Origin of the sequence: Paenibacillus wulumuqiensis, assembly GCF_000971965.1 — a bacterium.
Taxonomy (GTDB): Bacteria; Bacillota; Bacilli; order Paenibacillales; family Paenibacillaceae; genus Saccharibacillus; species Saccharibacillus wulumuqiensis.
Genome location: NZ_LAQP01000013.1, coordinates 230,687 through 281,406, shown reverse-complemented (window position 1 = coordinate 281,406; position 50,720 = coordinate 230,687). Strand labels below are relative to the sequence as shown.

Below are 50,720 nucleotides of genomic sequence, written 5' to 3'. Positions count from 1 at the left end.
TAGTTTCATCTCCAAATAATTCATAGTTATTAGGTTAAAATCTTTTCAGCTTCTCTAGTTATTTAAAACCATGATAAAATTAGTCTTTAAGACCTAATAAGTTTGAAATTATAATACCATATAATTATTCTATTAAAAAGAAAAAAATACTATAAAGCACTTAGTTTCCAATATTAAGAATATATCAGATGTGTATATTATAATTAATTTAGTATTGTATTATTCCATATCCCTTCCAGCTCATTCAGCTCCTTAATTCTCTTCCACGGCTCCATGCCCAGAGTGTGATCCCAATCAAAGCTTCGTTTCAGGAAAATTCCGCGCATGCCTGCCTGGGCAGCTCCCCAGATATCATTTTCCGGATGATCGCCTACAAATACTGTTTCTTCGCCGCTCGTGCCCAGGCGTTCCAAGATCATCTCATAAATTCTCCGGTCCGGCTTTTTGATACCGGCTTCTCCGGAAGTGAGGATGACATCAAAATGTTTTTCCAATCCCAGATGCAGTACTTTGCCATATTGAATCTCGTACAGTCCATTCGTGAGCATGCCCAGCTTGTATCCTTTATCCCGGCAGGACTGAATCGCTTCCATGGCGCCTTTCATCAGGCGTGCTTCTTTCATATAATGTTCTTTGTAATAGCTGTACAGCATATCCGCATCGGGCTTCTGCGACCAGGGCAGGCGTTCTACCAGTTCTTCGAAAAAGCCCCGCTTCTCCCGGTATCCATCGGCATCGGCGATTCGCATGTAGCCCAGAATATCGCGTACTTTTTCCTGATCCTGAATATGTCCCAGATAATCCTTGATCAGCAACCGGGAGAATGCACCAAATGTATAATCCCGATCCATCAGTGTATTATCCAGGTCAAAAATAACGGCTTTGACAGCATGTTCCGACATTGTAGTTAATCCCCTTTGAGTATGTATTTTATCCTTAAATGAATTCTATTTAGTTGCATCCGTGCATGAGGAAGCGCTATGGCAGCAGCACGTGACAATCACCAGTATAGCAAAATCCCTGCCTGTTTCGGCAGATCACATCAAAAAACCCGCCTGCAGCTGCAGACGGGCCCATTATTATCGTGATATGCGGAAATGCTTTGGTTCAGGCACAATTAGAGCAGCACATACGACTTGTCCGTATGCTCCTTGCTCTCTGGCAGCACAGCCGGCTCACGGTGTGTGACCATCATCTCCTGATCGGTGATATACAGGGGGAAATCGGGAATCTCATGCAGATACCGCTGCTGATAGAGCTTGCGGCAGTCCACTTCAAAATACGGAGAATCCTCGTATACCGGAAGCTTGCCATTCTCCTGAACATAATCATCAATCGCTCCCTGCACCTGATCCAGGTGGTACGGAATATATCGTTCCTGTTCCTCAAAGATCTCAAAAGTCTCCCGCGACAGATAAAATTTCTGATCGCTGCGGCCTCCCAGATAACGGGTCAGTCTCGACAGATCCAGGCTTCCATCATCCTGCATCAGCGCTGTGCGGTTAATGCCGCTCATTTCTCTCTCATATTGAAGTACAGCTGTGCGAAGTTCGTTCATTGTTACATGCACCGAAGGCATGTTCTCGGCTTTGCTTCTTGTTTTGAACCTTTCCAGAATAGACATAATCGTCTCTCCTCCCTATGAATGGGATATCAGGGACTGGTGTCGGAAAACGTTTACAATGAAGCTTCGGAGAAAGCGGCTAACTTTTTCTCCCTCACTATAAGTATACCGCATTTTACAAAGAATGATTCACTTTTTTACAAAATAATGATATTTCACGATAAATTAGTTCGGTTCACCCACAGCAAGCTAGAATTTACCTACAGATTGCGGTAGGATGGTACATGGTCCTGTTTTATCGGCTGGATGCTGCCGGGACAGCATCTCTGGTTTATGTATATTCTGTACCATTGCACGGACACGAATCACCGGGAGACCGTGCAGAGCATGATTTGAATCCAGAAAGGAGTCTGATGATAAAATGCAAGATGTCATTATTGTAGGTGCCGGACCCTGCGGACTATCTGCGGCGATCGAATGCGAACGCCTCGGTCTGAACACCCTGATTATTGAAAAGTATAATGTGGTGCATTCGATCTACCTGTACCCGACCAATATGCAGTTTTTCAGTACGGCTGAGCTGCTGGAGATTGGCGATCTGCCATTCCCTTCGCCTAATGAGAAGCCATTTCGCCATGAAGCACTGGCTTATTACCGCCGGGCTGCCCAGCATTACAATATCAAAGTACAACCTTATACGGAAGCAACAGGGATTGAGCGCCATGAGGATGGTACATTTTCTCTGAATACGGTCAATCGCCAGGGCGAAGAGCATACGCTGGAAGCCCGCCGTGTGATCATCGCTACCGGCTATTTTGATCATCCGAACTATCTGGGTATTCCGGGCGAAGACCTGGAAAAGGTCACCCATTATTTCCGCGAAGCCCATCCTTATACCCGAATGCGTGTAGCAATTATCGGCGGCAGCAACTCGGCGGTGGATGCCGCGCTGGAAATTGTACGCGTAGGCGCCACAGTTGATATGATTTACCGCGGCAGCGATCTGTCCGCCAACATCAAGTCCTGGGTGCGTCCAATCTTCGAAGGACTCGTGACCAAGGGCAAAATCAGTCTGCATCTAAATTCCTGCGTAACCGGCATTACCGAGACCGAGGTACAGATTACCCATACCGACGACGGTCGCACCGAGATGCTTGGTAACGACTTTGTACTCGCCATGACCGGTTTCCGTCCGGATCGCAAACTGATTACATCCATGGGAGTGACCATGAGCGAAGACATGGACAAACCGCGCTTCGATCCGGAGACGATGGAGACGAATATTCCGGGACTGTATGTCGCCGGTGTTATCGCGTCGGGACGCAACGCCAATGAAGTCTTTATCGAGACCGGCCGCCGTCATGGTGCGCTGATTGCGAGACATATCACGGATACATTATCCCAGATTACCAGCTGAACCGATCTTTTCCGTGACAGCTAACTCTCACATAGGTGCTGCGTGCTGCACATGGCACGACCTGGTGTACTGATTTACTATACTTGTCCGCTGGATTCCGGCGGACATTTTTACTTCCAAAGGAACTCCAGTATGTATATGCTGGGCATGTCGAATACAATCTGTTCATCTTCTCAACTGGCTTCCATTTACCATCCTCGGAAAGGAGTGATACTTATGGGCGCTATTGATATGCCCTCCCTCATTCTGCTTATTATGGCCGGACTCGGTATTGTCGGCAAGAATACGACCGTTACCATCGCCATGATCATACTGCTGCTGATTCGTGTACTCGGCTGGCATCAGGCTTTTCCCTGGCTGGAAAAGTACGGGCTGACAATTGGTATTATTATTCTGACGATCGGCGTAATGACTCCGCTGGCCAGCGGCAAGATTTCCATGGAGACGATTGTCTCTTCCTTTGTCAGCTGGAAATCGCTGATCGCTATCGGCATCGGTTTGTTTGTCGCCTATCTGGGCGGGCGCGGCACGATCCTGATGACCAACCAGCCTACCGTTGTAGCCGGTTTGCTGATCGGTACACTGATTGGCGTAGCCTTTTTCAAAGGAGTTCCGGTTGGTCCATTGATCGCGGCAGGACTGCTGTCGCTGCTCATCGGTAAATCTTGATCTATATTGTAACGGGCAGGATATGGTATACTGCCAGTACAGCTTTGACCACCAGAGCTGACAACCATGTGTATACGTATGCATTTCCAGGAGGATTACATCCATGCCCCAAGCTTTTGTCATAGAAGCGATTATGATTGCGATCTACGGCCAGTTACTTCATCCGGATAAGCCGGTCAACTATATTGTTCCCTATACCTCCATTATGGAGCTGTATGAATTTGCGGAGAGTCAAGAACCGCTGATGAACGATTCAGTCGAAGAACGCGAAGTCCGCGAGCGGATCAAGGCGCTGATTGATTATTTGGAAGAACCGCTGAACAAGAAGAAGATTCAGCGCTGTCTGCAGATGCCATGGGCACTCAGTTCATCGATTTTATTTACGGATAACGTTCAGCTGTCTGTCGTGAACGCCATGGATAATGCCTATTACGGCGAATCTTTTGATCCGATCGAGACGGAGCTGATCCTGTCTGCCCTGCGCAAGGAAGTTCCGATGCTGACCGACCAATTTGAGATGATTCATCGGATGATTGAGGCCAAAGTGCCTGTTCAGGTGTATGATATCGAAGATTTCTCTTATGCGCTTGAAGGCACTTCAACCGTATAACCGGCAAAAAGCCCATGTTATCATTGCGATAACATGGGCTTTTTTTGATAACCACATGGATATTTAGGATTCAGGGATATACGCATAACGGATATCATCTTCATTATCCAGGTATTCCACATTCAGCTTGTATCCGTTCAGATACCACAGATCCTGGGATTCCATATAAAATTGGATTCCTTCCGTCTTTTGCTCCAGTCCTGGACTGATAGGCGGCTCCACCGAAATTCCCAGCGAAAATCCGGGGTGAATGTCACTGTTACTGCTATAACGTGCGTAGAAACGCAGGGCATCTCCATCTTTCAAATCCAGTTCTTTTTTATACCAGCGTGCGGCTTCGTCCGATACGGCGATACTCATTATTTATTCCACCTTTCGTTAAAGTTTGCAAGATTGCCTGACAGGATCAGGTCATCGTATGAACACTATTCGGAGTAACGTTTATTCCAGAGGGACTGTACTCACCTGCTAACCATTACCCTGACTCTTTCCGTATTATAACATGTTACAGAAGTCTGCCGTTATGGATAGACGACAAATCTTTGATAGATCGCTTCCTCTTTTCTGGCTTCGGTCAACTTTTCGTATACTTATGTAAACTTTCTTGACTTTATTCGACAAGAAAACATTCATAATTGGCTAATTTTAAATAAAACGGCAAGTTTTTCGTTGACATGCTTAAAAATGCAGTGATACAATCAGACACAGGCGAGTGATAATTAGAATTTATTACCATCTGCCACTACATTATGAAGAAAGGGTGAACTCCATGCATAAAATGACGATTGTACATAACCAGGCCTATGCTAGCGATCTGACTACACAACTGAAAAAATGGAGCAACCCGGCAGGTGGACACCCTTCAAGGTAATTGGTTTATTCAAATTACACTTGAGAAGTATCCATAACAGTTACTATTACTGCACAGGTTGCCCGCAACCGTGCGTCATATGACATCTACAAAGAGACATGTTATGTGCATTTGCACATACGTGTCTCTTTTTTTATGGCTGCTTCACCCTTGCAGACAGCATGAGCTAGGCACTTCGCTTGATCCGCTTCATTCTTTATTAGCTTGACCCTATTATGCATAGTACATATGCATCGGAAAGGTAGTGATGGCATGTTTGCTGTTTTGAAAAATCTGGGCTGGTTCTTCCACCGGGAGCGTAAGCGCTATATTGTCGGCATTCTGATGCTGGCTGGCGTCGGTGTGCTGGAACTCATCCCTCCCAAGCTGCTTGGAGACGCGATTGATCTGATCTCCAGCGGCTCGGTTACCTATCAGTCGCTCATTTATTACTCAACAGCGATTGTACTGACGTTGATCGTCATCTACGGGGTAACCTATGTATGGATGCACAGTCTGTTCGGCGGCTCCAATCTGGTCGAACGGCTGCTGCGTACACGGTTCATGGCACATCTGCTGCGCATGACACCGCCATTTTTTGAACGAAGTCGTACCGGTGACCTGATGGCCCGTGCGACTAATGATCTTCGTTCCGTCGCGATGACGGTGGGATTCGGTATGCTGACGCTGACTGACTCTACGGTCTATCTGCTCACGGTACTGCTCGCAATGGGTTTCCTGATCAGCTGGAAACTAACGCTGGCAGCGATCCTGCCGCTGCCGTTTATCGCTATTGCGATGGCCATTTATGGCAAAGTGGTCCATGCCCGCTATACGCTGGCTCAGGATGCCTTTGGCGATATGAATGACCAGGTACTGGAATCGATCGCCGGAGTGCGTGTTATCCGTGCTTATGTACAGGAGCGCCAGGACGAGAAGCGGTTTGAGCATATTACCAATGACGTTTACCGTAAAAATCTCGCTGTTGCCATGGTCGATGGACTGTTCGAACCGACGATTCGTCTGTTTGTCGGACTGAGCTATATTATCGGTCTTGGCTTCGGGATCTATCTGGTATTCCATAATGAACTGACACTGGGTGATCTGGTTTCCTTTAACATTTATCTGGGGATGATGATCTGGCCGATGTTCGCCATCGGTGAGCTGATCAATATTATGCAGCGCGGTAATGCCTCGCTCGACCGGGTCAATGAGACACTGGCTGTCAAACCGGATGTCGAGGACATCGCTTCTCCGGTAGCGGTCACTTATCCGGAATCGATTGAATTTAACGATATTACGTTCCGCTATCCCACTTCCACTGTCGATAATCTCCAGCATGTCTCGCTGAAGATTACCGCAGGCGAGACGCTCGGCATCGTCGGGCGTACCGGCAGCGGTAAATCCACGCTGCTCAAGCAGCTGCTGCACGAGTATCCGGCAGGCAGCGGAGAACTGACCATCAGCGGCGTACCGATTCAGAATATCGCCAAGGATCAGCTGCACAGCTGGCTGGGTTATGTACCGCAGGAGCAGATTCTGTTCTCCCGCAGCGTGCGCAATAATATTCGCTTCGGCAAAGCGGATGCTAATGACGATGAAATTATGAATGCGATTCATACCGCAGCCTTTGACACGGATCTGCACACCTTCCCCGACGGCCTGGAGACAATTGTCGGTGAGCGTGGTGTCGCCCTGTCCGGTGGTCAGAAGCAGCGTGTATCACTGGCACGCGCCTTTATTGCCGAGCCGGAGATTCTGATTCTGGATGATGCACTCTCTGCTGTCGATGCCAGAACCGAAGCACGTATTATCGAGAATATCCGCACCAAGCGTGCGGGCAAAACCACTCTAATCGCGACGCATCGCCTGTCTGCCATTGAGCATGCAGATCATATTGTCGTCCTCGATCGGGGCAAAATTATTGAAGAGGGAACCCATGCCGAGCTGCTTAAGGCCGGCGGCTGGTACCGTGAGCAGTATGAGCGGCAGCAGGTGGCGAATTCCCTTGATGGGGAGGTGTCTTAATTGGAGACACAGGATTACGAACAGCCCATGACGAGGCTGGATAACAAGACGATTACCAAACGGCTGTACCGGTATGCACTGCGGGCCAAAAAAACCTTTATTGTCGCCTTGATCATGCTGGTCATTGGTGTCGGAGCAGAACTGGCCGGTCCCTTTATCGCCAAAAACATTATCGATAACCATATGTTCGCGATTGAGCAGCCGTTCTATGAGACGACTGCCGGTGAACACAGTGCCGAATACAACGGCAAATTCTACAAACGCGAAGGCTTCTGGGCAGCCGGTGAGCAGCGTGGTGCAGAAGCCCATGTCGTGCAGAGTGGGCCTACCTTCTACTTTATCGAAGGTCCAATGGACAATACGGCCAGTGAGAAGAGCTATGCGAATGGTACCTTGACCGTACGCAATGCGCAGGGTCAGGAAGCTCTCTATCCGGCTGTACCGCTGTCCGCTACAGAGCTGTTTGGCTTTTACAAGCCGGAGCTGCCCAGCATTTACAAGTTGATCGGTCTCTACTTTATCTTCCTGCTGATCACGATTATTACCGAATTCGGCAAGACGTACTGGCTGCAATCATCGGCTAATAAGGTTATTCAGGAGCTGCGGCTGGATCTGTATGCCCATATTCAGCGCCTGCCGGTTCCCTTTTTCGATAATCTGCCTGCGGGTAAGGTCGTCTCCCGCGTCACCAACGATACCGAAGCGGTCAAGGATCTGTTTGTAGCGGTACTGTCCAACTTCAGCTCCGGTGCGGTCTATATGCTCGGCGTGTATGTGGCGCTGTTCATTCTGGATTTCCGGTTGGGCATGATCTGTCTGTTCCTCGTGCCTCTGCTGATCGGATGGATCTATTTGTACCGCCGGGTAGCGACCAAGTACAATACGGTTATTCGTTCCCGGCTGAGCGAGATCAATGCGATCATTAATGAATCGATTCAGGGCATGTCGATCATCCGTATTTTCCGTAAGCAAAAGCAGACCCAGGAAGAGTTCGAGCAGCTGAATAATGATTATCTGTCTTATCAGAACAAAATGCTGCGTCTGAACTCACTGACTTCACACAATCTGGTCAATGTGCTGCGGAACCTGACCTTTGCCCTTGTATTATGGTACTTTGGCTCGGCCGCTCTCGGCGGATTTGACAGTGCAATCTCGCTCGGTGTGCTGTATGCGTTTGTCGATGTACTGGGACGTCTGTTCCAGCCGATGACCGGTATGGTCAATCAGCTGGCAGCACTGGATCTGTCGATGGTATCTGCCGGACGTGTATTTGAACTGATGGATGAAGAAGGCGAACAGGTCACCGATGGCTCCATGCCTCGGTATAAAGGCAATGTACAGTTCAAAAATGTTACTTTTGCCTACAAAGTCGATCCTGTGCTGAAAGATATCAATTTTGAAGCCAAGCAAGGCCAGACGGTAGCTCTGGTCGGTCATACCGGCTCGGGCAAAAGCTCGATCATCAATCTACTGTTCCGGTTCTATGATCCGCAGCAGGGAACGATTACGATCGATGGGCAAAATGTTCAGGAACTGCCCAAGCAGTGGATTCGTCAGCATATGGGCATTGTACTGCAGGACCCATATCTGTTCACCGGGACGATCGCTTCAAACGTGAGCCTGGATAATGAGAAGATCAGCCGTGAACGAGTCGAACGGGCACTGCGTGAAGTAGGTGCCGACAAGATTCTGTCCGATCTGCCCAAAGGCTTTGACGAACCTGTCGTAGAAAAGGGCAGCACCCTGTCCGCCGGACAACGCCAGCTCATTTCCTTTGCCCGTGCGCTCGCATATGATCCAGCGATTCTCATTCTGGATGAAGCAACCGCGAATATTGATACCGAGACCGAAGCGCTGATTCAGACCGCGCTGGAAGTACTCAAAAAAGGCCGTACGACCTTTATCGTCGCCCACCGCCTCTCCACAATCCGCAGCGCCGATCTGATTCTGGTACTGCATCGCGGAGAGATCGTGGAGCGTGGTACCCATGATGAACTGATGGAGATTGATGGACGTTATCGTCAAATGTACCGGATGCAGACGGGGGTCAGCTCGAATGTGATTTCGGATGGTGCAGCAGAGCCGGGAGCCATCGAAGCTCCCGTGCCTGCCGGATTGGCAGGACGCACCGTATAATTCACGAGAAAGTTCAAAAAATGATTTGCAATGGCAGCAGCTTGTTCTGTCTGTGCCATACAGCGTCGATACGAGATCAAACCCAAAAAGACCTGACATCCTGTAAGGATGTCGGGTCTTTTGCTGTCAATATTCTACACTGACATACAGCACCATCGAGTTGGAGCAGGCATGTCAAGCTCAGACTGTAAATACCTTGGTCTTCTGCAGCAGACGATTTGTCATCGTGCTGAGTTCCTCGGAAGATGAAGAAATCTCCTGCATAATCGCCGTCTCTTCATGGGTGGCTGTAGAGATCTGCTTGGCGCCTTCGTAGAAACGATCTGCCATTTCCCGGATCATCGTTACATTCTGATAAGTCAGTTCGACCCGGTCGGTCTGTTCGGAGATGGAACCTTCCATCAGCTGTACGGCCGACATGAATTCATCGACAATACCTGCAAACTGCTGCAGCGTCTCCTCCACCTCCATCGTATGAGCAGACTCCCGGCGAACAAGCTCATTCTGACTGTGGATCAATTGAACCGTATCATGGATCTGTGTCTGAACCGCTCCAATCAGGGAATGGATACGCTGGGCCGAGTCATTACTTTGCTCAGCGAGCTTGCGAATCTCGGTAGCTACAACTGCGAATCCGGCTCCATTTTCCCCGGCATGTGCCGCTTCGATAGAAGCATTCAGCGCGAGCAGATGGGTCTGCTCGGCCAATCCTTTGACCGTGCCTGTGACTGCGCCAATATCGGATGCCTGGTTATCCAACAGGCGGATTGTATTCTCTGCCTGAGCCTGGGATTGAGATAATGTACTCATCCCTTCTTTCAAGGATGCAAAAATATGCTGGGTAGAATGAACAGAACGTTCCATCGTACCGGACAGATTCATCATATGGGAAGACTTGTCACGCATTTCCTGAAAAGAACCAAGCATCTGCTCTGCAGTCTGCATCGAAGTCTCGGTTGATTTGCGCTGCTGCTGCACACCTTGGTAAATCTCATCGGCAATCGTTGACAGCGACTCAATCTGCTGGGTCGCTTCGTTGATCGAGCCAGTCAGATACTCGGCATTTTGCGAAGTGGTAGTGGTACTGTGAGCGATATCGTTAATAATGTCCTTGATATTCATGACCATCATGCGGAAAGCGTCGTTTAATACCTTGATCTCGTCTTCTTCACGACGTTCTGGAATATCCACCGTCAGATCGCCTGCCGACACACGCTCTGCAGCATGCGACAGATTCACAATCGGCCGGGTCAACAACCGTGAGATGACATAACCAAGAATACCGCTCCATGTAATGCCGAGCAGCAGAATAATCGATACATACAGCCAGTCACTCATCGCTGCCGCCAGAAAAGACTTCAGATAAAAAATAAAGAAAGCGCTTGTACCGTAGGTAATAATAGACACCGCAATAAAGCTTGCGACCAGTTTGGACCCCAAGGATAACTTCATAATACACCTCATAACTTCAGAATTTGAGTAGTAATAGGTTGGAATAAATGCTGAATCGGCAGGAATATAGGTTTGTAACATTTATTACCATATTGATTCAATACTTATTAATTTAAATTTTAGCAAAAAGATGAACGGATTGTTGTGATATAAGTCATAGACCAACACACTTATCAAGGCCTAAAGTCCTATCAACCTCCTGAATCTCCTGCTTCTTTTCTGCGTATATACCCTAATCTGGCATCTTTATAGAGGTCTGCTTGCTCTCTTCCTTTACGGAAGCTATGCTAAGTATTATACCGATCCAGATGATCTATACAGGAATCAAGTTAAAGGGGATGAAATTGTACATGGAACGCACCAGAGTCTGGAGCGAGCGATTCAAGCTGTTTTTTCTGAACAATCGCTTTGTTATCTTTTTATTCGTACTACTGCTTATTTCACTGAATATTTTCGTATTATCCAAAATTCCGTATGTGTTTACGCCGATTATTGTGCTGGTCAAAACCGTGATCCTGCCGATTATCCTCAGCGGTATTTTGTTCTATTTACTGAATCCTATTGTAAATTTGCTGGAGAAATACAAAGTAAAACGCATTTATTCCATTATTATGCTCTACATTCTTATTATCGGCATTATAGTGTTGATTGTTAGCCTTGTAATTCCTGTTATTCAAAAGCAGATTCAAGAGCTCATTATCAGTATTCCAATGCTGTATGACAAGACCGTCTATCAGATCCAATACTGGCTGGGCGGCGATGTGTTCCAGCAGCTGCAGCAGTCCACCAATATTAATCCATCGGAACTGGCCCAGTCACTGTCTGAGCGCTGGGCAGCCGTCGCCGGCAGCGGAGTTACCGGATTTATCCATACATTCTCGGGTATTGGCGGATTTCTCGGTACACTGACAGAAGTATTGGTCTCGATTGTAACGGTACCGTTCATTCTGTTCTATCTGCTCAAGGACGGACAGAATCTGCCGAATTACATTTTAAAATTCATCCCGGTCCGTCTGCGTGATCAGACCTCCAAAGTCATGTCGGAAATGAATCATCAGATCAGTTCCTATATTCGTGGACAGATCATCGTCAGCTTCTGTATCGGTATTCTACTGTATATCGGCTATAACATTATCGGGCTGGATTACGCTCTGATTCTGGCCGTTGTCGCTTCCTTTACGAGCATTGTGCCTTATCTTGGACCGGCAATTGCGATTACGCCGGCACTGATTGTGGCGTTGGTGACTTCACCAATTATGCTGCTCAAAATGGTCGCTGTCTGGACTATCGTACAACTGATCGAAGGCAAACTGATCTCTCCGCAGATCATGGGCAAATCGCTTAAAGTTCATCCAATTACGATCATTTTCGTCATTCTGACTTCCGGTAATCTGTTCGGCGTTATTGGTATCCTGCTGGCCGTACCGGGATATGCCGTATTGAAAGTTCTGATCACCCATCTGTTCGACTGGCTCAAAGTCAGCTCCAATCTCTATGAGACAGATAAAGTCACCGAGCAGCCGGTTGAAGTAGATGTAAAGAAATGATAACGTGCAGCCTTACCAAACAATAAACCCTGTGACTGCCGTTTATATTCTGATACGGATATAGGCATGAATCATATGCCTATATCGATATTGCTATCGTTCCTATAGAGATATGGAATATTTATCCGAAAATCTGACCTCAAACAAAAAACCTTGAAGAGCCTAATCGCTCTTCAAGGTTTTTGCTTTAAAATCGTCATATGGTATCAACACGTTCATGCTGCTGGCAAAATACAACTCCATACGATTAAGTTAGTGCCTGCCTCATACCTACAAGTGTCTTATTTCGCCAGTTCAGGAGTATAACCTGCCGGGATAATTGTCGTTGCCGTACCTGCGGTAATAACCTGCGGATACATCATGCCCGGTTCCGGCTGCTGCAGGAAATAGCTGATGATCGCCCGTTTGTCGTCTGTCAGCTTGACGTTATCAATCTTCAGGTTGTAACCGGGATTCGGCAGTTCTACGTGAAGAGTCACCTTCTGCTTGCCGTCTGCAGTACTGGTAACGCCCATTTCAGGGTTATAGCCCATTTGTTCACCTTCCGATGGTTGTGCTGGTGGAGTGGTTGTATCATCGCCGGACTGCGGCTGGTTGTGACGCTCGACCATCTCTACTGCGCTGTGTACCCATACTGCAGCATCCATACGCGTAATATCCGCTTTGGGTTTGAAGGCCTGGCCTACCGAGCTGCGCGGGATTACATTCATATTGACCAGATCCTGAATCGCATTGGATGCTTCTTTGCTGATACTGTCCTGATCCTCAAATATGACAAACATTTTGGTTGTCGGATATTCTCCAGTCGTATTGATGGCCTGGTGCAGCCAGATCGCGAACTGCTCACGGGTCACCGACTCGGAAGCTTTGATGCTGGCCGGAACGGACAGATCATTGGCACGGGCAGCTGCTACAGCCTGGCTGTACCATGCTTTACCGGCTGTTGTCTCCGGCCCTTTCATATCAAAGGCATTGACGAGCATCTGAATCGCCTGCGGCTGGGTCAGCTGCTGATTCGGTTTAAACTGGGTCGCTGTCACACCGTTAATGATTCCTTTTTCCTGCAAAGAACTGACGATCGATTGATTATTGGAACCTTGCACATCAGAGAAGGCGGCTGCTGCCGCAACTCCGCTGCCTGCAAGTGCACAGGATAATACCAGCAGCGCTGCTGCTTTATTTTTCGAATTCCACATTATATTCCCTCCATCTTATAGATAATCAGGTTAGTTGTATTGATACCGGAAACGCGCGTTTTCCGTCGAACCTTCACTATCACAGACGCAAGAAAACGCCAAATGGTTGCGTATCGCTGGAAGTCTTACATTTGCTGCGGCGCTTGCATGCCGAGCAGTTCCATCAATCGTGCCAGGTATTCACCGGTCTGACGGCTCAGCTGCAGGCGCTGCTCACGCCAGGCAGGAGGGCAATCCAGAATACGATTATGGCTGTAGAACTGGTTGAACAATCGGGCTGTCTGAAGCGCATACCTCGCCATAATCGACGGTTCGTGCAGACGTACCGCCCGTTCCAGTTCGCTGTCATACCCCGCCAGATGACAGAGCAGTTCCCAGGCCGTATCCGTCCAGCCCGATGGCTCTTCCACGGCTGCGCTGGAATCCGATGGCTCTACTGCTTCACTGGCTGACTGTTGTGCCACCTCTTCGCCAGTCGGCTGTTCTGCAGATTCATTGTTCTGTTCTACGCGCCGCAGAATACTCTGAATCCGTGCATACGCATACTGTACATAAGGCCCGGTCTCTCCCTCAAAGCTGACCGCTTCTTCCAGCGAGAAATCAATTTCATTCTGGCGGTTGTTCTTCAGATCATTGAAAATGATCGCGCCTACGCCGACCTGACGGGCGACTTCTTGCTTGTCTGGAAGACTCGGATTTTTCTCTTCGATAATGCGTGCTGCCTGCTGTACCGCCTCATCCAGCACCTCTTCCAGAAAAATGACTTTCCCTTTGCGGGTGGACATTTTTTTGCCGTTTACTTTCATTAATCCAAAAGGAACATGGATGCAGTCTTCCGCCCAACTGTAACCCATTTTGCGCAGCACAGCGAATACCTGACGAAAATGCAGTGCCTGCTCTCCGCCGACTACGTAGACGAGGCGGTCACCGTGCATCACTTCCTTGCGGTAAATGGCTGTCGCCAGATCACGGGTCGGGTAGATGGTTGTACCATCGGATTTGATAATCAGACAGGGAGGCATATCCTGTTCATCCAGACGAACCACCAGCGCGCCATCACTTTCTTCGAGCAGATCCAGCTCACGCAGACGATCCACTACAGCAGGCATTTTATCATTATAAAAGCTCTCGCCCAGTACCGCATCAAACTCCACACCAAGCCGCTCATACATCCGGTCAAGTGAAGCCATGCTCACATCCACAAAGTACCGCCACAGCTCCAGCGCCTGCGGATCTCCGCTCTCCAGCTTGCGGAACCAGTCACGCGCCTCATCCTCCAGCTCGGGATGCTCTGCCGCTTCATCATGAAACTTAATATAGACACGCAGCGCTTCACCGATCGGATTCTGCTCCATCTGTAACGGATCACTCCAGCGCAGATGCGCCGTGATCTGCTTGCCGAACTGGGTACCCCAATCCCCGATATGATTGACCCGCAGCGCCTCGTATCCGGCGGCACGATACATCCGGTACAGCGCCGCACCGATTACTGTAGAACGCAGATGTCCTACACCAAACGGCTTAGCGATATTCGGAGAAGACATGTCAATAATGATACGCTGTCCTCCGCCCACCTGGAGCTGGTAATGCTGCTGATCCGCAATCCGCTCCAGCAGCGCAGTACTGGATATCGTCCGATCCCAATACATATTGACGTAAGCTCCTGCGGCAGTGACATGAATATGGGCATAATCCGGGTGCTCACTGATGCGGCTGCACAGCTCAGCAGCGATCTGCTGGGGCGCACGTCGCCATGACTTGGCCAGTACAAAGCATGGGAAGGCCAGATCGCCCATCTCTACCGATGGAGGGGTCTCCAGCAGCTTGGTCAGTTCTCCCACTTCCATTTCGGTTACCTTTTGCAGCATGGCTATTGCTTCATTTACAAACAGACTGACTGTACTCATTCTTTTCCACTCCCCTGGATAATTGGTGTACATATCAAAAAACTCCCGTCCCTTAAGCCAAAGCTTAAGAGACGAGAGCATCGATTACGGTTCCCGCGGTACCACTCTTGGTACAATCGCCGATCTGTGGATCATTTTTTAACAGATGGCAAATTGTCACTTGAATACGATAACGGTGTCAGGCCGGATACGCTTATGCACAGCAGGTACAATATTAAGCACTGCTGCTTTGGGCGAATCATCTCACAGGTGCGCTTCCGCAAAGACATTCTGCCGGCTCTCACCCTCCCGGCTCGCTAAAAGAATGGTCACTTTGCGTACTCTCCTGCTCATAGACTTCTTATGTAATTTTGGATAATGTTCTGTTTGGTATGCTAATCTGCAAGTTAGCAGTATTATATCGAGCAACCTGCGACCAGGCAACCTTTTTTTGAATATCGGTGTTGAAAGCGACTAGACCGGCACTCTTATTTTTGCAAAATGACCGCTGACTGATCTGAAGCTAATGATGAAATAGTAAATTGTTAAACGGATATGCTTATTTGTACTTCACAGGCATTAATGATTTGCATTAAGTCTTCAATTTAGCCGAAAAGTATACGGTCCATTCATAGTATGGATTTTGATTCGATTCTCATCCAACCATTCAGGCTCCATATAATTAAATATTTCCTCATCCGTTGCAATAGTATCCTCTGGAACAGTAATCGTAATCGTATGGTTCGGCAATCGCACCATCAAAAATCCATATTCTTGCTTAAAAACTTTATAATTTGATATTCTAGCCTCCAAAAGATCCTTCCGACTTTCTATAATAAGACCATTTATATGCAAGGGAGAATATAAGTATATGAATTGATAGGGATGGAAAAGTGCAGTTGCTGCACATTAAAGAAGCAGCAACACGCTGATGATAGTGAATAGAATTAATCTGAACCGTTTTTTTGATTCTGCTTTTTGAATCATGATTAAAAACAAGACAATATTAACTGTAATCAAAGGAAGATAATACGTCTCGCAAAGCCAGATAATATGGCAATCCCCCAGTAATAAAAAAAGCACATAACCATCAAGGATAAAGATTGCAGTTTGAATGTACAATAAGATTTTTTTGATATTACCGTGCATAGGTAAATATTTCTGCTTCAGCCCAGTCGCTGATTTCGCCACTCATCGTAACTTTGAATACATGATTGGATGATTCCGCCGAAGGCGTATAGATATAGCGGTATCCACTTTCTGCATTTACAAATCGATCAATAATTTTACCTGTCGTCACATCTTTTATACTCCAATTTACTGTTGGCATCTTGTCGGAAGTTTGATTGATATCCATTGCCAATATTTGTCCTTCGCTCATTTTAAAACTGCTGCCTAACTGCTTTTCCTGTCCACCATTGGAGCTGTTATTCAAATATACTTTTTGATTGAAAATAGATTGTATCTTTTCCTTTTTATCATATTCGGTAAGCGGCTTTCTCCCGAGCACTTCACCTTTTCCTCTTACCCAGGAGATATATGTAAATTCCTGCGGTTTCTTTACGGACTCTATAACGATCATGCCTTTATTGATTAATTCATTGATAAAAGCTTTGTGATCCTGATTTTTCCACTGAACCTGCGAACTGAGTTCATATTCCATTTGTTTGCGCACCATTTTCTCAATAACAGGATCGTTTTGATAAGAGCTGACAGCATCGGCAAAAGCAATGACTACTTTTTTCCCTTCAATGAGCAGCTCTTTTTGTACAAATGTTTCATTTTTGAGTTTCCATTCGCGACTGATCTGATAATAGGGCGTTGTCCGGTTGTACGGATCGATTCGAAGTCCTGTGTTATCGATATAAAATGGCTGGTCGGTTACACGAACACTTACCATATTGGCCAAAGTCGAACTACTGCTTATTTCCAAAGTTTCATTTACATTTTGAGCAAGGGTATGTGAAGGATTGTAGTAGGTTTCGAGCATGCCTGCGTGGCTATGTTGTGCAAGAGCCCTATTGGGAAACATGACTGAAGCCGTACTGACTGATGCTATGGTCATACCTACTACCAGTACCAAGCCCATCCATCTTTTCTTTTTTTCAGAAATGAACATCATTAGCTTAAACCTCCAATATTTTCGAGTTATTTTCTCCATGCTTTGTAAAACCAGTCTAATAAAGTATCATACTATGTACAGTGAACAATCGAAGCTTTGACCCTCATTGTCAGCGATAAATTCTTCAACTCCTTTTTCAGGGATTCCCATGTGAATCATGACTACTTCATGGTCAGCCCGGTTTTCAATTATACAAGGTATAGAAACAAGAGCACCCATTTATTTACAATACACCCGTGTTGCTGATACTACAAGCTAATCCATTGTTTAACTGATTACAGCTATGATTTTCCAGAACAAAATAAGACACAGCAAACGATTTGCCGTGTCTTGAGGATGGTGCTCATTATTGAATTTGATGTTAAATGGCTCAATTGGGATCACCAACGCAATCCCTGTCGCCCTAGCCTGAGATATATTCTGTATACCTGGCTTATTATCGTTCCTGACAGATGCGCTTTGTGTACACCATACAATGTACGGTCACGCTCATGTGCTGTCCCTCAGGAAATGCACATTCCTATGTAGACAGCCGGCTTGGGTCTCATTATACAGGAACTTTCATTTCCATCAGTTCTCTGCAAGCCTGGGCACAGCGGCGGCATGCCTGTACGCATTCCTGGCAATGGGTATGAGGATGTTTCTGGCATTCCTCGATGCAGGCTTCGCAGGCCTTGGCGCACACTTCGGCGATTTCCGCAGCAAAGATACTGCCCTGACTCAGTGCCTGTGCGGTAAAGGAACAAATCTCTGCACAATCCCGATTAATGCGGATACAGTCGCACAGCTTCTCCAGATCGTATTCCTTGAGGTTGGATACATAAGAGATATTGCAGGCATTCATCGCTTCGACACAAGCTTCGATATAAGAATGGTATTGTTGTGGTGTGGACATAATAATAACCTCCCGTATAGTTCAATTCAGTAACCTTGCGCGCGCTGCAGGTTATTTCTGTGCCGTATTCCGGCCTCAGCCTTGGTTATTGAACTATTACCCCGGGAAAGGCAAAATTGAAACTGATCTACCTTCAGGATTCCGCAGCCTGATGTTCCAGCGCCATCAGCTGTTCCTGTATATGCCGTTTGTCGAAATACTCGCCGATAAACACAGCGACATCAGGTACCGGCTTTTGCGGTATGGTCTTCATGAAATCCATCTGTCGGTAGGCGTATTGAAACAGAAAACGACTGGACGTATCACTAAAGCTAAGGATTCCTTTGGCACGGTAGATCTCCGCAGGCAGTCTGGCGATCACCTGCTCAAATTCCTCACTGTTGATCGGCTGCTGAAAATAGTGAGTATAGACCATTACATGCTCATGGGAATGATGCATATGCCGGTGACTCTGCTCTGCATCTTCGCTCTCATGCGAGGATGATTCTGACCCTTCTGAAGCGCTGCATACCGGGCAGTTCTCGGCATCATGTTCATCCGCTTGTTTCGCAGAACCCTGTTCACTGGTGAGTGAAGCTCCTGTCTGCTCATAATATGCACGATCCAATTCACAGCGTACCGTAATATGAATCGGCGCAAAGGCATTCCAGCCGCGCACAATCGTCTGTACACGTTCCAGTTGCTCCGGGCTGACCAGATCGCTTTTGTTCAGAACCAGCAGAGATGCCGAACGAATCTGCTCCTGCATCAGCCGGTACGTCTTGCCCTGCTGCTCTTCATACAGCTGCCACAGATGAGCCGTATCGACCACTGTGATCAGATTACGCAGCTCCAGTGGATTATACAGTGCAATCTCGGTCACTGCGTCCAGAATCTCGATCGGATTGGCTACACCGGATGCTTCAATAACGATCATGTCTGGCTGCTCATTTTGCATCAGATTGTACAGCTCCAGCCCCAGATCGACCCGGTTGGAGCAGCAAATACAGCCGCTCAGCAGCTCGGCCATCGCTACATCTTCATCCAGCATCATTCCATCCAGATTCACATCACCAATTTCGTTCATAATAACAGCAGGCGTCTTGCCTTCATCTTTCCAGTTCTGCAGCATCTGCTGCAGCAATGTCGTTTTACCGCTCCCGAGAAATCCGGATAAAATATATACAGGTATAGTCATTCTCAACCTCCATTGATTGGTATAAGCGCTTCATATTACTATAAGGATTCCACTCTAACTCTATCAAATAAACAGCTGATAAATATTATAAAGCAAATCAGCTGCTGTTGAATACTCCTTGCTATTGATGAGGTCAGATCTTCCTTGCACTGCGAGCGAATATCTATGCGATTTTTTTCTGTTCAGACGTACTATACGCTTCTCCCGCTGCCTGTATATGCGGAGGACTGATTGTCTATGATAAGATAGAACTTGGCTGTTTGATATATACAAGAGACTATATTTTCTGGCAGGCTTTAATTTTTTAATAAAACTACGAATATTCTCTATGCTAAATAAAGGAGCTGATCCACCTATGCGATCTGTAGATGAACACCGGGCAGAAGCCCCTGATACTGTAAAATGTATGGTGATTACCGTATCCGATACACGTACTCCCGAGACCGACACCGGCGGACAACTGCTGCAATCGCTGCTGACCGAACATGGTTATCAGGTCGTTGATTACCGGATTGTAAAGGACGATTACCAGGAGATTCGCGAACTCCTTCATCACCATGCCGAACGTAAAGACGTCGAAGCGATCCTGCTAACCGGCGGTACCGGCATTGCTCCGCGTGATGTTACGTATGAAGCTGTGCAGAGTCTGCTGACCAAGGAGCTGCCTGGATTCGGAGAGATTTTCCGCTATTTGAGTTTTGCCGAGGATATCGGTTCGGCAGCCATTCTAAGCCGGGCGATTGCCGGCACGATCGGCCGTACGGCTGTCTTTTCCATGCCCGGCTCACGCGGTGCCGTCAAGCTCGCTATGGAACGCATCATCGTACCGGAGCTGGGACATGTGATGCGTGAAATTTATAAAAAATAAAAAAGGTAATACAAACAAAACAGATAGCACGTATGCAGCTGCCACATATGTATTCAGGGTATAGAGCAATTTATCTATCCCGGGTACATACGGCTGCACCGCCCGCTATCTGTTTTTGGTTTGGATATTATTTATTGAAAATGAAGCACATGACGATAAGCGCCGGTCTGTATCTGGATTTTGCTTTTCAGCAGTATCAGTTTCTGTATGACAACTTGTTCTGTAAACCTGCAGCCACCGAGTTAAGACTGAATACGGATCAGCTGACGGCCTACTGCTTTGCCGGCCAGTACAGTTTCCAGCGCCTTGGGAATGTCTTCCATTTCATACATGGTAATTCCCTGCTGCAATGCTGTCTCTGGCTTCCAGTCTCCGGCCAGATAATTCCATACCCGCTGACGGATGTCTGCCGGGCAGAATACCGAATCAATACCGATCAATTGTACACCGCGCAGGATAAAAGGAAACACGCTGCTCTCAAACTTCACTCCGGCTGTATTGCCGGATACGGCGACGGTACCCCGGTACTTGACCGTCTTGAGCCGCTCACCGAGTGCACTCCCCCCTGTAGGATCAATGATGCCCGCCCACATCGTTTTGCCCAGTGCCCCTTTGACGGGCTGCTCCGTGTCCTGTCTGGCCGCTACCTCGCTGGCTCCCAGCTGACGAAGCCAGTCACTCTGCTCCGGCTTGCCGCTCGAAGCATGTACCTCGTAACCAAGCCGGCTCAGAATCGATATAGCCATCGTACCGACGCCACCGGTTGCACCGGTGACGAGAATCGGACCATCTTCTGGCTGGACGCCGCCCTGTACCAGTGCATCGACAGACAGCGCGGCTGTGAAGCCAGCTGTGCCGATCATCATCGCTTCCTCTGCACTCAGACCAGCCGGCAGTTTGACCAGCCATTCGGCAGGCACTCTCGCATATTCACTGTACCCGCCGTAGTGACTCACTCCGAGCTTATAGCCGGTGCACAGCACCTGATCTCCAGGCTGAAAATGACTATCCGTGGATTCTACCACTTCACCGGCCAGATCAATCCCGGGCACGAATGGGTACTCGCTTACCACTTTGCCGTCTGCCCGGCTGGCTAGTCCATCTTTATAGTTAACGTCGGAATAGGATACTTTAACAGTTACGTTTCCTTCGGGAAGCTGGTCGATGGTCAGCTGCTGTACCGAACCGGTAACCTCTTCTCCCTGTTTCTCTAGTACATATGCACGAAATGTCTGTTCCATTCGGGTTCACCCTCTCTGTTGTCTTAAGCTCAACCCGCAGTGTAGCGTATTTGGTCGGGTGTGCCTGTAATTTTTCTCATACTTTGGTGTGAATTAGTGCTGCTCATCCAGCCTGGTATTGGTTGCATCATCCACTTTGGATAGGAATAAAGACATTCACTCCGGTTAAGCCTGGAGATCCTGAATATAGGGGAGGAAATGAGGATCTTCAGGCTTAAATGTCGTTCATTGCATTCATTTCCTTTCTTGCGTTCCTTGCATGGTGCAGCCTGATTAGCTTAATCTGTGCAGTGCATAGATCATAGGCTACAGTCCACAATTTGTGATTCGTGATTCATTGTCTGCTAATTGCCATTATTCGTTTACTTGGTACGCAGGTGTACACTTTTATTACTTTAACCAGAAAAGCCTGCTCCTCTTTCGAGGAACAGGCGGTTTATTGCGATCATGCAGCTTCTTTTCGCTTTGCTCTTGGTGTCTGGACAGGTTTTCGTTACTTCTCAGAATATTCCTCATCGCATCACGCATTGATATTCTGTATTGCCTTTATCCTTCATACCTATTGATGTTCTGCAATCCTTCTTACCAACTTCCTTCTTTAAAGATAGAAAGTCTTCATAAAAGGATCAGGCTTCTTCCGGTGGAAGATGGTCGGCGATTAGCTTTTGCTTCATTTCCCACGCTTTAGGGCTGATATTGACACGGTAGATTTCCGGATTCAGCTTGCGCAGATATTCCGGCCAGAACTGTTCCAGCTGGGAACGGTGGTATGCTCTGATCTCGTCGAGGGAAGGCAGTTCATAGACCTGCTTGCCTTCAACGAAGATAGGTTCGAGCATAGCTACAGCCTGATAGTCCGATACGTATTTACGGATATACGGATGCAGCGGGTTAAACAACTTCAGGCGTTTGCCTTCACGCGGTTCTTCTTCATCCGGGAAGCAAATATAATCGGCTATTGCTTTGCCGCTGCCGGTGCTGATGATCCGGTATACGTCCTTGCTACCAGGCGTGGTTACCTTTTCGGGATTGGCTGAAATTTTGATAACTGGCTGCATGATGCCGTCGATTTCGCATTCAACTAGCTTGTATACACCGCCGAGAGACGGTTGATCCGAAGCTGTGATCAGCTGGGTGCCTACGCCCCATGTATCAATCCGCGCTCCCTGCGCTTTGAGATCGAGGATCGTAGTTTCATCCAGATCATTGGAAGCGACAATTTTCACATAAGACAGTCCGGCATCGTCCAGCATTTTGCGTGCCTGAATGGACAGATAGGACAGGTCACCGCTATCCAGACGGATTGCGCTCATTTTTTTGCCGCGTGCTTCCAGTTCTTTGGCGGTCTTGATTGCATGCGGTACTCCACTGCCCAGTGTATCAAATGTATCCACGAGCAGAGTTACACCATCCGGCAATGCGGCCGCATAACGATCAAATGCTTCCTGCTCATTTCCAAAGCTCTGTACCCAGGAGTGCGCATGGGTTCCTTTGGCCGGAATACCAAACTTGGCACCTGCCAATACGTTGGATGTACCATGGAAGCCGGCAATATATGCCGCTCTCGCGCCCCAGATCGCCGCGTCCGCTTCCTGCGCACGCCGTGTACCGAATTCCAGCAGCAGATCATCTCCGGCCACCTGTTTGATCCGTGAAGCCTTGGTGGCAATCAGTGTCTGGTAGTTCATAAAGTTCAGCAGTGCAGTCTCGACGAGCTGTGCTTCCAGAATGCTTCCTTCCACCCGGATCAGCGGCTCATCCGCAAATACAACCGCCCCTTCCTTCATCGCCGAGATCGTTCCGCGGAAACGGAACTGACGCAGCTCCTCCAGGAAACGGACATCGTACTCTTCTTCCTGTTCTGCGAGGAAAGCAATTTCATCCTCATGGAATGTCAGGTTATTAATATAGTTAACGATCCTCTCCAGACCGGCAAATACGGCATATCCATTGCCGAACGGCAGCTTGCGGAAATATGCTTCGAAGACTGCCTTTTTTGAATGGGTACCATTGACCCAGTGTGCATACATCATATTGATCTGATATTTGTCCGTATGTAAAGCAAGTCCCAGCTGTTTCATCAGTTCATTCACCTCGTTTTTGTTATACCTGCCGCCTGACCCGGTATGTGAATACTTGCACATACCGGGCAATAATCGGCATGATTAACTTTTAACCACATTTGCTCCGAGTGTACCTTTAAAATGTCCAAGTGCCCACTCGTGGCCGACCGCATTGAAGCTTGCAACCGCATCCTCATGCACAATAATATGGAATCCCTTGTTGTACGCGTCCACAGCCGTATGCAGCACACAGATATCCGTACACACCCCAATCAGATGCAGCTCGGTAATATTCCGCTGTCGCAGCTGCATCTCCAGATCCGTCCCTGCAAATGCGCTATAGCGCGTCTTGTCCATCCAGTAGATCTGCTGCTGATGCTGCTCATAGACCTGCTTGAGACGGCCGTACAGCTCGCGTCCTTCCGTACCGCGGATATTATGTGGCGGGAACAGTGACGATTCAGGATGATACTGATCATGCTCATCATGCAGATCAACTGCCATGACGACCCACTCACCCTCCTGTACAAACTGCTCGGTCAGCGCCACAATCCGCGGCTCGATATCAATCCCCGGCTGTCCTACAGGCAGCTTGCCATCCACAAAATCATTCGTGTAATCAATAACAATCAGGGCTTTCATCAGATTGGCCTCCTCTTGGATTCAACCGGCTTCATGACCGACCGGCAATCAGGAATAAATAGACAGGCGCGGCATCAGACCGGTAAACCGGTACAGCTGAGCTGGACGCTGGGAATACTGGTTGGAGCTGAGCGGATTGCCCTGCTCGTCACGCACTTCTTCGATAATGCCCTTGCGGCTGCGCGTAGATGTAATCTTGCGAATAAAGTTGGGTTCTTCAAAATCCGGTACTACCGCCTTGATCACCTGATACAGCTCACTAAGCGTAAACTCCGGCGGCAGGAACTTCTTGGCAATTACTGTACTCAGCATCTGCTCCTGAATCCGGTGATATGCATCACGGATAATATCACGATGGTCAAATCCCAGTTCCAGCTGCTCCAGTGCTTCTTCAATCGTAAACAGCCCTACTTCTTCCGCATCGTCGGCCGCCTGACGCTTTTCCAGTATTTCTTCTTCCACGAGTGCAAAAAAGGCATGCGAGATAATCCAGCCGCGCGGATCACGTCCCGGCTTGCTGTAGACTCCCAGGTACTCCAGATGGCGTGCATCCGCATCGACCCCGGTCTCTTCCTTCAGTTCACGTTGAGCGGCTTCGAACAGGGATTCATTGTCCCTGGAAAATCCGCCCGGCAGCGCCCACTTACCGGCAAACGGCCAGGAGCGGCGCCGGATCAGCATGACCTTCAGTTCACGCAGTGGAAGCGTCTTGGTAAATGTTTTCCGTTCTTTTTTGGTCAGTGTAAACATAACAATATCGGCAGGCGCTCCATCCGGTGTACGGTACTTTTTGACGTCGTACATATGCTGCTTGCTGTTATCGGTCATTTTCATCACCACTGTTCATTTTATCTTTTTGATAATATCATTATGACTCATTGTAGAAAGCAGGTCAATGTTTATTTGCCGCCTGCCTTTTTACTTCTGCCGTGTCGCGATAAATGTAGCCGTAGCGATCGCACCGGTTACACCGTTACCATCCTTGACCTCTGCCTGCAGGGTTACCGTCCGGCCCGCATGGTGAATCACACGCGCTTCCGCCAGCAGTTCGCCTTCAGTCATCGCCTGCACAAAATGCGTGTTCATATTTGTTGTGACACATGGCTGCCCATCCTGCAGAGCCATGGACATCATGCCCATCGCCTGGTCCATCATCGACATCAGTACACCGCCATGCACGATGTGCATATGATTCAGGTGACGTGAAGTTGCAGTCAATCCGATTGTGATATGATCCAGTTCACTTTTGATCAGGCGGCAGCCGAGCAGCCCCCAGTACATCTTTTCACTTGCTTTCAATACTTCATCCCATTGTGTCATCGGGCGTTCCTCCTGTTGGTTCCATTATGATTTTATCAACGCCCCATTTATTGAAGCTGATAGAAATGTACTCCACTGCCTTGCAGCAGCTTTCTTATAGGAAAATGTCTTCATGTTACAACAGCAATCCCATTTGGATCAAATCCACATACTTATTGTCTACCAACAATGCATTTTTTTGAATCCCTTCGATCCGGAAGCCCAGCGAGCGATACAGATGGATTCCCCTGTCGTTGACAGATTGAACGGTCAGCTCAATCCGGTGCAGCTCACGGTCCTGTGCCCACTGCAGCATTGTATGGAACAGACGCCGGCCAATTCCCCGGTTCGCATATTCCTGCAGTACTCCTACCACGATATAGGCACTATGCCGATTACGCGATACTTTGCCGCCCATCACTTCCAGGTAGCCGATAATCTGACCATCCTGCTCCGCCAGAAAAATATTGGAGTTCGCACTGCGCAGCGCATAGCGGATCATATCCCTCTGCTCCGCCTCGTTCATCGTGCGTTCACCCGGTTCGAGCAGCATATAGCTGGTCTGCTCATCCAGCCGCTTCTTCATTCGCAGCAGCGGGCCGGCATCACGAATCTGGGCGATGCGAATCGATACACTGGCATGAAAATGAGACAGCGCTACCGGCTTGCGGCGGCGAATACTATCCGACCATGCCCGTTCCAATAATACCCGGTCCCGACTGTGGATGCCATGTTCAATTCGAAGTTCCTGCTCCGGCCCGGTAAAATAATTACACTCCACCGCTGTCATACGGAATCCGTGCTTCTGATAAAAGACAAGTGCATCTGCGCTGGAACTGCGTACACCGACCGTTACTTTACCCGCATTCGCTGCTCTCAGGCTGTCCAGCACTTCATTCAGCAGCTGGCTGCCGATTCCCTGAGCGGTATATTCCGGCAGGACACCCATATTCATGATTTCCCACTCTTCCTGACTTCGCTGGAGCACTCCACATATACCAACCGGACGGTTCTCATACTCTGCCAGCCACCACCGGCAGTGATCGGCATAGAATTCGATGGACATACGATCCGGATCACCTATCAAAAGAAGAGGCAGCGGCAAAGGCTCATCGGCTTGCCGGAGACGAATGGACAATGCGCTGCTGCTGTCGTTGGATGATTCCATAATCAGGTCACTTCCCTCTCCATAATGGGATATACCGCTTACCACTGGATCTGTGGTTCATGCCTATTCCAATTGCAGATTGCGAAGAAAAAAGACGCGGAATGAAGCTCCGCGTCTCAGGTAGTGTATTAATCGCCGCATGACGAAGGAGGTGAATCTTTGCCGCTCTCGACATTAATTTTCTCGGATACCGTATCATAGATGGCAGAGACTACCATTTGCAGCAGATCGTTAATTTCCACCTGTGTCTCCTGGTAATCGGATATGAGTGGAATATCGTCCATCTCCTGCTGCAAAGCATCTATTTCCGCTTCGATCTTGGCAACCATTTTTTCGTTGCGGAGCGATTCAAAAGCTACAATTTCTTTTTGCTTTTTCTTGATCGTTTTGATCAGGTTCTGTACCCGTTCATGCGACTGAATCATTCGCTCTGCTTTTTGGAAATGAACGACCTCTTCACTTCCACCGATCAGCGCTGACAATTCACGGGTTTTGGCGATAATATCTTCACGGATATAGAGACCTGAGGTGTCCATACCGGGTATATTTGAGACAGCTGAATCCTGTTCATGATGACGTTCGTGTTCCATTGGTTCACGTCTCCTTTCCTGCCTGTCGATCAGCCAATGGCTGCAGGCTCGGCGACTAGCTCGCCTTTAATATAAAACGATTTGGAATCGGTAATCTGTACATGTACAAACTCGCCAATCAGATCCTCTGAACCTTCAAAGTGAACAAGCTTGTTGGTACGGGTACGTCCTGCCAGCACCTGGTCATTATTTTTGCTGGCGCCTTCGACGAGAACTTCAACGATCTGTCCCAGGAACTTCTCACTGCCAATCCGGCTGTATTCCTTGATCGTGGCGTTCAGACGCTGCAGGCGCTGCTTTTTCACTTCCATCGGTACGTTGTCTTCCATACCGGCAGCTGGCGTACCTTCCCGTGGAGAATAAATAAAGGTATAGGCCGAGTCAAATCCCACTTCACGTACAAGAGATAATGTTTCCTCGAACTGCTCTTCCGTTTCTCCTGGGAAACCAACAATAATATCGGTTGTCAGCACTGCATTTGGAATAGAGGTATAGATTTTGTCTGCCAGTTCAAGATAGCGTTCCCGCGTATATTTGCGGCTCATCTTCTTGAGCACTTCCGTACTACCCGATTGGACCGGCAGATGAATATGCTCTACCAGATTGCCGCCTTTTGCCAATACTTCGATCAGACGGTCATCAAAATCACGCGGGTGTGAAGTGGTAAACCGCACACGCGGGATATCGATTTTGGAAATGTCCTCCATCAGATCGCCAAACGTATAATTCATGCCTTCCAGATCTTTGCCATAGGCATTTACATTCTGGCCCAGCAGTGTAATTTCCTTGAAGCCCTGGCGCGCCAGTTCACGCACTTCTGCAATAACATCCTGAGGCAGACGGCTGCGTTCCTTGCCACGGGTATAGGGAACGATACAGTACGTACAGAATTTGTCGCAGCCATACATAATATTTACCCAGCCGCGCATCCCCTGACGTTTCTTCGGCAGATTCTCGACGATGTCGCCTTCTTTGGACCAGACTTCGACGACCATTTCCTTGCTGAACAGGGCACCCTGTACCAGCTGCGGCAGACGGTGAATATTATGTGTACCGAAAATCATATCGACAAAGTTATGCTTCTGCATAATCCGGTTGACGACGCCTTCTTCCTGCGCCATGCACCCGCATACCCCCAGCAGCAAGCCCGGACGCTCCAGCTTGAGAGTTTTGAGATGACCCAGTTCGCCAAATACACGATCTTCCGCATTTTCACGAATCGCACAGGTATTAAGCAGAATAATATCCGCTTCTTCCCGGCTCTCGGTCGCCTGATAGCCCATTTGCTCCAGCATCCCCTTGATCGTCTCTGAATCATGCTCATTCATCTGGCAGCCGAACGTATAGACCAGATAATGCTTGCCCAGACCGATCTGACGCAGCTCTTCCGGAATGGCATTTTCATACATGACCATCGTTTCCTGCTTGCCGCGCTTTTTCTCTTCCCGCTGGTTTGGCTCGGACACAATATGAATATCGCGTCCACGAATACGAATTTTTTTGCCGTTTTCATCTTCCGAGATGACCTTGGCATCAGAGAAATCAAAATATTTGGAATAGTCTTTTGTTTCTTTTGACATGCTATGCTGTCACTCCCCCACCATAAACATTTCCTGAATGTACCGGCTGGAGACGGACTGCAATATTGTCATGGATTCCGCCCCGCCTGATCTATATCAAGGATGTTGATTGATCGTTATAGACATGAACAAAAAAGCACTATCTGTAATTATAGCATGGCCCTATCATTATAAAAAGCAAGGAATCGTTTGCAAAAAACAGACCATATAATGTTATAGTCAGAAATACTTTGCCCTAGTATACGCTATTACCGATAGCAATGCGGATTTTGGGGGACTTGTCCGGATCTATGCTTGTTAACACACGCAGCAGATTGGATTCGGACATGGCAATACAGCCGTCTGTGGGTTTATTCGCCCCGCGCCAGATATGCATGAAAATCGCGCTTCCTTTACCCGGAATCACGGGATTATCATTGTAGTTAATGACCATTGCATGCTTGTACAGTGGATGATTAAGCCGTTCAAAGGAAGTCCACCGATCGGCAGGATCACCTTCATAAGCGACCCAGCTGTTATAATCCGGCGACTGCGGCATATCTACCCAGTAATCGTCAGCATCAGCAGCCCGGTAATCGGTTTTTAGCCCGGCAGGTGGTACCGTACTGCTGCCAAATGCCGTGCCGAGTGTATAGGTGCCGATAGGTGTTTTGCCGTCGCCCTCTTTTGTTTTACCCAGTCCGTTTTTGCCGAATACGACCGGAACAGGCCCAAGCTGAAGCTGCCAGCCATTTTGCTGTTTCTCATATATGTACAGACTGCCTGTAGTCGAGCGTGGGCTGCTGGCAGTGGCAATAATGATTTGTTCACTATGCAGCTGATCCAGCTTTTTGAACAATCTGGCTTCATTCAGGGTTGCTGCTGATTCGGCCTGTTCGGAGACTGGTATGTAGCTCAACAGAAGACAGAGCAGCAGTGTCACCTTGATACGGTAATTCATCAGTGGAGCCTCCTCGCGATCCAGTCTGGAAGTAATGGTAATTGGTGTCATTATAGCAGTTCAAAATGTCTATTCAAAGCTTTTTCATATATGGAGTTTTAGCGGGTATTTGCCCAAATAAAAAAGCCGGAACAGGCTGGTGCCAAATAAAATGAAGGTAAATACCGTGTTCATTTCATTCAGTTCCTATAACCCGTTCCGGCTTTGTTGTAATTGGATCTATAACGGAGATCATACCTGCAGCATTCTATTCATACGGTAAAACTTCGTCGTATTAACATTCGTTTACTGCACTCGGTTGTTCCGGTGATAATCGATTTAGTCGATGATCTCTGCAGAGTCGCCAGTACGTGCTCCTGCCGCATTTGCTTCATCGGTGTCAATATGCATATCCAGTGCAAAAGAATCGGATACACGGGCTACTACGTTCTCCAGAACCATACCGCGCTCGCCGGACAGACGAACTTTTAGTTTGTCCTGATCTTTGATGCCCCATTTCTCAGCATCGGATGTGTGGAAATGGATATGACGGGCAGCAACGATAACGCCTTCCTGCACTTCCACTTCACCAGCTGGTCCTTTGATCAGGATGCCTGGTGTTCCTTCGATATTACCGGACTCACGAACCGGTGCTTTTACGCCAATCGCAAAAGAGTCAGTCATGGAGATTTCCAGCTGAGTTGCCGAACGTGCAGGACCCAGAATACGAACTTTAGGGAAAGAACCTTTGGAACCCACCACTTCAACCGTTTCGTTGGAAGCAAATTGCCCAGGTTGGGACAGTGCTTTCATTTCAGTCAGCTGGTAGCCAGCTCCGAACAGAATTTCCACATGTTCTTGGGACAGGTGAATATGACGCGCAGATACACCTACAGGTACGATTTTACTCATTTACAATTCACTCCTTGGTTAATTTGCATTTGTGCTTTGTAACAAAATACACGTACATTGGCATTTGTAAAATGCACACGAATCCATTATACATCTTTTGCTATGAAAATGAAAACCGACTCAGCAAAAAGACCCGGTGCTTTCATGAAAAGCAGCCGGGTCCGTAGCATACTGAAATATGCGTTCACCCTGCAGGTGCTCATATCCAGAAATTGTATCATTCCGTTTATCTAGGTTCTACAATCAATTTCATGGCTGTACGGTCTTCTCCATCAATCACAATATCGGTAAAGGCCGGAATGCAGATCAGATCCACTCCGCTTGGTGCGACAAATCCCCGGGCAATGGCTACAGCTTTGATGGCTTGGTTCAGTGCACCCGCTCCGATAGCTTGAAGCTCTGCAGCGCCGCGTTCACGCAACACTCCTGCCAGGGCTCCTGCGACTGAATTCGGGTTGGATTTTGCTGACACTTTTAATACTTCCATGATAAGTACCTCCCCTAGGAATGAATGATGGCTTAGCTTCAAAATGATCGAGATTGCGTCTAGTTAGTATTCGAGGATATGCTTCAATTTCCTTCTTTTCAAAATAAGCATTTCTGGATAGGAGCAAACCTTTTCAGGAAGCGTTTCTTAATCCATATGCCATTCGTCTTCGTACATGCGAATTTTCTCGATACGCTTGGCACGGCCGGTCTGATCGTCAATTTCGACAAACACGCCATGGAAATGCCATTTGCCTTCACATACCTGAAAACGGGCCGGCAGCTGCGTCTGGAATTTGTAGAGTACTGCTTCCTTTTCCATGCCCAGTACGCCCTGATAGGAACCGACCATGCCCACATCCGTCTGATAAGCCGTTCCGCCGGGCAGGATGGTGTCATCATTACTCTGTACATGAGTATGGGTACCGACGACCATCGAAGCTCTGCCTTCCAAATGCCAGCCCATCGCGATCTTCTCGGATGTAGCTTCCGCATGAAAATCAACCAGAATCGCATTGGTTTTTCCTTTTAAGTCTTCCATGATCTCATCCACTTTGCGGAATGGACAATCAATCGCCGGCAGGAATGTACGCCCCTGCAAATTCACAATCGCCAGCTGCTTGCTTCCAGCTTTGATAATGGTGTAACCACGACCGGGTGTATCCGGTGGAAAGTTAGCCGGACGAACCAGGCGAGGTTCATCATCAATAAATTCGAAAATTTCCCTATTATCCCATGTATGATTTCCCATCGTAATACCATGAATTCCCTGTGCAAATAATTCATTGGCGATTTTACGAGTCAATCCACGTCCGGATGCAGAGTTCTCCGCATTCGCAATAATGATATCCGGCGTATACTTTGATTTTAACCGGGGAAGACTCTCTTTAATCGCTTTACGTCCTGTACTGCCAACAATATCTCCAATAAAAATAACTTTAATGATAATTCCTCCGTCCATTAACGCAAAAAGTGACCCGTGTACAGGTCACTTTTCGCATCACTCTTTATTTTGCGTAGTCAACCGCCCGTGTCTCACGGATTACAGTGACTTTGATATGTCCTGGATAATCCAGTTCATTTTCAATCGTCTTGGTAATGTCACGAGCCAGACGGAAGCTTTCCGCGTCGTCAATCTTATCCGGCTGTACCATAACGCGAATTTCGCGTCCGGCCTGAATCGCATAGGATTTTTCGACTCCGTCGAAAGACTCGGAGATTTCTTCGAGTTTTTCCAGACGGCGGATATAAGTCTCCAGTGTCTCGCGGCGTGCTCCCGGTCTTGCGGCAGACAGTGCATCTGCTGCGCCGACGAGCATCGCAATGATCGAAGTCGCTTCCGTGTCGCCGTGGTGAGAAGCAATACTGTTGATAACGACAGGGTGCTCTTTGTATTTCTTGGCCAGTTCCACACCGATCTCGACGTGGGAACCTTCTACTTCATGATCCAGTGCTTTACCGATATCATGCAGCAGACCTGCACGCTTGGCCAGCGTAATATCCTGTCCAAGTTCGGCTGCCATCAGACCGGTCAGATAAGCGACTTCCATGGAGTGCTTGAGTACGTTCTGACCATAACTTGTACGGAACTTGAGGCGTCCCAGAATTTTGATCAGATCCGGATGCAATCCGTGTACACCCACTTCAAAGGTCGACTGCTCTCCGTATTCACGGATGCGCTCATCTACCTCACGGCGTGCTTTATCTACCATTTCCTCAATACGTGCCGGGTGAATACGTCCATCAGCCACCAATTTTTCCAGTGCAGTACGGGCGATTTCGCGGCGAATAGGATCAAAACCAGACAGAATGACTGCTTCCGGCGTATCGTCGATAATCAGGTCGATACCTGTTAGCGTCTCCAGCGCGCGGATGTTACGTCCTTCACGTCCGATGATTCTACCCTTCATTTCTTCATTAGGCAAGGTGACTACAGAAACGGTAGTCTCCGCTACATGATCAGCTGCACAACGCTGGATAGCGAGTGTGATGATTTCACGAGAGCGTTTGTCCGCTTCATTTTTAGCCTGTTGTTCAATATCCTTGATCATTTGCGCGGTTTCATGGCGCACTTCCTGTTCTACATTGCTCAGGATGATGCTGCGTGCATCTTCCATGGTCAGATTGGAGATTCGCTCCAGTTCCGACACCTGACTGGTGTAGAGTTGTTCGATTTGCTGCTGTGTCTCTTCGATACGTTTCTCTTTGTTGGCCACTTGTTCTTCTTTGCGTTCCAGTGATTCCAGCTTTTTATCCAGCGACTCTTCTTTTTGCAACAATCGTCGTTCCAGGCGTTGATTTTCATTCCGACGCTCACGAATGTCTTTTTCAGCTTCAGCTCTGAATTTGTGGATTTCGTCTTTTGCTTCCAGAACTGTTTCTTTTTTCAGTGCTTCTGCTTCTTTCTTCGCATTCTCTACGATCTGCGCAGCAGCAGTCTCAGCACTGGAAATTTTAGCTTCTGCAAGAGATTTGCGAATAAAATATCCGATCCCGAACCCAAAGAATAATGCGGCAACAACGAGAATTATGACCCAGAGATAACCCATTCTGTTCACCTCCTCGCTGATTCCTCCAAGGTATTCCTTGGGAATTACCATTTTTGATGGGTAACGCAATGCTTCATCCCTTTAAATACGTCCATTGCTCATGCGGGTACATGTGCCAATTCCCTCTTCAAGGGAGATAAAACATCTTAATTATTCATACAATCATTGTTACAGTAAGCATTATCTACCTCATTTACCGTAAATACAACTTAAAAATGACGTAAAAATGACAAACTGTATACATCCATTTTATTATTTGCCAAAAGACATTGTCAAGCAATTGACAGCTCTCTCTTTGGCTGTCCAGTGTGGAAGCAATCCAATACACACATATAGGTACGCTGAAATATGACAACACGCTAACCTGGATAAGCTCTTATCCCGGTCAGCGCCTGACTTTTGTGTTTTTTATTCCATGGTGAAAGCGTTCACCATTTTATTATATATCTTTTTCCTCGTGCTCTTCATTTTGTGCGACAGCCAGCGCTTTACGCACCAGATCGGAGGAGTATCCTCTGCGCATCAGAAAAGCCATTGTTTTTCTTTTTTTATCCATCATGTTTCCGGAAGTGCTTTTCCATTTCTTCTGAGCCAGCTGAACAGCACCGGCCAACTCTTCATCTTCGTCGATGCTGCCCAGTGCCTCTTCGATATGCTGAGGCTCTACGCCTTTCTGACGAAGCTCCTGCCGAATCCATACTTTCCCCTTTTTCTGACTCTTTACACGCTGACTGGCCCACTGCTGCGCGTATACACCATCATCGATCAGCTTCTCCTGTTCCAGCCGTTCCAGCGTCACTTCGATTACATGGGGATGAAATTCCTTTTCACGCAGTTTACGCATAATCTCGGTACGTGTACGCGAGCGGAAGCTCAGCAGATTAATCGAAGAAGCATAGGCGGATTGACGCTCATTGGCCTCCATGATCTCTTCCAGCTCTTCTTTGGTAAATGAAGAGCCTTTTAGCATCCGGTATTTGATCATGACATCTTCATGCACTCTCAGTTTGAGTTCACCAAAATACAGGCGATAATGATAACGCGGCCGGGTCAGCTGTTCTACCTCACTGATCTCAAGCGGCTCATCGGAAGGGAAATCATCCAACTGTCCGGCTTTTTCATCCAGTTCTTCTTCAAGGTCAAAGTCCTCTTCATGAGAGGATGCTGTTTTATTATTCGGTTTGCGGTATGAGCGGAATCGATTCATAAATTCTCCTTTGTAGTTCACACTTTATTAATATGATTCAAGATTTATAGTTCAAACTTCACCCAACTTTTGCGCGTAATGATTGTTTTATAATAAAGAAAAAGCGCCGGCACGTATTCTCACGTTCCAGGCGCTTTTTGAATGTCTGTATAAGGCCGAATTATTCGGTTGCTTCTGAGAATAACTCTTGCTCTTCCAGTTCTTCTTTCTTTTTATCTTCTGGTGTAGGACCTTCTACGATTGTAGTCAGGTTGCTCAGTTCACGAATTTTGTTCTCGATAACTGTAGCGATTTGGGTATTTTCTTTGAGGAATTGTTTTGCATTTTCTCTACCCTGACCCATACGCTCGCCTTCGTACGAATACCAAGCACCACTTTTGTTGATGATGTCCTTTTCAGTAGCAATATCGATCAAGCTACCTTCTCTGGAGATACCTTCACCATACATGATGTCGATCTCGGCTTGTTTGAAAGGAGGAGCTACTTTGTTTTTAACAACTTTGATACGTGTACGGTTACCGACTACGTCATTACCATTTTTGATGGCTTCAATACGACGTACATCCAGACGTACTGTGGAATAGAATTTCAGTGCGCGTCCACCAGGAGTTGTCTCCGGGTTACCGAACATAACGCCCACTTTTTCACGAAGCTGGTTGATAAAGATCGTGATAGTTTTGGATTTGCTGATCGCACCGGAAAGCTTACGAAGCGCCTGAGACATCAGGCGTGCTTGCAGACCTACGTGAGAATCACCCATCTCGCCTTCGATCTCTGCTTTTGGTACCAGGGCAGCTACAGAGTCAATAACAATGATATCGACCGCGCCACTACGTACTAGCGCTTCAGCGATTTCCAGACCCTGTTCGCCTGTATCCGGCTGAGACAGGAGCAGTTCATCGATGTTAACGCCCAGATTTTTCGCATATTGAGGGTCCAAAGCATGCTCAGCATCGATAAATGCTGCTTGTCCACCTGCTTTTTGAACTTCCGCAATCGCGTGCAAAGCTACAGTTGTTTTACCTGAAGATTCAGGTCCATATATTTCAATGATACGACCTCTTGGCATACCGCCTGTTCCCAGAGCAATATCAAGAGCAATCGATCCACTAGGTATAACTTCAACTTGCATATGCGTGGATTCTCCAAGTTTCATAACAGAACCCTTACCGAATTGTTTCTCTATTTGACGAAGCGCCATATCCAGCGCAGCACGACGATCTGACAATCAGCTCACATCCTTCTCAATGTTTATAGTCTAATTATACTCCATTTTTCAACTTTTGCCAAGCTTTTTTCGAACATATATTCGTCTTTTTATACGCCTCCAATCGAACTTTACCAATATTTGTAAATAAGATTCACACTACAAATTTACCTGTTTTGGCGGTTCTTCCTGCTTCAAAATGAAAAAAACCGCAGCAATCTGATTGCTGCGGTTCTTCCGTCTGATCTGATCATAACATATCGGAATATCCATTCGCAACTGTCGATCAATAGTTCTAGCTCTGCTCATTTGCAGCCGCTGCTCGCCTGTCTGGCAAGTTTTATATTTATTCTGCCTGCTGCTGCTTTTGAACAATCTGCTCGTTCTGAAGCTCCTTGAGACGCAGCCAGAGGCGATACATGATGTTCTTGGCAGAACGCATGCGGATTGCTTCACGATTTCCTTTCAGATTCAGCTTGAATACTTCGGTCGGACGATTGCGCTCAGCCAGTCCGATATAGACAAGACCTACCGGCTTGCGCTCCGAAGCACCAGGTCCGGCTACTCCGGTTACGGATACGGCAAAGTCCGTATCCAGCAGTTTGCGCGCTTCATCAGCCATAACTTCCGCCACTTCCTCGCTAACTGCACCCGGAGCGCCCTCACCTTCCAGCATCTCATGGGGTACATGCAGCAGTTTCTCCTTCATCTCGTTGGAGTAGCTGACTACCCCGCCCATAAAGACAAGCGCACTGCCTGGAATACGTGTCAGATTCTCCATGATGAGACCGCCGGTACAGCTCTCGGCTGCAGCCAGACTAAGTCCCATACCGGTCATCATCAGCAGTATTTGTTCCTCAATCGTAATATCCTGGTCTGCATACATATGATCCGGCAGCCGTTTACGAATCTCGGCTTCCATATTTTTAAGTTTTGCGTTCGCTTCTTTTTCCGAATTGGCTTTGGTTGTAAGTCGGATGGTCACTTCGCCTTCTTTGGCATACGGAGCAATTGTCGGATCTGTCTGGGCACTGATCAGATCAAGCAGTGCATCTTCAAGCGCAGACTCACCGATCCCGGCAAACTTGAGCATTTTGGAATAAATCGGCTGCTCATCGGACAGCACATTTTTGGCCAGCCATGGTTTGGCCTGATTCTCGAACATTGGCTGCAATTCTCTAGGTGGTCCAGGCAGTACAATATAGTGCTTGTCGTCCTGTGATACCGCAATACCGACCGCAAGCCCCACTTCGTTATCCAGAGGCTCGCTGCCTTCCAGAATAATAGCCTGACGGCGGTTGTTTTCCGTCATCGGTTTATCTCGACCTTCAAAAAAGGATTCTACCTTTTTCATTGCTTCCGGATAAATATGCTGGGAACGGCCAAGCACTTCTCCAAGAGCATCCTTGGTCAGATCATCCTGCGTCGGGCCGATTCCTCCAGAGAACAGAATAACATCAGCCCGGCTGCTTGCCAGTTCGATGGCCTGCTTCAGCCGATTAAGATTATCGCCTACAACAGTCTGGTAATATACATCAATGCCGAGGTAGGACAACTGCTGTGACAAGTAGCGTGCATTGGTATTGGTAATCTGTCCGAGCAGCAGCTCTGTACCTACCGCTATAATTTCCGCTTTTACTGATTTCATCGATTTGTCTCCCCCTCGTTTATCGTACGCAGCGTTATTTGTCAGGTCTAACCTTTGGTTCACTTTACTGTCTGTTTGTACGGTGTATAGGTTTATGCAGACTAGAGAGCTTTATCCACAGAAAACGGCAATAGAGAATTCCCTATTGCCGCTTTACATATATCACCCATTTGTTACATATAGAAACATCGTTTATGAATTGGACAGGTGAATCAGGTGTTTGTTTTTGACGAAGTAATCCACGCCAGAATACAGCGTAATCAAAGTAGCCGCCCAGATCGCAATCTGGTCAAAAGGAATCCCCAGCAGCGCAAATGGGAAATTGTTGATCATTAGCGCCACGATTGCAATAATCTGGGTAATGGTTTTGGCTTTACCCCAGTTGCTGGCTGCTACTACGGCGCCTTCCAGCAGTGCAATCTGCCGCAGACCCGTAATCGCAAATTCCCGAAAAATGATAATGATCGCCATCCAGGCTGCACATTTATCCAGGGATACCAACGAGATCAGCGCAGCAGATACAAGCAGCTTATCCGCCAGAGGATCCAGCAGCTTGCCGAGATTGGTTACCAGATTACGGCTTCGCGCAATATGTCCGTCAATTCCGTCTGTGCTCGCAGCAATAATAAAGATCAATGCAGCAATCAAATCATTATAGCTTACCTGGAACATGCTTCCGATCCGGAACAGTTTCTCGCCAAATGGAAAGTCCACGAGAAGAAAAAGCATCATGACCGGTACCAGACAGATCCGGGCAAGCGTTATGCGATTCGGCAGGTTCACAGAGCACCTCCAATACGGATTGCAGTCTGGATATTCAGCGGCTGATATGTAACTGCACCTGAGCCCATCTTGTTTTTCATATAACTTGCAGCCTCCATCAGCTCTGTAACCATCGGTTACATGCCCCTTTATTTCATATTCGTAAATTGCAGATCCAACGGCAGATCCGCCTTGCGCAGAAGCTGGATCACAGCCTGCAGATCATCTCTGCTCTTACCGGTTACACGCAGTTGATCTCCCTGAATCTGACTTTTTACTTTGAGCTTGGAATCACGAATCAGGATATTGATCTTTCTGGCGTTATCCTGGTCAATTCCCTGCTTCAGCTTGAGACGCTGGCGTACAGTTCCCAGGGAAGCGGATTCGATCGATCCGTATTCAATATTTTTAACGGGCAGTCCCCGTTTTACCATTTTAGCCTGCAAAATCTCGATCAGTGCACCCAGTTTGTAATCATCGTCGGAGACAAGGACGAGTGTGTCCTTTTCCAGAGTCAATTTACTCTTGCTGCCTTTGAAATCATAACGGCTTGCCAATTCCTTTTCTGTCTGATGAATAGCATTGGTCATCTCTTGCATGTCCAGTTTGGATACAATATCAAATGAACTTTCTGAAGCCATTCTGTCTCCCCCTCTTTGTCAATTAAATTATAGGTCAAACTACACTGCAAGTCTAATTCTTGTCAGAGCAATCATTACGAAACCAGCGTCTGAACAGTATTAAACCATTTGACCGGTTTCCTATCTATTTTGACCATTTCATTCCGGTCACTTCACGGGAAAAGGATATCCGCTGTTCCGGTAACAGAACAGCGGATATCCTTTTGTGACAAAGTCAGTTGCCGTCTGTAGAAGAATCGGTAGTACCTGTATCCGTAGTGGATGTTGTACCTGTACTATCTGTTCCTTCGGTAGTTCCCGTCGTTCCGGTACTGTCTGTTCCCTCGGTAGAAGTGCCTGCTGCCGCTGCATCTTCTTTCACCCATTTTAGTACAATACGGGAAGTTGCCTTGCCGTCGGTAATGGTCTGTCCGTTGATCGTGATATTGGTTGCTCGGGAATTCCCTGATTTGATGAACAATCCGGTATCTGTCAGATCATAGGACAGGCTTTGTCCGCTCTCTGTATTGTTATAGAAAAGGCGTTCTCCGCTTGTATCCGCAGATTTGTAGACTTCCAGCCAGCTCTGTCCGGTGGCTGCGATATTTACTTTTAGTGGTGTGGTACCTGTGTAATTGACATTGAAAATGGTATTACGACCTTCTTTGCCCGCTTCCGTGATTACCGGATTAGCCGATGTGTCGGTCGTTGTACCTTCTGCAGTCTCAGTGCCTGTCTCTGTACCATCAGTCGATTCCGTACCTCCAGGTGTCTGCTCGGTGCCTGTTCCGGAAGGCTGTTGCTCGGTTCCGGTAGAGTCACTCGGCTGCTGTTGACCTGTATTTTGGGTAGGTGGTGTTGTTGTGCTCGGTGGCGTCGTTGTCGTACTCTGCTGCTGTTTTGGTGGAGTTGTATTATCAGCAATATCCGGCGCTCCATTTTTGTTGTTAATAACAAAGATCCACACCAGCACAATGATCAGGATGGGGAATGTCCACATCAGCACAGTCGACAGCCATTTACCGCTGCGTCCCGTTGAAGCCGTACGTCTAGCTGATCTGCGCTGCTGCACGACAGGCTCCATCACCGGTTCCGGTTCTGCCTCCGGTACTGCATCCTGATGCTCCTGCAATAATTCGTCCGCGTTTAACCCGACGGCTTCCGCGTAGGTCTTGATAAAAGCCCGTACATAGAAACTGCCCGGGAGCACCTTGAAATCACCCGCTTCGATGGCTTCCAAGTAGCGTTTGCGTATTTTTGTCATTTCCTGTACATCATCGAGCGATAAACCTCTAGCAAGGCGGGCGTCTCTTAATTGGCGACCCAGATCTGACATACTATTACCTCCTGATTAGATTGTTTTGTAGCTATTAAATATCGTCCGTATAACTTTCGGTGAATTTATCATAGACGATCTCTTCATCCGGATTGTTACGCAGTTCAATAATAATATCAAAATCGCTGTAGTCATAATCCGACTCTCTGACGAAAATATCCGGATGCTCAATAACCTTGGTACTTTGCATCTGCATAATATTTTGCAGCAGTTCATGATGACGTTCATTCGAACGGATCGTGCTGACGATACCATCGATAATAAATACATTCGCATCGTTCATCTCTTCCTCGGACAGCTGGCTGCGTACCGTCTGTCTCAGCAGGGTGGAAGATACGAATGTCCAGCGTTTCATCGCACAGACACTGCCGGCAATAATCGATTCGGTCTTGCCTACTCGCGGCATTCCGCGCAGACCGATAATCTGATTGCCTTCACGCTTGAATATTTCACCCAAAAAGTCGACAAGTAAACCAAGTTCTTCCCTTGTAAAACGGAATGTCTTCTTGTCGTCGGAATCGCGCTCAATATAACGACCATGCCGAACCGCGAGAATATCAACCAGTTTGGGCTGACGCAATGCCGTAATCGTAATATTCGTTACCTTGGCCAGCATATCGCCAAGCAGTACAATTTTCTCGTCATCATCCGATTCCAGCAGCATCCCTCTGGTCTTGCCCTCCACGCCGTTAATGGTGCGAATATTCACATTGAGCATTCCCAGCAGAGAAGCGACATCGCCAAGCAGGCCAGGACGGTTTTTATGTATCCTGTACTCCAAATACCATTGTTTTAATTCCACGTTCACCTCGAACCTTTCTTCCCGTTCTTGCAATGAGTCTGCTCATTGCGTGCGGGCGATGTATATCAGATTAATAAAATCCGTGCCTATTTTGATAAATGACCTTAATTTATAATAAAAAAGCAGTTGATCCTGTCCGATCACATACTGCTGTCAGCTTCAAGTCCTTAACACGTTAATGATATATAAAATGATATAGAAAGGCAAGCCGCGAAAGGTAACAACTTTGGAATGCCTGTCAATTGCTCTGCCGGGCTCTCTAACCATAACGCATAGAAGCCTCTATGCAATAAGATAGAAGCTTCCCTGGTATGACTTCCATTAGGCGGAAACACTGCAACTTCAGATCACTGCATTCAGGTGAGCCAGCCTCCGTTGGGACTGACTATCTGCCCGGTCATATAACCGGATTCGGGCAAAGAAAGAAAATACACCATGGAGGCAATTTCATCCGGCTCAGCGATCCGGCCAGCCGGAATATCGTCTTCCAGCATCTGCAGTTCATCCTGCTGCAGATGGGCAATCATTTCGGTACGCACCGCTCCAGGAGCAATGGCATTGACCGTCACGCCGGATGGAGCCAGCTCCTTGGCCAGCGCTTTGGTAAATGCATTCACTCCGCCTTTGCTCGCTGAGTACAGCACCTCGCAGGATGCTCCTGTCATGCCCCATATGCTGGATACATTGATAATGCGTCCATACTGCTGGCGAATCATATACGGCATAAAGGTCTGTGAACAGAGGAAAACGGCTTTGAGATTGGTGGAAATCACTTCATCAAATTCCTCTTCACTCATATCAGCCAGCATCCCGTAATGGGATATCCCTGCGTTATTAACCAGAATATCCGGCTGCATACCATGCTGCTCCAGCTTTTCCTGCATTCGTCTGATATTTTCCAGACTGCGCAGATCTGCCGATATCGTAAGCACCCGAACGCCATATTCCAGGCAGCTCCGCGCTACTTCATTGGCCTGTTCATGTGAATGACGATAATGAACGACAACGTTCATACCCGCCATGGCAAATCTTCTGGCGATAGCCGCACCTATTCCCCGGCTGGCACCCGTGACGAGCACCGTCATTTCGGAAAATAGTTTGCGGTCTCCTGAACGTTCTTCACTCATGGACTGACAACCACCGATACCGCCAGCTGCTCCCAATTCATATGATCACGCAGACGCTGGTTTACATCATCCAGTGTAAGCGACTCATAGATAGGCAGAATAGCAAAGAAATCACTGTCTTTGAACCGGTTGCGGGTAAATTCATGCGCAATGCTTTCCGGTGAATTGAGCAGGCGCAAATAATTACCGATACGCTTGCGCAGAGAACGGTCAAATGCTTCCTGACTGAAACCGGTCTCTACCACTTTGCCGATCTCTTCCTGAAGGCGCTGAACGAGCAGCTTGGGATCGCGGGTATCGCCGCCAATCATGGAGTAGGCATATTCCGATGTACTTGTATAATCATAGCCAAAATCATCTGAAATCAGATCTTCATCATACAGCTGCTGATACAGAGCCGTACTGTTGCCAAGCAGCAGATCCAGCATCAGCTTGGTTGTCAGGTTTTTGCGCTGCAGCGCTTCACCGGTCAGCCCGGTATCGGTCTCCTTGAACCCCATCAGAAACTTCGGCTGGGATACCGGAAGCTTGATCTCGTTCCATTTCTCACCCACGGCTGCCGGCTCTTCGTCAAAGTAACGATGAATCTGCCCCTGAGGCTCATAATTCTTGGCTGCCTGATTGCGTCGTACCTGCTCGATCACCTGCTCCGGATTCACACCCCCAACCACAAACAGCATCATATTGGATGGATGATAAAACGTATTGTAACAGGTATACAGTGTATCCTTGGTAATGCCGCTGATCGATTCAATCGTCCCTGCAATATCGATACGTACCGGATGCTTCTGATACATCGCTTCGATCAGTCCGTAATATACGCGCCAGTCCGGGTTATCATTGTACATCTGGATTTCCTGCCCGATAATGCCTTTTTCCTTGTCCACATTTTCCTTAGTGAAATAAGGATTCTGTACATAATTTAGCAGGGTATCCAGATTGTCCTCGATCTGTTCGGTAGCCGAAAATAAATATACCGTCTGCTCAAAGCTTGTAAAAGCGTTGGCGGATGCCCCTTTGGCCGAGAATTTGGAGAATACGTCTACGCCATCCGGCTCTTCAAACATTTTATGCTCCAGAAAATGGGCAATGCCATCCGGCACTTTGACTTCTTCCTGTCCTTCTACCTGGAAATGGTTATCTACCGAACCATAACGGGTCGCAAAGGTGGCATAGGTTTTCTGGAAGCCTTCCTTGGGAAGCACATATACTTCAAGTCCGTTATCCAATTTCTCATGATACAGCGTTTCCTGTAAACGATCGTAGTGAATGCTTTCCATATGATTACGCCTCCTTCTGCCCTGTTAAAAAGTAAATGGTATCCAGCTGCAGTACGCTGGAAGCCGCCTGAATCTCGTCGGCTGTGATCTGCTCAATACCTGTCAATAATTCATCTACGCTGCGCTCTTTGTCAGAGAACAGTCCGTTAAAGTCATAGGCAATCATCTGATACGCCGAATCTCTGGATTCCAGCAGGTCATTGCGAATCAATGCTTTGGTTTGTGAAATTTCCGATTCGGTAATATCGCCAGTCTGCAGATTGGACAGCTGCTGACGGATAATTTCCAGTGCCTTTTCAAAATTCTGTAATTCAATGCCCGACTGGATGGTAGCGATTCCTTTGTATGGGTCAAAGCGCGAACCGACATAATAAGCCAGACTTTCCTTTTCGCGTACATTCATGAACAGCTTGGAATGCGGGAATCCGCCCAGTACGCCATTGGCTACGAGTGCAGCTGCATAACGCTCATCGCTGTAAGTAATCGATGTACGCAGACCCATATTCAGCTTGCCCTGGCTGACCGCCATTTCTTCGATAACCTGTCTGACTTCCGGTGCTGCCGGACGAGGTACTGCCGGTGTATACATGACCGTAGCTGAGCGATTCACCTGGAAATGACGTCCTACCAGCTGCATCACTTCATCCAGCGTCGTATCCCCTACGATATACAGATCCATACTGCTGTTGGAGAGCCACTGCTGGTACTGCTCATAGACGCTGGCACCATCCAGCTGATCCAGCACATCCATTTTGCCGAGTGCACTCAGACGATACGGTTCGTCCTTGCACATTTCCTGAATACAGCGCTCGGCAGCATAGCGGATTTTGTCATCGATTACGGCTTCCATGCGTTTTCGTACATTTTCACGTTCAGCCTGTACGTATTTTTCACGGAAACGGCCATTTTCCAGTACCGGACGGGTAACCGTTTCTCCGAGGAAAGCGAGCGTACGGGACAGCAACGGTTCGTCCGAAGCTACGAAGGAATCGTTAATAGTATCCATGCGCAGCTGAACCATCTGGTAATCGCCTTTTTTGTATACGTCAAATCCAAATCCAGCTCCGTACATATTTTCCAGCGCTTCACGGAAACTGGTCGTCTCCGGATAGGTCTCGGTCCCTCTGCGCAATATAAACGGAATCAACGCTGTTGGTGTTACTGTATTTTCTGCAAGCGGCACGCCCATATAGAGGGAGACCGCAAATGTTTTAAAACGTGTAGTCGGCATGACATGCACACGGATTCCATTCACTTCACCGCGTTCAAATCCTGTATTATTCAACGTGAAAACCCCTTTATCGAGCGAAATTGGTGAAACTGTCATACTTACTATTTTATACTACCCCAATTGCAAGAAGCAAACCGTACCTGTTTCTTTGCGTGTCCTTTTCCTTGAGTCTTCTGTACCTGAAAGGCACCTTTTCTCCTGTGACCCCAATCTGAATTTGAAGGCAGATTATCAAACTGATTTTGTTACAACCGCTTTTTATGTTAAAATCGAGACTCTGACATGCATAGGCCTTCATTATTACAAAATTAGTGCTCCGGGGAAATCGCACGAAACTATTTATGAAATTGCCGCGTCTATATACATAGGATAACCAGACGAGGGAAGGCCTATCCAAATTCACAAAAAAAGGAGTTAGATGAACGACATGAAAATCAACAAAAAACCTGTGATTATCGCCACGGTGTCTGCTCTTGCTATTTCTGGAAGCATTTTTGCAAATAGCACGTATGCTTCACAGGCTACCCAACAGCTGAAGGCTGCCTATAACAATATCAAGGTTATGTACAACAGCAAGGAAGTAGCCATTGACCCTGCCTATGAACCATTTATGGTCAACGGAACTACATACATCCCTCTGCGGATGATGGGTGACGCTTTTGACAAGAAAGTAACCTGGGATAATACTAACAAAATTGTAGGCGTTACGGATAATACTCCGGCTATTCCTCAAACGACTGTGGATGCCCTGAATGCACAGATTCAGAGCCTGCAGACACAGCTGACGACTGCCAATTCCCAAATCACTGCCAAAGATGCTTCCATTACCGATCTGAACAACCAGATCACCACACTCAAAAAAGAAAATGAAAAATTGAATGATGAAATCGATGATAAGGGTGGTTCCAGCAGCACAACGATGACTCGACTGGAAAAAGACCTGAACAGCGAATATGGTGATTACAAAGGTACAGGTGCTGATATCGACCTGAGCGGCAGCTCCAGCAAAGTCAAAGTTACTATTACAGTGAATGAAAATTCCTGGAATGATACCTCTACTTCTAATCGCAATAAGCTTCTGCAGGGTATTGCTGATGAAATTAGAGACAACAGATCTTATAACAGAGCGGATGTTACAGGAAGTGTAATCAGCAAAAACTCCAAAACACTGATCACTTTCAAAACCAACAGCAGCGGTACAGTAGTACTGGGCTCTACCGTCAATATCACTGATCTGCAAAAGCAGCTGAATGATAGCTTTGGTACTTATCAGGGAATCAAGCTGAACATTGAGATCTCCAATGCTGATGATGAGTCCGTTGTCTTCCGCGTTTATGTAAATAAATCAGACTGGAACTCACTTTCTTCTTATCAGACACGCAATGTGCTGAACAGCATTGCCAGCGATATCGACAAAGCTTACGGCAACCTGGGCTTTGATATTTATGGATTTGTGTATGACAGCTCTAACCGCAGCTCCGTTATCCAAAGATACGAATAAGCAGCGAATGGCTGATCAGGTACCCGGTGATGAAGTAACTGGACCGGTACTGATTTGAGAAGCGTTTGAAAGCCCCTTTCCGTTAATGGAAGGGGGCTTTTGCTGTTCATACAAAAAAAGCAGCCTGCCCCGGCATTAGGGGCAGGCTGCTTGCCTATTTGCTATTCAGTTCATTTCCATGGTGCCTGAGCTATACATTAACTTCCTGTGTTGATCTGATGATACTGTTCCGGGGAGATCAGCACTTCACGAGGCTTGCTGCCCTCGTACGGCCCTACTACACCATGTGCTTCCAGTGAATCGATCAATCGCGCAGCGCGTGTATAACCGACACGCATCCGGCGCTGCAGCAGCGATACGGAGGCCTGTTTGGCTTCGATAACAATCTGCATAGCCTGATCATAAAGTTCATCCTTTTGCTCATCCATGGCAGTGGCGGTATCATCTATTTCCGGTACAATATCATCATTGTACTGTGCTTCGCCCTGACTGCGGCAGTACTCGACGATCGTCTCGACTTCCTGATCGGACATGAATGCTCCCTGTACACGTACCGGCTTGGAAGAACCTACCGGCATAAAGAGCATGTCTCCACGTCCCAGTAGCTTCTCTGCCCCACCCATATCGAGAATCGTCCGGGAATCAATCTGGGAAGAGACACCAAAGGCAATTCGGGATGGAATATTGGCTTTGATGACACCAGTAATAACATCAACCGAAGGACGCTGAGTAGCGATAATCAGATGGATTCCGGCTGCCCGGGCCATCTGGGCCAGGCGGGCAATGGCATCCTCCACATCTCCTGCTGCCACCATCATCAAGTCAGCGAGCTCATCGACGATAACGACGATATATGGCAGAATCGCAGTAGGATTATCCTTCATCAGGTTATTATAGCCTTCCATATTACGGGTACCTGATTTGGAAAACAGATCATATCGTTTTTCCATTTCCACCACGATCTTTTTCAAAGCCAGCGACGCGCGGCGCGGATCGGTAACGACCGGCGCCAGCAAATGCGGAATGCCGTTATATATGTTCAGCTCGACCATTTTGGGATCGACCATCAGGAATTTCACTTCATCCGGTTTGGCCTTGTACAGAATACTCGTAATGATGCCGTTAATACATACCGACTTGCCTGAACCGGTAGCACCCGCTACGAGCAAATGGGGCATTTTGGCCAGGTTGCCAACAATCGTCTGTCCGGCGATATCGCGTCCAAAAGCGATCGACAGTTTGGCTTCGGATTCCTTGAAGATCTGGGTCTCCATTACTTCACGCATTGTTACCATGGAGACTTCGTTATTTGGTACTTCGATCCCGATAGCGGATTTACCCGGTATTGGGGCTTCCATCCGTATATCCTTGGCAGCCAGGGCCAGAGCGATATCGTCCGTCAATCCGACAATCCGGCTTACTTTCACCCCTACATCGGGCTGAATCTCGTAGCGTGTAACCGCCGGGCCCCGGACCACTTCCAATACTTTGGCTCGTACACCAAAGCTCTCAAGCGTTGTCTCCAATTTGCGCGCAATCAGCATATAATCATTTTGATCACTGGCATTGACGACATTTTTGGGCATAGCCAGCAGGTTGAAAGGCGGCAGTTTGTACGGCTTCGGCGGAGGCGGTGCAGGAATTGTCACTGCTTGAGCTTCCGGAGAAGCAGCTTCTTCTCCTGCAATGCTTCCCAGCTCTTCCATAGCCGCAGAAACAGACGATACAGTATTCTGCTGATCGCTATCCATATCGGCATGACTTGCGGCAATCGGAAGAACTGTTACTACTTCTGTCTCATCTGCTGGAAATACTGTTGAGGCAGCCAGTGATCCTGCAGAAGCAGCGGCCAGAGTGTCTCCATCTTCGTATTCATGCTCCAGGGACAATGAAGATGGTGCTTCCGCAGAGCTGTCTCCCTGCTGGTCGCCATAACGTTCGGAACGAATTTGTTCAAAAAAGTCTCTGATAATAAGCGGCTTTTCCTGAATCTTAGAATCGAGCTCCATTTCCGCCTCTGTCTGCGCATTATCCCATAAATCATCTTCGTCCTGTATAGGAGATGGTTGCGCTGTGCCTGTTATCGAAGAACCAGGCACTTCCACAGGAACACCCCGCTCGGTGGCGGTATATGCTTTTATGGTCTCTTTCAGATGATCGGGCACACCGTCGTATGCAGGCTGCTGTGCTTCGGCAGGCTCCGGCTCCATATTCGGTTTGCGTCCCCAGTTAAACAGCCCCTTTTTCTTGCGAGAATTATCTTCTTCCGGATACCCATCATCTTCTTCTGCTTCATGATAAGCTTCCATCTCTGCCGCTTCAGCAGCCAGCTCGCGTTCACGACGCTGATCGGCAAGTGCTTCCCGGGATGCACTCCATTGCGACTGTATCGCCGTCCCTGCTTTGGCGCCGTACATGCGAATTCGCTCCAGCAGGTCCACAACAGACAGCTGTGTGATAAGCATCAGACTGATGACCAGCATAACTCCGGCGATCAGCTTCGTACCGATTACACCAAAAAGCATCATGAACAGCCACATTTGTACGGCACCAATATATCCTCCTGCCGCCTGTCTGGCCGGCAATGAGATCAGTTGATCAGCGGGAACATAAATGAGTACACTCCACAAAGTTAATGTACACACGAGCATTACCAATCCACTTAAGCGGCTGTTCCAGCCTCGCGCCCAGCGCTGCCGCAGCATGGTCATTAATCCGATATAGGCTCCTACCAGAGGAAGTACAAAGTACATTTTGCCAAGAATAAATGACGTTATGTAATAAAGGAAATGACCGACAGCAGCCTGCCTGGATAAAGCAATGACTGATATGGTGATCAGGATAATTCCGTAAATTTCATATTTTAGCAGGCTCAATGCAGGAGCCTTGGGTTGGCGTTTGCGGCTGGTCGGTTTGCGCCTTGTCGTCTGCGTAGATTTTGTCGTTTTGCGCGCAGTGGATGGCGGCGATTTCCGGGTTGATTTTTGTGTTGTTTTGGGTTTGTTGGCCGTTTTGGTCTTAGCCACCTGTCACCACCTCCGATGCATTATTATATCATATTCTGTATGGTATAGGTCTTCTTCTTAATCTTATCTTTAATGCAAAACGATATATCGTTCCCCCTGAGAAACAGCAGATATTAACGTCAGAGCTGCTCTTATGTCTGATTTCAGACATGACAAAACCCCTGTCCTCGCATGGGACCGTCCAATATACCATGCGAGGAGCAGGGGCGACTGGTTGCCTCTTACTCGTTATGCTTATTTAACATGTGATCAAACTTCCATAATAATTGGCAGAATCATCGGTCTGCGGCGTGTTTGCTCATACAGGAAGCGGCCCAGTGCGTCTTTGACGCTAGTCTTCAGGGAAGCCCACTCATTTACATTCTCACTCATCAGACGCTGCAGCGTGCTGGTTACGATACGGTTGGCTTCATCCAGCAGTCCTTCGGATTCGCGTACATATACGAATCCGCGGGAGATGATATCCGGACCGGATACGATCTGACCGTTCTGCTTGCTCAGCGTAACGACTACGACCAGGATACCATCCTGGGACAGCAGTTTGCGGTCACGCAGTACGATGTTACCTACATCCCCTACACCCAGACCATCGATCAGCACGTTACCGGAAGTGACTTTACCGGCTTTGCGTGCAGAACCGCCCTGGATCTCCACAACATCACCAATATCCACGATAAAGATGTTGTTAGGATCTACGCCGACCGATTCGCCCAGCAGAGCATGTCTGCGCTGCATACGATATTCACCGTGAATCGGAAGGAAGAATTTCGGTTTCATCAGGTTAAGCATCAGCTTGAGCTCTTCCTGGGAACCGTGACCGGATACGTGAACGCCTGGGTTCGCGCCGCTATAGAATACGTTGGCACCAAGACGGAACAGTTCATCAATGGTACGGCCGATATATTTTTCATTACCCGGTACTGGAGTAGCCGCAATAATAACGGTATCTCCAGGCAGGATATCTACTTTGCGATGTGTGGAGCGGGCCATTCGTGTCAGTGCTGACATTGGCTCACCCTGGCTGCCTGTGGACAGGATAACAACACGGTCCGCTGCCATTTTGTTGACTTCTTCCGGTTCGATCAGCATGCCATCCGGAATCTCCAG

Annotated in this window: 42 protein-coding genes and 1 other annotated feature (1 of these 43 cut by a window edge); of the genes, 8 read left to right on the top strand and 34 right to left on the bottom strand. The window is 47.8% G+C overall.

Annotated features, from left to right (window positions below; genetic code table 11):
• Positions 1 to 203: 203 nt before the first annotated feature.
• Entirely contained in the window at positions 204 to 902 is a 699-nt protein-coding gene (locus WH45_RS16170) for an HAD family hydrolase (protein ID WP_046215442.1), read from the bottom strand.
• A 215-nt stretch (positions 903 to 1,117) separates the two neighbouring features.
• Positions 1,118 to 1,624: a DUF3939 domain-containing protein gene (locus WH45_RS16165; protein WP_052723814.1), complete on the bottom strand. Its 507-nt coding sequence runs from the start codon at positions 1,622 to 1,624 to the stop codon at positions 1,118 to 1,120.
• 361 nt (positions 1,625 to 1,985) lie between these two features.
• Between WH45_RS16165 and WH45_RS16160 the strand changes: the two genes are divergently transcribed.
• From WH45_RS16160 to WH45_RS16150, 3 genes are all read left to right on the top strand, one after another.
• Positions 1,986 to 2,981, top strand: coding sequence for a YpdA family putative bacillithiol disulfide reductase (locus WH45_RS16160; RefSeq protein WP_046215441.1), 996 nt, complete (start codon positions 1,986 to 1,988; stop codon positions 2,979 to 2,981).
• A 225-nt stretch (positions 2,982 to 3,206) separates the two neighbouring features.
• Complete coding sequence (locus tag WH45_RS16155) at positions 3,207 to 3,650, top strand: DUF441 domain-containing protein (RefSeq protein ID WP_046215471.1); 444 nt, start codon at positions 3,207 to 3,209, stop codon at positions 3,648 to 3,650.
• Between the two features lie 103 nt (positions 3,651 to 3,753).
• Positions 3,754 to 4,260 carry a hypothetical protein gene (locus WH45_RS16150; RefSeq protein WP_046215440.1) on the top strand — a complete coding sequence of 169 codons (507 nt, stop codon included), beginning with the start codon at positions 3,754 to 3,756 and terminating at the stop codon, positions 4,258 to 4,260.
• A gap of 63 nt (positions 4,261 to 4,323) precedes the next feature.
• Here the strand turns inward: WH45_RS16150 and WH45_RS16145 are convergent, their stop codons facing one another.
• A complete protein-coding gene (locus WH45_RS16145) occupies positions 4,324 to 4,620 on the bottom strand; it encodes a HesB/YadR/YfhF family protein (protein ID WP_046215439.1) in 297 nt (98 codons plus the stop codon).
• A 763-nt stretch (positions 4,621 to 5,383) separates the two neighbouring features.
• Between WH45_RS16145 and WH45_RS16140 the strand changes: the two genes are divergently transcribed.
• Both WH45_RS16140 and WH45_RS16135 read left to right on the top strand, forming a co-directional pair.
• Positions 5,384 to 7,138, top strand: a complete 1,755-nt coding sequence (locus WH45_RS16140; protein WP_046215438.1) for an ABC transporter ATP-binding protein — start codon at positions 5,384 to 5,386, stop codon at positions 7,136 to 7,138.
• A gap of 27 nt (positions 7,139 to 7,165) precedes the next feature.
• Positions 7,166 to 9,274 carry an ABC transporter ATP-binding protein gene (locus tag WH45_RS16135; protein WP_046215470.1) on the top strand — a complete coding sequence of 703 codons (2,109 nt, stop codon included), beginning with the start codon at positions 7,166 to 7,168 and terminating at the stop codon, positions 9,272 to 9,274.
• 180 nt (positions 9,275 to 9,454) lie between these two features.
• Here WH45_RS16135 and WH45_RS16130 read toward each other — a convergent pair whose 3' ends face one another.
• Positions 9,455 to 10,726, bottom strand: a complete 1,272-nt coding sequence (locus WH45_RS16130) for a methyl-accepting chemotaxis protein (protein ID WP_046215437.1) — start codon at positions 10,724 to 10,726, stop codon at positions 9,455 to 9,457.
• Positions 10,727 to 11,076: 350 nt separating this feature from the next.
• Here WH45_RS16130 and WH45_RS16125 point away from each other — a divergent pair, with 350 nt between their 5' ends.
• Positions 11,077 to 12,273 (top strand): AI-2E family transporter, encoded by a 1,197-nt coding sequence (locus WH45_RS16125; RefSeq protein ID WP_046215436.1) that lies wholly within the window; start codon positions 11,077 to 11,079, stop codon positions 12,271 to 12,273.
• A gap of 281 nt (positions 12,274 to 12,554) precedes the next feature.
• Here WH45_RS16125 and WH45_RS16120 read toward each other — a convergent pair whose 3' ends face one another.
• The 5 genes from WH45_RS16120 to WH45_RS16090 all read right to left on the bottom strand — a co-directional run bounded on the left by WH45_RS16120 (position 12,555) and on the right by WH45_RS16090 (position 19,549).
• A complete protein-coding gene (locus WH45_RS16120) occupies positions 12,555 to 13,469 on the bottom strand; it encodes an S-layer homology domain-containing protein (protein ID WP_046215435.1) in 915 nt (304 codons plus the stop codon).
• Between the two features lie 125 nt (positions 13,470 to 13,594).
• Positions 13,595 to 15,376: an arginine--tRNA ligase gene (gene argS / locus WH45_RS16115; protein ID WP_082096884.1), complete on the bottom strand. Its 1,782-nt coding sequence runs from the start codon at positions 15,374 to 15,376 to the stop codon at positions 13,595 to 13,597.
• Positions 15,377 to 15,440: 64 nt separating this feature from the next.
• Positions 15,441 to 15,718 (bottom strand) — a binding site (T-box leader).
• Positions 15,719 to 16,493: 775 nt separating this feature from the next.
• A complete protein-coding gene (locus tag WH45_RS16100; protein ID WP_152663576.1) occupies positions 16,494 to 17,477 on the bottom strand; it encodes a hypothetical protein in 984 nt (327 codons plus the stop codon).
• Between the two features lie 547 nt (positions 17,478 to 18,024).
• Positions 18,025 to 18,372: a four-helix bundle copper-binding protein gene (locus tag WH45_RS16095; RefSeq protein WP_046215431.1), complete on the bottom strand. Its 348-nt coding sequence runs from the start codon at positions 18,370 to 18,372 to the stop codon at positions 18,025 to 18,027.
• Between the two features lie 133 nt (positions 18,373 to 18,505).
• A complete protein-coding gene (locus WH45_RS16090; protein ID WP_046215430.1) occupies positions 18,506 to 19,549 on the bottom strand; it encodes a CobW family GTP-binding protein in 1,044 nt (347 codons plus the stop codon).
• 355 nt (positions 19,550 to 19,904) lie between these two features.
• Between WH45_RS16090 and WH45_RS16085 the strand changes: the two genes are divergently transcribed.
• Positions 19,905 to 20,417 carry a MogA/MoaB family molybdenum cofactor biosynthesis protein gene (locus WH45_RS16085; protein ID WP_046215429.1) on the top strand — a complete coding sequence of 171 codons (513 nt, stop codon included), beginning with the start codon at positions 19,905 to 19,907 and terminating at the stop codon, positions 20,415 to 20,417.
• A 242-nt stretch (positions 20,418 to 20,659) separates the two neighbouring features.
• On the opposite strand, the gene WH45_RS16080 is transcribed toward WH45_RS16085, so the two are convergent.
• From WH45_RS16080 to yfmF, 23 genes are all read right to left on the bottom strand, one after another.
• Positions 20,660 to 21,658: an acrylyl-CoA reductase family protein gene (locus tag WH45_RS16080; protein WP_046215428.1), complete on the bottom strand. Its 999-nt coding sequence runs from the start codon at positions 21,656 to 21,658 to the stop codon at positions 20,660 to 20,662.
• 626 nt (positions 21,659 to 22,284) lie between these two features.
• On the bottom strand, positions 22,285 to 23,739 hold the full coding sequence (locus WH45_RS16075) for a nicotinate phosphoribosyltransferase (RefSeq protein WP_046215427.1): 1,455 nt from the start codon (positions 23,737 to 23,739) through the stop codon (positions 22,285 to 22,287).
• A gap of 84 nt (positions 23,740 to 23,823) precedes the next feature.
• Positions 23,824 to 24,363 (bottom strand): cysteine hydrolase family protein, encoded by a 540-nt coding sequence (locus WH45_RS16070; protein ID WP_046215426.1) that lies wholly within the window; start codon positions 24,361 to 24,363, stop codon positions 23,824 to 23,826.
• Positions 24,364 to 24,411: 48 nt separating this feature from the next.
• Entirely contained in the window at positions 24,412 to 25,191 is a 780-nt protein-coding gene (locus tag WH45_RS16065; protein ID WP_200897732.1) for an NUDIX domain-containing protein, read from the bottom strand.
• Positions 25,192 to 25,281: 90 nt separating this feature from the next.
• Entirely contained in the window at positions 25,282 to 25,683 is a 402-nt protein-coding gene (locus WH45_RS16060; protein WP_046215424.1) for a PaaI family thioesterase, read from the bottom strand.
• A 115-nt stretch (positions 25,684 to 25,798) separates the two neighbouring features.
• Positions 25,799 to 26,830 (bottom strand): GNAT family N-acetyltransferase, encoded by a 1,032-nt coding sequence (locus tag WH45_RS23205; RefSeq protein ID WP_082096882.1) that lies wholly within the window; start codon positions 26,828 to 26,830, stop codon positions 25,799 to 25,801.
• A 128-nt stretch (positions 26,831 to 26,958) separates the two neighbouring features.
• Complete coding sequence (locus WH45_RS16050) at positions 26,959 to 27,366, bottom strand: YlbF/YmcA family competence regulator (protein WP_235338399.1); 408 nt, start codon at positions 27,364 to 27,366, stop codon at positions 26,959 to 26,961.
• An 83-nt stretch (positions 27,367 to 27,449) separates the two neighbouring features.
• Complete coding sequence (gene miaB / locus WH45_RS16045; protein WP_046215422.1) at positions 27,450 to 29,000, bottom strand: tRNA (N6-isopentenyl adenosine(37)-C2)-methylthiotransferase MiaB; 1,551 nt, start codon at positions 28,998 to 29,000, stop codon at positions 27,450 to 27,452.
• A 235-nt stretch (positions 29,001 to 29,235) separates the two neighbouring features.
• Positions 29,236 to 29,940: a L,D-transpeptidase family protein gene (locus WH45_RS16040; protein WP_082096880.1), complete on the bottom strand. Its 705-nt coding sequence runs from the start codon at positions 29,938 to 29,940 to the stop codon at positions 29,236 to 29,238.
• A gap of 318 nt (positions 29,941 to 30,258) precedes the next feature.
• Positions 30,259 to 30,831: a phosphate propanoyltransferase gene (gene pduL / locus WH45_RS16035; protein WP_046215421.1), complete on the bottom strand. Its 573-nt coding sequence runs from the start codon at positions 30,829 to 30,831 to the stop codon at positions 30,259 to 30,261.
• Between the two features lie 226 nt (positions 30,832 to 31,057).
• Positions 31,058 to 31,318: a stage V sporulation protein S gene (locus WH45_RS16030; RefSeq protein WP_017813748.1), complete on the bottom strand. Its 261-nt coding sequence runs from the start codon at positions 31,316 to 31,318 to the stop codon at positions 31,058 to 31,060.
• A gap of 147 nt (positions 31,319 to 31,465) precedes the next feature.
• The gene (locus WH45_RS16025) at positions 31,466 to 32,278 is read right to left on the bottom strand and encodes a TIGR00282 family metallophosphoesterase (protein WP_046215420.1); all 813 of its coding nucleotides are present in this window, start codon (positions 32,276 to 32,278) and stop codon (positions 31,466 to 31,468) included.
• 46 nt (positions 32,279 to 32,324) lie between these two features.
• Positions 32,325 to 33,866, bottom strand: a complete 1,542-nt coding sequence (gene rny / locus WH45_RS16020) for a ribonuclease Y (RefSeq protein WP_017813746.1) — start codon at positions 33,864 to 33,866, stop codon at positions 32,325 to 32,327.
• Positions 33,867 to 34,305: 439 nt separating this feature from the next.
• Positions 34,306 to 35,073, bottom strand: a complete 768-nt coding sequence (locus tag WH45_RS16015; RefSeq protein ID WP_052723813.1) for a regulatory protein RecX — start codon at positions 35,071 to 35,073, stop codon at positions 34,306 to 34,308.
• A gap of 160 nt (positions 35,074 to 35,233) precedes the next feature.
• Positions 35,234 to 36,301, bottom strand: coding sequence for a recombinase RecA (gene recA / locus WH45_RS16010; protein WP_046215419.1), 1,068 nt, complete (start codon positions 36,299 to 36,301; stop codon positions 35,234 to 35,236).
• Between the two features lie 325 nt (positions 36,302 to 36,626).
• Positions 36,627 to 37,928 carry a competence/damage-inducible protein A gene (locus tag WH45_RS16005; RefSeq protein ID WP_046215418.1) on the bottom strand — a complete coding sequence of 434 codons (1,302 nt, stop codon included), beginning with the start codon at positions 37,926 to 37,928 and terminating at the stop codon, positions 36,627 to 36,629.
• A 192-nt stretch (positions 37,929 to 38,120) separates the two neighbouring features.
• Entirely contained in the window at positions 38,121 to 38,711 is a 591-nt protein-coding gene (pgsA, locus tag WH45_RS16000; protein ID WP_046215417.1) for a CDP-diacylglycerol--glycerol-3-phosphate 3-phosphatidyltransferase, read from the bottom strand.
• Positions 38,712 to 38,839: 128 nt separating this feature from the next.
• Positions 38,840 to 39,331 carry a YajQ family cyclic di-GMP-binding protein gene (locus WH45_RS15995; protein ID WP_046215416.1) on the bottom strand — a complete coding sequence of 164 codons (492 nt, stop codon included), beginning with the start codon at positions 39,329 to 39,331 and terminating at the stop codon, positions 38,840 to 38,842.
• A 214-nt stretch (positions 39,332 to 39,545) separates the two neighbouring features.
• A complete protein-coding gene (locus WH45_RS15990) occupies positions 39,546 to 40,646 on the bottom strand; it encodes a helix-turn-helix domain-containing protein (protein WP_046215415.1) in 1,101 nt (366 codons plus the stop codon).
• Positions 40,647 to 40,680: 34 nt separating this feature from the next.
• The gene (locus tag WH45_RS15985; RefSeq protein WP_026136233.1) at positions 40,681 to 41,448 is read right to left on the bottom strand and encodes a DUF3388 domain-containing protein; all 768 of its coding nucleotides are present in this window, start codon (positions 41,446 to 41,448) and stop codon (positions 40,681 to 40,683) included.
• A gap of 356 nt (positions 41,449 to 41,804) precedes the next feature.
• Complete coding sequence (gene ymfI / locus WH45_RS15980) at positions 41,805 to 42,575, bottom strand: elongation factor P 5-aminopentanone reductase (protein ID WP_046215414.1); 771 nt, start codon at positions 42,573 to 42,575, stop codon at positions 41,805 to 41,807.
• Positions 42,572 to 43,855, bottom strand: coding sequence for an EF-P 5-aminopentanol modification-associated protein YfmH (yfmH, locus tag WH45_RS15975; protein ID WP_046215413.1), 1,284 nt, complete (start codon positions 43,853 to 43,855; stop codon positions 42,572 to 42,574). The genes ymfI and yfmH overlap by 4 nt, the downstream gene beginning before the upstream one ends.
• 4 nt (positions 43,856 to 43,859) lie before the next feature.
• Positions 43,860 to 45,140 carry an EF-P 5-aminopentanol modification-associated protein YfmF gene (gene yfmF / locus WH45_RS15970; protein WP_200897722.1) on the bottom strand — a complete coding sequence of 427 codons (1,281 nt, stop codon included), beginning with the start codon at positions 45,138 to 45,140 and terminating at the stop codon, positions 43,860 to 43,862.
• A gap of 373 nt (positions 45,141 to 45,513) precedes the next feature.
• Here yfmF and WH45_RS15965 point away from each other — a divergent pair, with 373 nt between their 5' ends.
• On the top strand, positions 45,514 to 46,587 hold the full coding sequence (locus WH45_RS15965) for a stalk domain-containing protein (protein ID WP_052723812.1): 1,074 nt from the start codon (positions 45,514 to 45,516) through the stop codon (positions 46,585 to 46,587).
• 197 nt (positions 46,588 to 46,784) lie between these two features.
• Here WH45_RS15965 and WH45_RS15960 read toward each other — a convergent pair whose 3' ends face one another.
• Together WH45_RS15960 and WH45_RS15955 are read right to left on the bottom strand one after the other, a co-directional pair.
• Complete coding sequence (locus WH45_RS15960) at positions 46,785 to 49,613, bottom strand: FtsK/SpoIIIE family DNA translocase (protein ID WP_082096878.1); 2,829 nt, start codon at positions 49,611 to 49,613, stop codon at positions 46,785 to 46,787.
• A 249-nt stretch (positions 49,614 to 49,862) separates the two neighbouring features.
• Positions 49,863 to 50,720, bottom strand: partial view of a ribonuclease J gene (locus tag WH45_RS15955; protein ID WP_046215410.1) — the 3' portion only. The gene runs 822 nt beyond the window's last position; only the last 858 of its 1,680 coding nucleotides appear in the window; its start codon lies off the right edge, out of view — the gene reads right to left on this strand; its stop codon occupies positions 49,863 to 49,865.

Coding starts and splice junctions, on each gene's coding strand:
- WH45_RS16170 (WP_046215442.1), bottom strand. CDS start 902: ATGTCGGAACATGCTGTCAAAGCCGTTATTTTTGACCTGGATAATACA.
- WH45_RS16165 (WP_052723814.1), bottom strand. CDS start 1,624: ATGTCTATTCTGGAAAGGTTCAAAACAAGAAGCAAAGCCGAGAACATG.
- WH45_RS16160 (WP_046215441.1), top strand. CDS start 1,986: ATGCAAGATGTCATTATTGTAGGTGCCGGACCCTGCGGACTATCTGCG.
- WH45_RS16150 (WP_046215440.1), top strand. CDS start 3,754: ATGCCCCAAGCTTTTGTCATAGAAGCGATTATGATTGCGATCTACGGC.
- WH45_RS16145 (WP_046215439.1), bottom strand. CDS start 4,620: ATGAGTATCGCCGTATCGGACGAAGCCGCACGCTGGTATAAAAAAGAA.
- WH45_RS16140 (WP_046215438.1), top strand. CDS start 5,384: ATGTTTGCTGTTTTGAAAAATCTGGGCTGGTTCTTCCACCGGGAGCGT.
- WH45_RS16135 (WP_046215470.1), top strand. CDS start 7,166: ATGACGAGGCTGGATAACAAGACGATTACCAAACGGCTGTACCGGTAT.
- WH45_RS16130 (WP_046215437.1), bottom strand. CDS start 10,726: ATGAAGTTATCCTTGGGGTCCAAACTGGTCGCAAGCTTTATTGCGGTG.
- WH45_RS16125 (WP_046215436.1), top strand. CDS start 11,077: ATGGAACGCACCAGAGTCTGGAGCGAGCGATTCAAGCTGTTTTTTCTG.
- WH45_RS16120 (WP_046215435.1), bottom strand. CDS start 13,469: ATGTGGAATTCGAAAAATAAAGCAGCAGCGCTGCTGGTATTATCCTGT.
- argS (WP_082096884.1), bottom strand. CDS start 15,376: ATGAGTACAGTCAGTCTGTTTGTAAATGAAGCAATAGCCATGCTGCAA.
- WH45_RS16100 (WP_152663576.1), bottom strand. CDS start 17,477: ATGATGTTCATTTCTGAAAAAAAGAAAAGATGGATGGGCTTGGTACTG.
- WH45_RS16095 (WP_046215431.1), bottom strand. CDS start 18,372: ATGTCCACACCACAACAATACCATTCTTATATCGAAGCTTGTGTCGAA.
- WH45_RS16090 (WP_046215430.1), bottom strand. CDS start 19,549: ATGACTATACCTGTATATATTTTATCCGGATTTCTCGGGAGCGGTAAA.
- WH45_RS16085 (WP_046215429.1), top strand. CDS start 19,905: ATGCGATCTGTAGATGAACACCGGGCAGAAGCCCCTGATACTGTAAAA.
- WH45_RS16080 (WP_046215428.1), bottom strand. CDS start 21,658: ATGGAACAGACATTTCGTGCATATGTACTAGAGAAACAGGGAGAAGAG.
- WH45_RS16075 (WP_046215427.1), bottom strand. CDS start 23,739: ATGAAACAGCTGGGACTTGCTTTACATACGGACAAATATCAGATCAAT.
- WH45_RS16070 (WP_046215426.1), bottom strand. CDS start 24,363: ATGAAAGCCCTGATTGTTATTGATTACACGAATGATTTTGTGGATGGC.
- WH45_RS16065 (WP_200897732.1), bottom strand. CDS start 25,191: ATGACCGATAACAGCAAGCAGCATATGTACGACGTCAAAAAGTACCGT.
- WH45_RS16060 (WP_046215424.1), bottom strand. CDS start 25,683: ATGACACAATGGGATGAAGTATTGAAAGCAAGTGAAAAGATGTACTGG.
- WH45_RS23205 (WP_082096882.1), bottom strand. CDS start 26,830: ATGGAATCATCCAACGACAGCAGCAGCGCATTGTCCATTCGTCTCCGG.
- WH45_RS16050 (WP_235338399.1), bottom strand. CDS start 27,366: ATGGACACCTCAGGTCTCTATATCCGTGAAGATATTATCGCCAAAACC.
- miaB (WP_046215422.1), bottom strand. CDS start 29,000: ATGTCAAAAGAAACAAAAGACTATTCCAAATATTTTGATTTCTCTGAT.
- WH45_RS16040 (WP_082096880.1), bottom strand. CDS start 29,940: ATGAATTACCGTATCAAGGTGACACTGCTGCTCTGTCTTCTGTTGAGC.
- pduL (WP_046215421.1), bottom strand. CDS start 30,831: ATGAGTAAAATCGTACCTGTAGGTGTATCTGCGCGTCATATTCACCTG.
- WH45_RS16030 (WP_017813748.1), bottom strand. CDS start 31,318: ATGGAAGTATTAAAAGTGTCAGCAAAATCCAACCCGAATTCAGTCGCA.
- WH45_RS16025 (WP_046215420.1), bottom strand. CDS start 32,278: ATGGACGGAGGAATTATCATTAAAGTTATTTTTATTGGAGATATTGTT.
- rny (WP_017813746.1), bottom strand. CDS start 33,866: ATGGGTTATCTCTGGGTCATAATTCTCGTTGTTGCCGCATTATTCTTT.
- WH45_RS16015 (WP_052723813.1), bottom strand. CDS start 35,073: ATGAATCGATTCCGCTCATACCGCAAACCGAATAATAAAACAGCATCC.
- WH45_RS16005 (WP_046215418.1), bottom strand. CDS start 37,928: ATGAAATCAGTAAAAGCGGAAATTATAGCGGTAGGTACAGAGCTGCTG.
- WH45_RS15995 (WP_046215416.1), bottom strand. CDS start 39,331: ATGGCTTCAGAAAGTTCATTTGATATTGTATCCAAACTGGACATGCAA.
- WH45_RS15990 (WP_046215415.1), bottom strand. CDS start 40,646: ATGTCAGATCTGGGTCGCCAATTAAGAGACGCCCGCCTTGCTAGAGGT.
- ymfI (WP_046215414.1), bottom strand. CDS start 42,575: ATGAGTGAAGAACGTTCAGGAGACCGCAAACTATTTTCCGAAATGACG.
- yfmH (WP_046215413.1), bottom strand. CDS start 43,855: ATGGAAAGCATTCACTACGATCGTTTACAGGAAACGCTGTATCATGAG.
- WH45_RS15965 (WP_052723812.1), top strand. CDS start 45,514: ATGAAAATCAACAAAAAACCTGTGATTATCGCCACGGTGTCTGCTCTT.